Source organism: Aeromonas sp. ZOR0002 (assembly GCF_963866995.1).
Lineage (GTDB): Bacteria > Pseudomonadota > Gammaproteobacteria > Enterobacterales > Aeromonadaceae > Aeromonas > Aeromonas caviae.
Window position 1 is genome coordinate 1 of record NZ_CAWMFQ010000203.1, and the last position, 46,911, is coordinate 46,911.

The following is a 46,911-nucleotide window of genomic DNA, read 5'->3' on the forward strand; positions in this document are numbered from 1 at the left end:
CACAGTTGATAGATGCGCTCGGCCTGCCAGGTTTCTCCATACTGCGAGAGCCCCACCACCAGCACCTTGCCCTGGTAGGTCAGCCACTCGGCGGCGAAGGCTCCATCGCCGCCGCTGGTCACCTCGGCCAGCACCTGGTACTGACCATCGGCCGGCTCTGCGCTCAACACCAGCACCTCGCGGGCGCGGCCGATATTGCGCACCGTGACCACCCCGGCCACCCGGCCGGTGATGGTACGCTCCAGCCAGTCGGGTACATCGAAGGCAAGCTGATCCCACGCAGGCACAACATAGGAGGCCAGCGCATCAAAGTTGACAGTCAGGCCAGGTACGGTCAGCTGGTATGGTGTCGCCATTACCGCTCCTTATACCGGCAGGCCGGTAATGAGGTCGCACAGCACAGGTTTGATGGGACCATGCAACTGGGGTTGGAAAACAGGGTCTGGTGTGAAGAGGGCAGCCCCGACGGTCAGGGAGGATGAGGTTGACCAGGGTTCCGGGGGCAAACTGGTGCCGCTGTTGCCCGCCGTGGTGCAGAGGTAGCGAAAACCGTTGGGGGTAGCCGGATGAATGATGTCGCCCAGCACATACGCCTTGCTGGCGACCAGGGGGGCACCATAGGGCTCATAGGTGGCGACCATGACCGCATCGCTATAAAAACCACAGGGCAGGCTAAACGAGCCGTCAGCAGCGGCCATTGTGTCATTGATGCGGGCAAAGTCAGCCACGCTCAAGGCTCGCACGAAACGCGGCTTGGGGCTGCCGCCAGTCTTTACCTGGCCCTTGACCAAATACCCCTGCCGCAAGTGACTGACATCCTGCCTGAGCAGTCGGGGCGGGCTAGCACCATCAAGGGTCCATCGGGCGGGATCATAGCTTGAATAGCGATCCGGATTATAGGGATCCGCTACGCTACGCAGGTCAGTAAATGCAGAGGGACAAGTGACAGATGTGGGCAGCACCACGCTAGAGACGCCGGTCAAGCCGGTACCGGTTTTGTACCAGTTCACTCCGCTCATGGTGCAGCGCGTATAGGTTGACGTGCCAGAGGTGTGCCCTAATCGACCATCGATAAAGGCAACATCATTAAAGGCTGAACTACCAAAATAGTTGCCATTAACGTGGCCCCAATAAAAGTTGCGCAGGGTGAGCTGGTTAAAGGTCACTGCGTGGGTGTTGCCATAGAGATGCTTGAGGTTGTCGATGGCATACCCATTACCGTTTAACGTCGCGAGCGCAGAGGATACTTGGCTGAAGGTGAAGGCCGACAGATCAAGGTCGGTAACCAGCGACGCAAACACCCCGGCTCTGAATATATCGACACTGAAAAACTGCACTGCGGCCGCGATACTGTGGATAACGTAGGGATCGGTGCTTGACCCGGAACCCTTTAAATAGTCACTTATCGCCATCTATGCCTCCACCGGCCCCAGCACCATGGGGGCCAATTGTCGTCCTGTGGTATCCCAGCACATCACGATGACCGGGCCTGAATAGTCGCAATCGAGCTGCCATGCCCCCGACGAGTTTGTCGTGGTGTGGGCCAGCACCCAGCGCCCCACCCTGGGCGGGGAGGAGCCGGGGATCACCCCGGCAAAGCGCGGCAAGGCCAGCACCACGGCATCGGCCAGCAGCACGCCCTGGTCATTGACACTGCCTGATAGTCGCTGCATGGCGCGGCTCCTCGTCGTTGCTCATGGCCGGCGGCCGCTTAATCGGCATCGCCGCGCTGGAAGACCTCGAAGCGGTCGTCCGGGTGGGTGGCACGGCCGACGCTGATGCAGCGCAGCAACCAGATGGGGGCCAGCGCCGAGCTGGTATCGAAGCGCACCACGTTGTTGTTGGCCCAACCGCTGGAGAAACCCGCCGCCTCCAGCACAAAGAAAGGCGTGCCGGTGTTGGGGTTGAGGGGGGCCAGGTCCGTGGTCAGGTTGCCAGAGGCGATCAACCCCCGCGTCTTGCCGATGACGTTGTAAGTAGAGGTGCCGGTGAACACCAGCGCCCACTGCTCATCTACCGCGCCCCGGTCGGTTACCTGCAGCGGGTGATCCGCCCAGTTGTAGTTCGCGCTGATGGCCCCGCCCACCGGCGCACTGCCCCAGTTCGGGCTGGCGCTGTTCCAGCTCTGCTGGACGAAGTTGTTGGCCCAGCTGGCAAAGCGGTCGCCAAACTGCAGGCAGGAGCTGACCATGGTTTCCCCGGCCGGATAGTCGTGTACCAGTGGGTCGGCCAGGGTCAGGTCGCCAGAGATCTGCACATCCAGCACCAGGCTCATGTGCTCGATGCGGTTGACGAAGGTGAGCGGCGCAGTCACCGCCGCACCGGTGTCATCCACCAGGCTGTAGCCTGCGTTCAGGGTCAGCAGACCGCTGTCCCGATCCTCGGTGTACTGGGAGGGCGCGAGGCGCTTGCCATTGGCCCCCACCAGGTAGAGGTCAGCCACATAGTCGCGACCGGCGTCGAGCACGGCGCCACCGGCGGGCTCCCCCACCCCTTGGGAGGCAGTGTGGGAGAGCACCAGGGTGTCGCCATCCTGGTAGATGGGTACCTTGCCATCGGCGGGCAGGCGCACCGGATCCAGCCCGATACGAGCGGCATCCAGCGGCAAGGCGGTGAGCAACACGGTGTTGTAGCGGGCCGAGCTCGCCAGGATCGGCTTGGCAAAGCTCGCTTTCACCACCCCGGTGTTGGTGTTGACCGTCCCCGTCACCCCCTCGCCCACCAGGTCCCCCTGGGCATCGGCGCTGGCATTCACCAGGGAGCCGTCAAAGGCCACCGCGATCAGCTGGAAGTTGGCCTGCTTGAGCGGGCTGCCGGGGGTGCGGAAGGTCAGCGCATTGGCAAACGCCGCCGTCACCACCCGGGCGCAGGAGAGCAGCGTGAGGTTGCCGGTGAAGCCGTTGAGATCGGAGAGCACCACCCGCCCGATCCCCAGATCCACCCGGCCAACCCGGCTCCCGGCCCCGGTGCGGGAGTCCGGGTTCTTCCAGAGGATGCCATCCCGCTCGATGTAGTGGGTGCTGCCATCGGTAAACCAGAGCGAACCGGTAAGAATGTTGGGCTTGCCCAGCAGGAAATCGAGCTCTGGCGCATTGACTTGGCTTGTGATGGGGGCGGTACCTGGGCCCATCTCCAGCGCCTGCCAGCTACCTGGGCCCACCATCTCCTCCTGCAGGTTGACGGTCTGATACCCCTGCTCTGTGATGTAATACTGGTAGCTGTAACTCTGTGACCAGCTGAACGAAAACGCCCCGGTCACGTTGTCGATCGTCCCCACCACAGCCCCGTCCCGCAGCAGGTTGCCCGCCCCGTCATCGCGAATATCGATCACCTGGGTGGTGTAATAGCCATCCCCCTGGGCATGGAAACGCCCCGCGTGATTGAAGCGGCGCACCGCATAGCGCAGCAGGAAGCTGCGCGGCTTGAACGCCTGCCCCACCGACCCGCTCGCGCTCTGATTGCCCGCCCCCGGGATCACCACCTCCCCCAGCAGGCGAGTATCCGGGGTGTAGGTCAGGGAGTAGAGCCCGTCGCTGGGCAGCACACTCGGGGTGAACTCGATCAGCCCGTCCACCTCGCTCACGGTGCCGCTACCGCTGCCGGACAGTTCCCCCTGGTCGTTGCTCGTGAGGCTGTATCCGGTACTGCCGTTGACCCAGCTGACCTGCAACGAACCCGGCAGGATGCCATCCGGCAACTCCAGTCGCTGGTGCTTGCCGACCGTCTTGCTGCCGAGCAGCAACTCCACCGCTATCCCCTGGGCGGGCTGGTACTGCACGATGATCTCGCTCTCGGCATCCGGCAGGGCGGCAGTGGTGACGGCCAGGGAGCCGGTCACGAAGTTCTGGGTACCAGAGCCCTGCCCCACCAACTGGCCGCTGCCGTTGTCTTCAAGCTGCTGCCACTTGCCCAGCGCCCGGTACAAAACCCGCAATGTGCCAGGCATGGGGATGGCGGCGGAGAAGTCGAACGTCCAGTTAAATGTCCTGCTGGCGATGCTCACCTCCCGGCTCACGCTGATGAGGTTGCCCAGGATCCGCACCGCCGGGGTGTAGCTGGCGGTGGCCGAGCCGGTAAAGCTGCCCGCATTGCGCCAGGCATCGACCTGACCGGTCTCGAAGTTCACGGTCAGCTTGCTGAAGTTGTTGTTGCCACTTTGGAACTTCAACTCCCCGCTGCCATTGTCCTTGAACACGCCCCCATCGATCGTGAGTTGCAGGGAGCCGCGCGTGGGCACCCGCTCCAGATAGCTGCGGGTCTGGCTGCCCGCCACCAGAGCAAACTGGAGGGGGCGAGTCACGGCATTGCCCGAGGGCTGCATGATCGCCAGATCGGTGGCGGCAGAGCGGTTGGTCAGCAGGTTCTCGCCATAGGCGCTCGGCACGATCGGCTTGTAGACCGAGTTGACCCGCACCTGCAGATCCCCAGGCTGGGCTGGCCGCGCCAATGCAGTGACCCCGTAATAGCGGGCCGCATCCGCTACCGTGGTGGTAAGGATATCGGCCACCTGGTTGCCGTTCGAGGTGGTAGAGCCGGTCGGATACGGGGTGCCGCCATAGAAGGTAAAGGCGAGCCTGGCCGTGATCTTGAGGGTGCAGACCCGCCGTACCAGCGTCTTGAACTCACCACCGTGTTCATAGGTGAAGGTCTGCTCGTGGGCCTCGTATTCAGCGATCTTGATGTACTGCTCATAGGCAGCCTTGGTGTCAGGGTCTACGCCCCGCAGCAGCAGGGTACCGCCCAGTTCCGGCTCGGGGGCGGAGACTTCCTGAAACGCGAGGAGCATCCGCTGCCCCTTGTACTGGTCGCCGAGCAGGTACATGCGGGCGCTGATGCCGGGCACCAGGTAGCTCTCGATGGCGTTCTTGACCTCGACCCGGGTGTCGGTCGGAGTGCCCGCAAAGGCGATCATGTTGACGTGGCTGTCGGCGGCGTCCTTGCTTACCATGAAGTGGGAGCCCAGGTACACCTCCTGGGTATCCACCGCCACCCCGCCAAAGATCTTGCGGATGTTGACCCGGCCCTGGGTGCGGTCGAGGCGGCTGGTGTCGGGGAACAGGTTGTTGACCTGCCCATCGATCACCAGGCGGCCGGTCGGCAACCCACCGCCGTTGTCTTCATCCGTCAGCCTGGCCGACTCGTAGATGACAATATCTTTTGCAGTGATGGGCATGGGTTACTCCAATGTGATGAACCGTAGCGTGACTTCGTATTGAGCATCCGGATTCAGCCAAGGCTCCGCCTCGGGGCTGATGGGGGTGGCTTCAATAGGGGTAGTAGGGTGATCCCAGGTGACCTTGAACACGGTGTTCGCCAGGTTAAGCAGCAGTGGAGGTGGGTCGGTTAGAGTGGCTCGCAGAGCGTCAAGTTGCTCTCTGCTGAGCCATGCACCGTCAGAGACCAGATGGATGGCTCGCCCCCCTTTTTGAATACCGAATTGCAGCACCGGATCCCCGGTGACTGCATGTTCAAGGCTTTGCACCACCGGGGTGTGCGCAAGTTCGTTTGGCCATGACATATCATCAGGCAAATCAATGCCATTTAGCTGGATCATGTTTTGTTCAACCCCGCCTGTTCCAGGATGTTGAGCAGGTTGTTCAGACCCTTCTCATCTGCCCGAAGCTTTGCCTCCGGGGCACCGGGGAGTTGCAGGATAATGGTGACCTGTTTCTCTGCTTGCTGGGCTTGTGGGGTCGGCTGATACGCCTGCTGGGAAACTACAGGTTGGCTTGCTGCTGGCGGACTCTTTGCAACTTCCTTCTGCTGTGCCTTGTTCAGCTCGCTCTGGAGCTGCGCACGCATGGCCTCCATCTCCTTCTGGAACTTCTCGCCGTAGTATTTGCTCCACTCGCTGTAGGCGGGGATGTCCCTGACCTTCTTGCTGTAGCGAGCCAGCTCCTCTTCCACGCCCGCGAGCGTGTTGGCCAGGGCATCGGCGTTGCCGCGGAGCTGGTTGATATCCACCGTCTTGTAGAAGAAAGAGCCAGCGCCAACGGTACGCGTGACATCCCCTCGCCCTGTACCCGACAAGGCAGAGCTGCCACCACTCGTACTGCTGATGGCGTCTTCCACATCGGCTTTGGTCTTTTTGGCCTCGTCCTGCACCCCTTTGAGGTTTTCCCTCATGGTGTCGGTCGCACTCTTCGACTTGTCTGCCGCGGTGTTGAAGCCATCACCAATCTCTGCTGCTTTCGCTTTGGTTTGGCGGATATGATCATCCAGATAGGTAAGCCCGCGTCCTTGCTCCTGTGCAGAGACCTTTCCCGCCTGCCCTACCGATAACCAGACCTTTCTCAGCTCCTCCAGCTCTTGCGCCGTGTCTGCCTTGTTGACGGCCGCCTTCATGGCGGCGGCAATATCCTGCGAGGTGGCATTCACATCGGTAGCAACAGCACGGAAGGTGTCGATGGTCTGGCGGCCCACGGCATCAATGCCGGTATGGAGTGCTTGATAATCCACACCCAGGCGGCGCAGCTTTTCAGACAGTACCGACTCCGTGATCTGGGCTGTGCTGATGGCACCATTTTTCATGGTGTCAAAAGCTGCCATTGACTGGACCTTCAACACCTCGAGATCCTGCAGGCTCATGTCCTGCAGACTCTTGCGCAACCCCGCATCAATTTCGGTCTGGGTGACTTTGCCCTGCTCCTTGAGCGTCTCGAACGCCAGCCCAAGGTTTTGCAATGAGGTCGGATCGCCAATCTGCAGATTGCTGAACAGGGTGTTTATCGTGGTTGCCGTCTCCCCGCCTTTGGCCTTGAGCTGGTCAAAACTGCTGATCAGGTTCAGTACCGCAGGACGGCTTTTGGCTTCCATCACCTGAGCGGACATATCTGCTGCTGCGGCCAGATTGGCAAACCCCTGGCGCATGCTGGCCAGCGCAGCATCGGCCTGGTACTGCATGGCCTCGGCTTTGAGCCCGGAGGCTTCAAGCGCCTTTTGCACCTGCAACTGGCCCGTCAGGTACTCTCGATGACCCTTGAGCCGCTGCTCGTAGGCAGCCCGTTCGGTTGCTGACAGCTTGGCAACTTCCTGTGCAGTGAGGATCTGCACATTCTTGAACTCATCGAACTGCGCCATGGTGGTCATGCCCTGGCGCTGCAGTTGGGCGAAGAAGGCGCGAGACTGCTCGGCTACTCGCTGCTCAACCTCCCCAGCCTCGCCCATCCTGGCCGCCCAGACCCCGGCGTCTTCGGCCAGTTTGGCCAACCCCTTGCCACCCTCGTAGGCCAACGTGGCCAGGGCAGCATAGGCGGCAGCAGTGCCAAGCCCGATCCGGCTGAGCATGCCGCCGGCCTTGTTCCCCTTCTTGGCCATCTCCTCCATGGACTCGCCCGCTTTCTTGGTATCCGGGGTCACGCGGGTTTTCAGAATGTCGGCGAACTTGAGCAGATCGGTGCTCCACTGCACCACCTTCATGGTTGCCCAGGCTTTAACCGCCAGCGCAATCGCACCGCGCCACTCAACCAGTCCCTCCACAAATTCGCGCAGGCCTACCACGGCCACCTTCAGGCCATCCGATACTTGGCGGGCCCAGGCGGCCAGGCTACCGTCGGCGGCGGCCGCTTTGATCTGGCTGGTGACGCTCTGCAACTCACCTTTGATGAAGTCAAAAATGCCCGCATCTGCCACGGCCAGTTCGACCCGATTCAGCTCCTCAAGAAAGTTCGACCAGATCCCGCTGAAGGTCTTTGACATGGCCTCAGAGGCACCCGCCGCATCCTGTCCCATCGCCTTGATCAACAGCTCGATCTCATTTCGGCCCAGCTTGCCTGCCGAGGCCATGGCGATGATCTCGTCAGTGGTCTTGCCCATGGCTTTCGCCAGAAGCTGAGCTGCCGGTACCGAGCGTTCGTTGAGCTGGTTCATCTCCTCGGCTTGCAGCTTGCCCTTGGTATAGGCCTGGCCGAGGGCGGTGATGACCCCTTCCAGATCCTGATACGTGCCGGCCGTCTTGGCGGTGTAATCGGCGGCGGCCTGCAGCACCCCGTTATAGGGATCCAGCCCGAAGTTCTTCGCCTTGATGAAAGCAGTCGTGATCTCGTTGAGCTGGAACGGGGTCTTCTCATTGAACTCCCGCAACCAGGCCAGTGCCTTTTCACCGCCGGCGGCGCTCCCCTCCACGCTCTTGAGCGAAACGCTCAGCCGCTCCATCTCATCGGCGGTGCGGATCATGCCGGTGGTGCGGGCAATCAGCTGATCAAAGCTGAGGTAGGCCGCTGCCGCACCAGTGATGCGGCCGATAAAGTCCCGCCAACTCCCACTCCCGCTCTGCACGCTTTGGTGCAGGCTGTCAGTGTTCTGCTCGGCCTGCTTGGCCTTCTTGCTGTATGCCTCCATCCCGGCGGCAGACGAGCGCAATTGCGTGGCCTGCCCAGCAAGCTGGCTCTTCAGATAAGCCACCTGGGTTCCGGCCTGTTGGCTGGCCGTTTCAATCCGCTTCTGCTCGCTGGCCAGCTTGCGGGTGTCGACCCCAGCCTCGGTCAGGGCGCGGCGCAGCCCATTGAGCGTGCTGTTCTGCCGTTGATATTGGCTATCAAGGGATTGCACTTCCCGGCGAGCAGCGTTGAACTCCCGGGCCTGCTGACGCAGCGCCTTCTCGCTGGCATCCAGTCCGTTCTTGAGGGCATTGGTTTGCCCCGCGCTCTCTTTGTACTGGTCCCCCAGCAGACGAACCTGATCCCGCGCATCCTTGAGCGCCTGGCGCTGCTCCTTGGTGACGCTGGTCGCCTCACTGTTGGCCTGGCGCAGCAGATCCACCTTGGCCTTGGCTTCCGCATGAGCGCTCGCCAGCCGCTCGGTCTCCTGCCGACTGGTGCTGTAGGCAGCATTGGACGCCGTCAGCTCTTTCTTGGCATCCGCCAGTGCTTTGCCCATGCCGGTGGCCCTGGTGCGGGCAGCCTCCAGCCCCTCACCCAGATCGGCGGTGCTGCGCTTGAGGTTGGCGAACTGGGTCAGAGTGGCGTTCTGCTCACCGAGGCGCTGCAACTCATCCCCCAGGGAGCCGACCTGCTCGCTGCTCGACTCGGTCTCCCCACCCAGGGTATCCACCTCGGTGATGAGCTTGCTGATCTCGGCCAGCCCCTCAACGGCGGCACGGATCCGCAGCTGGATATCGGTGTCATTGCTGGCCATAGAAATCCTCAGAAATGAAAAAACCCGCCGAAGCGGGTACCAAAAAAACCTATATTGAAAAGTGCAATTTACTGACCGGGTTATTCTTCAGGGGAAGGTATGGATGTGTTCGAGTTATTGCTGATCGCAATAGGAGGATTTTTCGTAATCGGAGCTCTTCTCGCCATCATTGCTACTGGAGCATGGGTCTTCCTCATTCCCATCGCATTACTGTTTTTAGTTAACTCATATCCCGCAGTGTCCTTTGCCCTACTGTTCTTGTTCATTTCCAGCGTCAAGTATCTGGCGATTAAAGAGAAAGATGGATTAACGCCACAGGTTTTCCTGATGGACGTACTAGCCACTTCAGCCGGCTATAGTGCTTTTGCCGTAGCGGTAGTAATCCTACTTGGAGAGTTATTTTCTGGATTCGGTGCAACTGGTGGGGTTGAGGTCTGTACCAGGTCTTACTGCCCATAACCATGCTTTTTCTATGGGGGAGAACTCCTCCCCCATTCCCCACTAGTTCAAAATCTCCATCCGATACGGCTCGGACTTGCCGGGCTGGGTGACCAGCGAGCCTTCCAGCTCCCCTTCCATAAACTCGCCACTCATCAGCGCCAGTGCGCCCTGGGCGGCCAGCATGGCCTGGTCGATGGTGACGCGCACCCGCTGGCCGGGGTTGGCCAGGTTCTCGCCGTCGATCAGGAAGTAGCGCGGCTTGAGGGTCTCGGTGGTGCCGGTGTAGGTGGTGCCGGTCACGGCCGCCTTGGTGTAGCTCACCTTGCAAGCGACAGCCGCCGTGTCGTTCAGCGCCATCACCATGTTGCCATTCACCTTGTAATCGGTGTCGAGCACCAGCGTGGTGCTGCCGCTGGCGAGTTTCACGACGATGGTACCGGGCTTGATGTAGGCATTGCCCAACTCGACCCATCCCTCTTTACTGAGGGTCACCGGTTCATCCACCACCGGAGCCTCGGCCTGGGTGAAGGCCACCTGCTTGCCGGCGATAGCATCGGCCAGCAGCTGCTTGGTCATGGAGTCCCACTTCAGGGAGAGCTTGGCCGGGTCCTTCGGCAGTTGAACCGAGTCCAGCGCCTGGCCGAAGGTGCTGCGCTTCTTGGAGATGCGCGACTTTTCCTCGGTGGTCGGCGGGGTGACGGTGATCTCGTTGACGTTGATGGGGCCAATCAGGGGCCCTTTCACGCCATTGGTGATTTCGGCGATGTAGACATCACCGGCCAGCAGCAGGCCTTTGTCGGTAAATGACATGCTTGGATGCTCCTATGGTATCCAGATGGTGGTGCCAACCTAGAGGCTGGCGGTATAGGTGAGGCTGAATTGGATGGAGGTCAGCAAGGTGTCGCTGCCGATTTCTTCGGGTTCCAGATTAATGGTGCCCACCGAGATAGCGAGCAGCGTCGTACCCGGCAGGGGGATCCCCGCCGTCGAGGGCACCAGCGCCGCCAGCACCTCTGACAGCAGCTGGTCACGCCCGGCACGTCCGGCACTCACCGACTGGTAGAGATCCACCTGAATGTTGCGGGTGCGCTTCCACTCCCGCCCCCGCCGCTCCGGTTTGCCCTCGGTCAGTTCCCGAAAATGGGCCAGCGGCAGCGGGGTGTGCTGGTCGATCTGCGGGTCGCTGTCGCATACCCTGTCTTCTGGCGACAGTGAAGGCACGCTGCGCAATTTGGCCAGCAGCGCATCGATGATGACGGTCGCTTCGGTCATGTCACTCTCCTGGTGAAGGTGCTGGCAAGGTTGGCTTGCAGCTCATCGAGGAACTGCTCGGTGATGATGTCGTTCCACCAACCCCGCAGGCCCACACCGCCCGCCATCACCAGTCGCGGCTTGCCGGCTTTCGCATAACGGATCATCGGTCGACGTTTCTTGCCGTAGGGGTTGATAAAGCCGTAGACCTGCACGCGCTTGCCGCCCCGCAGCACCCAGACGCTGGCCCGGGTGCCGGTGCCATCGGTGCGCTGACTGGCAAACTTGACTCGGCTGAACGGGATCTTCTTCAGGTCCAGGCTGATGGTGGCGACGTCGCTGGTCGCGGTCGCCTTGTCGAGTCGGATCCTCGCCCTCACCGAGGCGGTGTTGAATCCATCGGCGGCAATCCGGTTGACCATGTCACTCCGAGTGGCGGTGGCCACGTCATTGACTGCGGCCACCAGCTGCTTGCGGATCGTGGCAGGAAGCGCCTTGAATGCATCGACGCTCTCGCTCAGGCCAGTGACGTTGATCGCCCTGGCCCTGCGCTTTCGGCTTAGCCCGCCCGGCATCAGACCACCATCATCCGGAGCGTGGTGCCGTTGTCACTGCCCTCTATCAGCCCATCGATACGGTATTGCCGTCCCCGCAAGGTGATCTGGTCACCCTGGCGTGCAAAGGGGGGGACGAGTTCAGGCAGGATCAGGTCTATCTGGTGTCGCGGTTCGCTGCGGGCCCCCACCATCACGTTCTCAGCCGCCAAGAAGGCGGTGACCGGATAAGGCTCCCCCTGCTTCGGGGTGTAGGTGGCGGGCTCGCCGGAGAGTTTGCGGGCCGAGATCTGCAAGGCGCCAGGCTCGATGGCGGTATCTTCGATCAAGTACCAGCAGGCATTCCCCTTCAGCAACTGCCCGGGCAGGATATCGCCCCGTGCTCGCACCGTGATCAGGGTCGATCCGGTTGCATAGATGCTGCCCTGTGCCTCGCGCCCTGCCGCCTTCGGGTCAATGATCTTCGCCCACAGTTTGCCAAGCAGCGGCCATTCCGGGGGCGTGCCGGTTGCGGCGCCAAAGCGCGTCAGCCGGGTGTCGAGTTCGCCACTTTTAAGCATGCGTCCTCCTAGCCCACCACGATGTCACGATAGGGGTGGATCAGCGAGTCATACGCCAGCGGCAGAGTCGTGGCGATGGTGCCTGTCACCACGGCCTCCCGGTTGGTATACCAGTGGCCGATCAGCAGCAGGGCCGCCAGCTTGAGCGCAGGGGTGAGAGGCTGCCCCTCCTCCCCTGCTGCCACCAGCGGCTTGTTGATGTCGGACTGGATGTGGCTGATCGCCGCTTCAATCAAACCGGCCAGCAACGCATCTTCGTCGGTCATCTCCGGTTCGATTCGGCACTGTGCCTTGGCCTCTACCACGGTGATCAGCAACATGTTTACTCCTTACCTTCAACCGACTCGCCACCTTCGGTTGGGGAATAGAGCACGGCTACGCCGCCGTCGATCAGGGCCTGCGCCCTGGCATCGTCAAAACCGGTGATGTCGCCGGGGCTGTAGTTCTTGAAGGGGCGGATGACCTTGATAATGGTCAGGGCGGACTCGTCCGCCTTTACGGGTTTGGCCATGATGGCTCTCCTGAACGGTCTGGATAATGAAATGGAAGGGGCCACGCAGTAGCCCCCTGCCCTGGATTACCAGGTCACTTCGGTGCCCAGCACCAGCCCTTCTACGTGACGGAAGCCCACATCGTGGTTACCGACCAGACGGATCAGGGACTGGTTGCGGGCGAAGGAGCTGACCAGCTCGCCGGCGGCATCCACATAGGTGGCCTCGCGGCTGAAGTCGATGGTCATGTTGTCCTGCTCGCCGATCACCACGTCGTTCCAGTCCGCGAAGTAGATCTCGGTCTGGTTGGTGCCGACCCCCAGATTCACCGGAATGGTGTTGGTATGGGCGACCGGGTAGCCCTTCAGCAGGCCTTGGGCCATCTCCGGATAGACCTTGTTGCCGTTGCCATCGCGCAGGCCAAACAGCTTCATCCAGGAGCGCGGGCTCATGCCCCAACCCGGGTTGATCATCAGGGAGTCGGAGCTCATCAGCTTCAGGATGAGCGAGTCGAGGTAGGCATCGATAGTGGCCAGGTCCGCCGTGCCGGTCCAGGCGACAGTGCGACCCGCGTCGGTGGCCACTTTCTTGAAGCCGACCGGGGTATTGTTGCTGCCGTCATCGCGCAGGAACGCCTTGTCTTCACGACCGCCCATGGCGGCGAGCATGTCACCCAGCACCAGCTGTTCAACGTTGTACCCGGCGCTCCCGATCAGCTGGTTGCTCATCGGCACCAGGGTGATCATGGTCTTGGCCGCCAGCTTCACATCATCGAAGCTGCCACCGGTGGCCTTGGCATCAACGCCTTCCCCCACGTAGCTGGAGGTGGCCCCGCCGGACATGCGCGGCATGCTCAGGTTACCGTTGGGGAGTGGTACCGGACGAGCCCCGAGTTTGCGCACGATGGTTCTCGGGCGCAGCAGCTCGATCACCTCGGAGTGCAGGTTTTCGGGGATGAGCGCACCACCGGAGCCGGCAGCCGTGCTGATCACCATGGCGATCCCGGCGTCTCCGATCTCTTTGGCGGCAAACTGCTCTGCCAGCTTCATGTCCCCCTGACCGGCAGCAACGGCCATGGCGAGGCGAGCCATGCCGGCACCGGGGTACTGCTTGAGCTCTTGTTTCACATGAACAGCAGGGGAGCCAGTCATCGCGCCAGAAGCCACAACCGGTACTGCCTGCTGAGCAGCCAGCCGCTCTGCAGTTTCCATGCGGGTGATCTGGGCACTGATTTCCGCGACTTTGCTCTCGAGCGAAGTGAACTCGGCCAACTGCTCGGCACTCAGAGCCCCGCCCTGTTTCTCAATGTCAGCCAGGGCGGTGATCTGGGCGACGATTTCGCCACGCTCGCGGCGGAGGGTTTCGATAGTTTTCATCGAGTGGTTTCCTTTGGGTATAAAAAAAGCCCCTGATGGGGCTTATTGGGATGGGCTCCGCCGCAGGGCTAGAGCTGGTTCTGCAATTCGATGGCTTTGGCCCGCAGGCCGATGGTCTGCTGGGGCTTACCCTGGTTGGCCACGCTGGCGGCGAGGGCGTTGAGATAATCCTGGGGATTGGCCAGCTCGTCGGCCAGGCCATTGGCCACGGCTTCACTGCCGCTGAAGAGGGCTGCCTCGGTGGCCTTCACTTCCTCTACCGGCAGGTCGCGATAGCGGGCGACGGAGCTCACGAACAGCTCGTAGGCCTGATCCATCCGGTGATCGATGGCGGCCATCGCCCCCTCGGAAAGGGGCTCGTGTGGAGTGCCGTCTTTCTTGCGCTCGCCGCGGTAGAAGGTGGTGAAGGTGAGACCCACCTCCTGCTCCCACTTGCTCACCTCCATGTGCTCCATGATGACGCCCACCGAGCCGCAGCCGCCGGTCTCGCTCACCACCACCCTGGTGCAAGCGGCCGCGATGAAGTAGGCAGCCGAGTAGGCGGCGAAGTTGACCAGGGCTGTGATCGGTTTGACGCTGCGCTTGGAATAGATGTACTCCGCCAGCTCCTTGCAGCCCACCGCCATGCCGCCGCCGGAGTTGATGTCGAGCACGATCTCCTTGACCCGCTCGTCGGTCAGCGCAGTGGCGATCTGCATCCTCACCCACTCGTAACTGGTCAGCTCGGTGCAGGTGGCATCGATGTGACCACGCCGCGCCATCAGGATGCCGTGCACTGGGATCACAGCCAACCCGCCGATGCGGTTCTTGAACTCGCCCCTGGCCTCCAGCGGCGCAGGCTCTAACCCGTCCGGCAACTCGTCGGCGGCCATGATGTCTCGCTGGTTGCCCAGCATCCGTGGCAGCAGCAGGCTCTTCACCCCGGCCAGAACATCTTGGGTGGCATAGAGGGGTTGGCCAAACGCCATGCTGGCCAGATGGGGGTAATTGATCAGCTTCGGCATAGGATGGCCTCGATCTCGTTGAGTTGTTCGGCACTGGCTTTGGTAATGCCTGGCGGGAGGGAACCGGTGCTCACCATGTTGAGCGGGGTCAGGTAGATATCTCCACCTGCTACCGGCGGCAGGTTCTCCAACCGGCGGATATCGTTGACGCTGAGCCAGCCCCATTGGCGGCCGAGGGCATACGCCTCGTAGCGGGACTTCTGATCTGCCCGCAGCAATCCGGAGACGTTGAACTCGATGTAGAGGTTCTTTCGCTCCGCTGGCAACAGCAGGTCGCGCATCATGGCGCCTTCGATCCGCTTGACCCATGCCAGCAGGGTGTAGATGACAAACTGCAGCCCCTGGTGCTCGATGTTGTTGTTCGTCGCCCGCTCCAGTTCGCCGATCATGTGCGGCGGCACCTTGTAGAGCCGGCAGATCTCGTTGGCGCCATACTTGCGGGACTCCAGCAGCTGCGCCTGCTCGTTATTCATGGCGAGCTGCTTGTACTGCATTCCCTCCTGCAGTAATGCGACCGAGAAGGCGTTGCGCAGACCAGAGTGGCGCTCTACAAACTTGCCGAGGAACGCATCCACCTTGGCCTGTGAGTCGAACTTGGCGCCATCCTTCGGGCTCTCGATGACTCCGGAGAGCGTGGTGCCGTTGGCAAACACCCGTCCCGCATGCTCATCCACCGCCATCGCAAGTCCGATGGTGTCCGGGTTGGTCTGGATTGGTGACAATCCCAGGTAGCCGTCAAGACTGAACGCCTTGACGTGGTGCACCATCCGCATCGGCAGGATCTGGTTGCTGCCATCCAACAACTGGTAGTAGGGCAACCCATCCGGCCCCTTAAGCACAGCTACCTTGTCCGGGTTGATGGGAATGAGTTCGGTGATGAAACCCCGCCCATCCCGGTCGATCAGGCTGTAGCTGTTACCCCGCAGGCCCAGGTGGCCCATGCGTTGTTCGTTATACTCGAACGCCGTGTCTTTCTGGTTCGGCTGGTTGTGGATCAGGTCGTAAAGGGGGTGGTCGGTGGCACGAAGCCGCTTGTCATCGTCACGGCGGTAGAGCTCGCAAGGGAGCTGGGCCACCGACTCCGCCAGCAGGGTGACACAGGCACGCACGACGCCTTGTGCCAAGGCAGTCTCCGGCGTCACCAGCACCCCAGCCTTGGTCGTCTTCCCGGCCATGCTGCTGATCCACTGACTGAAGTTGCCGCCCTTGCGCCCGCTGCCGAACATCATTGGCAGGAACATCAGCTATCCCCCTTGTTGCGTTTGGCAAACTCGGCGGCCGCCACTGCCCGGCTCATCAGAAATGACCAGGCGAGGCAGAGCAGGCCACCGACGACCCAGCCAAGGGGCGGTGAGTAGAGACTGGCGCCATAGGCCAGTGCCGCAGCCCCCAGCAGACCCACGATGAAAATTGAAAGTTGTTTCAGCATAAAACGTCCGAGGTTTCGTAGATGGAGCGCTCATCTTCACGGCCCGGCACCATGGCCCGACCGATGGCCATCATCAGCGCGACTGCACCGTCTATCTTCTGATCGGCGCTCTCCTTGACCGGGCGCACCATGTCATCGTTACCGGGCAGATACTTGCCGATCACGTTGCCAATGCACCAGGTCATCAAGCTGTTGCCGTCGTGGTGGAAGCGGCCTGCCGTGATGGCCGCCTCCAGCTCCTTCATGGCGCCGGACATGTTCTGATAGTTCTGGGTGATAGTGATGGGGGTCATCCCTTCGTCCGCCAGTGAATGTGAGAGAGCGATGGCGCCCGCCGGGTCGAGGGGGGTTTCCAGCACCTTGTTGTCGAGGTTGGCCTCTTTGGCCTCTTCGAAGATCTCTCGGTAGTCGATCTCCGCGCCATCGGTGGTACTGAGTTCACCCAGGTTGACCCACTTCTGGTATCGCTCCGCCAAACGCCGGTTGTCGTTATCGAACACGGTATCTTCCGGCACCCAGAATCGGGGGGCCACGGAGTAGTAGTGGCGCTTGCCGTCGATATCGCGCCAGAACAGGCGGGCCATGGAGTTCATGTCGAGCTTGCGTGCCAGGTCAAAGCCAAGGATGCACTCGTCACCGGCGAACTGCTCCAGGGTGAGGCTCTTGTCCTCGCAAGCCGCCCAGCGCTGCATGTTGTAGAACGCTGTCTTGGCCGAGACCCAGACGTTGAGGTGTTTGGTCTTGAAGATGTTGGCAAAGCGGGCCGACTTGATCGCCTTGGCCTGCTGCGCCAGCAGGTGATCTGAGTAGACCGAGATCCCCATATTGGGGTTGGCCTTGGCCAGCACCGCGGGATTTGCCCAGTCATCGCCTTCGTCGATGGTGTAGATGATCCCGAATAGCTCGTCGTCCGGCACCGTGCCGGCCAGCATCTCGATCACCTCCCGCCGCTTGTCGTAACAGGGCCCGTCGATGTTGTAGCCCGCGGTGGTGATGATCCACATCAGAGGCTGCTTGCGGGCCCCCATACCGGTGATCATGGTGGTATAGAGATCGTCGCTGTCGTGCTCGTGGTATTCGTCCACGATGGCGCAGGATGGCGACTGGCCGTCACCAGGGTTGCCGATCAGCGGCTCGAAGCGGGCGCCGTCAGCAGGGATGTTCATGTTGCTGGCGTTGACCTCGATGCCGTAATGATCGAGCAGCGCCGGGGTACGCTTGGCCATCAGGCGGGCCGGGCGGAATACCTCCCACGCCTGTTTCTCTGTCGTCGCGCCGGAGTAGACCTCGGCGCCGAATTCGTTATCCGCCGCGAAGCAGTAGAGGCCAACCGGGGCGGAGAGCGCCGACTTGCCGTTCTTGCGGGGGATCTCGTTGTAAACCTCGCGAAAGCGCCGCAGGCCGCTTCCTTTGCGCACCCAGCCAAACACGCAGCAGATGATGAACAGCTGCCACGGCTCAAGGTTCAGGGTCTGGCGCTTGAAGGCCCACTCCCCCTTTGTGTGGGGCATGAGCTGAACGAACTTGGCAGCCCGCTCGGCTTTGTCCTTGTCGAAACGAAACCGGAACTTGGCCGACTTCTCCTTGGCCAGATCATCGAGATGACGCTGGCACGCCTGGATCACATAGCGGCAGGCAGGGATCTTGCCGCGCACTATGTCGCGGGCGTAGCCATTGGCCACGTTGACGTAGGGATAGCTTTTGCGTGCGGCCATGGTCCATCCCTACAAAGCAGCGAACGGGTTGCCGCCTCCCTTCTTCTTGTTACCGCTGATCAAGCGCGAGCGGCTGGAAGGGTCCAGCCCGAGCATGGCCCCGTATGTGGTCATTTGCTTGAGTGATTCATTGGCGACGGTACAGGCCGGATTCTTGACTGGACCACCAGTGGCCCCTTCAACCACCAGGCCGTGCTTGGTGATCTCAATCTCGGCTCTGCGCCAGCGGGAGTAAGCGGCGCAGAATGCCTCCAGGTTGTGCAGATCGGTGATGCACAGCACCTCGGCGGCGCACAGTTCTTTGATGACCATATCCCACAGCGTGGGGGCCCATGGATCCTCTGCCAGCCACTCAGGGCAGGCGACCCCGATCAGAGGGGTGAAGGTGGGTTCGTCTTTATTCAGTGCCCGCTTGCCGGCATTGCCCCCCAGGCGCTTCAGTGCGGTCGGCTTGGGCTTTCTGCCGCGCCCGGGCACGGCAGCTGCACCGGCCATCGCGCCCTCCATTTAAATTTTTAATTTCGCGGGTATAAAAATTTCGCGGGGCGGAGCAGTGGTGAGGTCGAAAGGTTGGGAGGAATTGATCCCCCCTACCCCCTCGGCAGCCCCGTCCGGCGTGCAGCCAGCGCCTCTGCTCGCGTCTTGCTGGCATGGCAAGGGTCGCAGATTGCCTGCAGGTTGCGCTCATCATCGGTACCGCCAGCGGCTTTGTTGGCGATGTGATCGACTTGAGTCGCTGGTGTCACAATGCCCAAGGCAAGGCACACCTGGCACAGGTAGCTATCCCTCACCAGGATCCGCTTGCGCAGCTTGCGCCATGCCCAGTCATAGCCGCGAACATCGGCACTGACCTTGGCCACCTTCTTCCATCCATCCAGCAAGTGCACGTGGGCAGGGCAGTAGCCGTGGCGCTCTGTCGTCAGCTGATGACAGGTGCGCTCTCGGCACACCTTTGGGACTCGTAGTGGCATGGTGATTACCTGATGGGTGCCGCACCGGCACACATAAACGCGGGACGACCCGCCTGATTGGAGAGTGACCCGGTGCGGCGATTCGGTTACTGCTTCGCACTCAGGGAGAGGTAGGCGCTTTCGCAGGCCAGGCCCGATGCTCGAGCTCGGTCATAAGCTGCTGCCAACTCTCCCGCTCGCGCATCAGCCCGGCTGAGCAGCTCGGCGAGCACCACGGCGGGCTGTCCATTTGTCGAGCCTGGCTGGGCAGTTGCGGGATGGCTGGTGCACTGACTTGCTCGCTCTGCCAATCGGCGGGCTTGCTCGTGCACCCCAGCAGCAACAGCGCTGGCAGCAGCAGCGTCAGCCTCAGCCCGAGCAATCTGTTGTTCGGCATGTTGTCTCACCTCATCAATGCTGGTTTGGCGACGGCGCTCTTCCTCACGCGCCAGCTCCAGTGCGGTAGCCTTGGCATCGACCAGCTCCTTAGCCTGTGCGTTCCACTTCAATTCCCAAGCGGTGTCGGTGACGCTGACCCCATGGCGATAGGCTCCCCACAGGCAGCCCAGTACGGTAGCGATAGTCAGCAGGTAGGGTATGGCGCGGCGGAATAGTTCTGGGTTCATGCTGCAGCCACCCCCTTCTTGATGGCTGTAGCTCCATCCATGCCCCTGAACAGGCATTCCTCTGCCACACGCCGGCGGGTCAACCCGCGCATCACCTTGCCGTCATTCTTGTTCCACTTACGGAATTCCAGTGCTGCGCCTTCATGGTCACCGGCATTCAGCTTGTACAACAGCGTGGAGTCACCCAATCCTTCGGCAAGCGTATCGGCATCGATGTCTGAACCGACGTTGTAGGCGAATGACACCAGCGCATCGAACTGGCCTTGGGTCAGTGGCACCTTGACCAGAGACAGCACATCACGTTCAAAGCGGCGTAGATCCTCAATGAATGCCGCATCTGCCTGTGCTTGCGTCCAGACCAAACCAGGCTTTACCTCCGGCCCGGTGTGGCCCCAGCCAATGGTCCAGGGTTCCCCATTCTTACTGCCGGGGTCCGGGTAAGCCTTGAGCTTGCAGGTCTCGAAGTAGTGCGTGACGCTGATGCAATGCGGCGATGCCCGCTCAATCCTGACCATTGCCGAACCTCCGATCCAGCCAGCGGCTGGCCACATCGCGGATCTTCTCAACGCCAAGGAAGCCGATGAACCCGCCGACAAAGCCTGAAGCGGTGGCCGGGATGCCAATCATGTCCATCCCTGACATAACGGACAGCGAGATGGCACCACACAGTACCGACTCAAGCAGACGCTGCCGAACGGCTCCACCGGTGTAAGTCACCCGCAGCCAGGAGATCACCACTGACAGGGTGAAGCCATACAGGGCGGGCCAGTGAGTGTCGGCCCACGCCAGCAGCCAGGCCAACAGACCAAGGTCTTTATCAGGCATCTTCATACCCACCACCCCGCAGGGCCTCTGAAATGAAAAAACCCCGGCAAGGCCGAGGTTTGGAAGGGGAAATAAAAAAGGACCGAACCCTTTCGGGTGCAGTCCTCCATCGTTGATATTCAAGTTAGCAAATAGTGTCAGGAGGGTAAAGCTGCATCGTAAGATGGCATAATGATCTACTGCTAACTCTATGGCCCAGCAAGAAAAATAACATCCCCGCTGGTCCCTGCTAGCCGTTGCGGTTAGACCTTCTCCCCCTTTTCTACCGCCGTTTCCATTTCAGCACATGTCTGCCGATACCTGGGTTCTTCCAGCTCCACGCCAAGGAAGCGTCGGCCCAACTTGATAGCGGCCTTGCCCGTGGAGCCAGACCCCATAAAGAAGTCTGCTACCACATCCCCTGGGCGACTACTGGTCCGGATGATGTGCTCCATCATGGCCAGTGGCTTCTCACATGGGTGTTTCCCTGGGTAGGCCTGCACCGATGGGTACAACCACACATCGGTGAACGGCACTTCCTGGGTGACAGAGAACGGTCGGCGCAACAGCTCATACTCCGCTCGCAACTCATCATAGGATGCCACCAAGTGGCTATAGGTCTGATGCAACCCCTGATAGGTTTCGCTCAGCCCTGCATAATCCTTCCCAAGCGCCCTGCCCCGCTCGGCAAACAACACCTGCAACTGGGAATACTGCTCTCGGCTCGGTAATTGCCACTGGCTGGCGCCGAACCAGTGGCCGGCCATCTTGGTGCCAGTTACCAGGTTGATATCCGCAGCACTGACACCAGCCATCTCCCGGGCGTGACGGAAATACTCGATGAGCGGCGCAAAAACCTGACGGCGCAGATCATGGCATGCCTTCGCATAACCTGACCCTACCTTAGCACTCCCCTCTGCCCCTACCTGCTCGGCGAAGATGATCCGTTCGCTTGCCGGCCAGAACGCCCGCATATCGGCCTTTCGCATCCGGTTCCATACCCCTGACGGTTTGGCCCACACGATATGGTTCAACACCCGGAAGCGATCCCGGATCAGCATCTCCACATCTGCATTCATCCGCGGTGAGCAGAACAGGTACACAGAACCATTTGGCTTGAGTACCCGCCGGAACTCCACCAAGAAGGCATCGAGCCAGGCTAGGAACTCGACACCATTCTCCCACTGGTTGTCCCATACCTCCTGCTTCACTCCGAAATAGGGCGGGTCCGTCGCAATCAGATCAACACTTGCCGCCGGCAGCGTCTTGATAAACTTCAGCGAGTCCGCGTTCACCAGCCGCACCCACCCGTCCTGTAATTGTCTTTCCATCACGACCTCCTAGCAGGAGCTCAGAGGCACTCGCATTGTTGATGACCTTGCATCGGGGACACTTAATGTCGATCTGTCCCACAAAATTCGCCAATTTTCGGCCGCACTGGCCGCATCGTAATTCGTACATATGATCAGGGATCCTCAAGCGTGATAAGCTCACCCCGCTCTGCAGAGCAATGGTGGCCTTGGCTTAGCCCGTGACCTCATTCATGTGGCTAGGTGATCTGGTGGCGTTGCAAGCACCACCAGGTCGCCACCATCTCTCAGGCAACAAAAAAGCCCGCCACATTGCTGTGCGGGCTTAGTTTCGAACCAATGAAAAAGGACCATTCCCGTTAGGGAACAGTCCTCTATCATTGGGATTTATCCTACAAAAAATTGCAGCACTTAGTCAACTGAGCTCTTGAGCGAACTTAGAAAACATTCCTTCCAATACATGGTCATTACAAGGTAATATCACAATAGAACTTCCATTATGGAAAACGCTAATAACGCCAGATAAAATAGAATAATCTATAAATTGATAAACACCAATCTACCCCCATTTACAACGGTTTGAATGAATATCACCACGACATTATATTCATTCATTATCCTTAGTAATTTAATCCTGTTTTTTTTCATCCAACTGCGCTGAGAACCCACTTATTAAAGATTTCAATCCAAAGTTAAAAGCCATTTCAGCAGTGGTTCTCGTCTGAACATTAAGTGCCTCTTGTAATAATGGTGGCACAGCGTCCATCGCTGTATTGTATTCTGTTGAATTTGTGGCTTGCTCTTCCAATACTGCACCAAGCGTAAAATGGCTGATAGATTGCAGAATGAAAAGAGCCTCCTCGACCGAAAACCCTGCATCGCATAGACAGCGTAGTTGCGCCTCTGCTTGTTCAAACTGGGGGGGTGTAGGAGAGGTCCCTATATGCAATCGGGCTCCATCACGATGGACCAGCAATGCTTTACGGAAACTCAGAGCATTTTCCTGAAGAAACTGTTGCCAACTCTCAGTCGGTAACGGTACTGAACGGGTGTGATGCTTCGCCAGTATTGCCTCTGAAAGCATATTCATAAGGGTCTGCTTATTGCGCACGTGCCAATACAGTGTCGGTTGCTCAATTTTGAGCGACTGCGCCAACTTACGCGTCGTCAAGCCCTCTAGCCCTTCTCTGTCCAGCAGGGTGAGCGCCATTGAAATTACGTCGTCCAAGCTTAGTCGTGCCATCACGATCTCCTTTTGCTGTTGACAATCTATCACCGATAGAGTTAATTTTCAATCCCTATCACAGATAGAGAACGTTAACAATGAACCGCACTGTAATGATGGCACTGGTCATTATTTTTTTAGATGCTATGGGGATTGGCATAATTATGCCTGTCTTGCCGGCGTTATTACGAGAGTTTGTTGGAAAGGCTAGTGTTGCAGAGCACTATGGTGTTTTATTGGCGCTGTATGCAATGATGCAAGTGATTTTTGCCCCTCTTCTCGGCCGCTGGTCAGATCGTATAGGTCGTCGCCCTGTACTATTACTTTCACTTTTAGGCGCAACCCTGGACTACGCATTAATGGCAACAGCCCGCGTAGTGTGGGTGTTGTATCTGGGACGCTTAATTGCGGGTATTACCGGTGCGACTGGAGCTGTTGCAGCATCAACAATTGCCGATGTTACACCTGAGGAATCCAGGACACATTGGTTTGGTATGATGGGAGCCTGTTTTGGTGGCGGTATGATTGCTGGACCAGTCATTGGTGGTTTTACCGGTCAACTTTCAGTGCAGGCACCGTTTATGTTCGCTGCTGTTATTAACGGGCTGGTATTTCTGGTCTCCCTATTAATTTTACATGAGACCCATAATGCCAATCAGGTTAGTGATGAGATAAAGAATGAAACAATCAATGAAACCACATCCTCCATACGCGAGATGATCTCCCCATTATCGGGATTGCTAGTTGTTTTTTTCATCATTCAATTGATTGGCCAAATCCCTGCAACATTATGGGTTTTATTCGGAGAAGAGCGCTTCGCATGGGATGGCGTAATGGTCGGTGTTTCATTGGCTGTGTTTGGGCTTACACACGCACTGTTTCAAGGACTTGCTGCTGGTTTTATCGCTAAACATTTGGGAGAACAGAAAGCTATCGTGGTTGGCATCTTGGCTGATGGCTGTGGCCTACTTTTATTGGCAGTCATTACTCAAAGCTGGATGGTTTGGCCGGTTGTACTGTTACTCGCTTGTGGTGGCATAACTCTTCCCGCTTTGCAGGGAATTATATCTGTTCGTGTCGGTCAGGTAGCACAGGGACAATTGCAAGGGTTGCTGACCAGTTTGACTCACCTTACGGGTGTAATCGGTCCACTTATTTTTGCATTTTTGTATAGTGCAACCCACGAATCTTGGAATGGTTGGGTGTGGATAGTTGGCTGCGGATTGTATGTAGTGGCACTGACTATACTGAGGTTTTTCTATCCCAGCCGGCTCCCCACAGCGAAGTGCTGATGCAGGTGATAGACAAGATTCTCTGCACGACACCACTCAGCAATCACACTTTGGTGTTGAGTGGCTAGGCGTAACATCGCAGAGTTGTCGTTAGCCTCCACGTAGGAGTGACATCGGCGTCCCGACCAGCCGCTCAGTGACCAGCTGCACCAGGTAGGTTTGCGCCAACTCCGGCTCACGGCAACCCAACCAGGTGTCGTAGTCATCTGGCGACACAATGACCAGGCTCCGCTTCTCGTCTCCTGGCTTGTGCATTCGCCGCAACAGTGGGTGCATGTCAGCATTGATTGTGAGCTGGGAGAAGCTAAAGGTGTAGCCCTGCTCCTCCGGCCATGCCCGCCAGATGCCGGCAACCGCGAAAGGCGTGCCAGCGGCCATGCTGATCCGCCAACGCTCGGCCTTGCCACTCTCGTAACAGGGCTCGAAGAAGCCGGTCATGGGCACCAGACAGAGATGCCCCTGCTGCCAGGCGCGGCGGTACGTCGGCTTTTCACCCACCGTCTCGGCCCTAGCGTTCATCGTGGCGTAGTGCTTGCCGCCGGGCTGCACCTTCCTCTTCGGCACCAACCCATAGCTGGCGACCAGAGCCTGCCGCCGACCGTCTCGCTGGATCAGGATCGGGGCCTGATAGTCTTGCCACACCTCCCCTTTCCATTCGAACCCAGGGTCATCGACCCCGAAGTATTCCACCAGCACTGCCTTTGTCGGCGGGATGTAGTTGATGCACATGAGCTGCGCCCCATTGCGTGTAGTGGTCGAGGCCTGCTGGCCGACCTATGCCCAGCATAATCCGTCACGGCGCGCCCCGCCCTGCCCTGCCCTGCCAAGACCCGATCGCCAACCGATGATCTTTCCGGATCCCTCAGTTAGAATGACTGTATGTTCATACAGTGACTTTTGCCATGATCCCCCATGCCACCGATGCACCTATCATAGAGCTCCCTTTATTCCTCACCCCTGCCGCCTGCGGGTTCCCCTCCCCGGCTCAGGACTATGTGGAACAGACCATCGACCTCAACCAGCACTGTGTCTCCCACCCGGCGGCCACCTTCTACGTGAAAGCCAGTGGTCACAGCATGGTGGAAGAAGGTATCAACGACGGCGACATGCTGGTCATCGACCGCGCCATCACCGCCCGCCACGGTGATATCGTGCTGGCCTGCCTGGATGGCGAGTTCACCGTCAAGAAGCTGCAGGTGCAGCCCGTCCCCGCCCTGCTGCCGGGTAACCCAGATTTTCCGCCGATCTACCCGCAAGAAGGCCAGGAGCTGGATATCTTCGGCGTCGTCACCTTCGTCCTGCACAAAACCCGGCGAGGGTAGCCATGCCAACCGCCATTGCACTGGTCGACGTGAACAACTTCTACGCCTCCTGCGAGCGGCTGTTTCGCCCCGACCTCAAGGGGGTACCGATCGTCGTGCTCTCCAACAACGATGGCTGTGTGGTAGCCCGCTCTGCAGAGGCCAAGCGGTTGGGGATCAAGATGGGGGTGCCCTACTTCCAGATCCGCGAGCGCTATGAGGAGCAGGGCGGTACCTGGTTCAGCTCCAACTACGCCCTCTACGGCGACATGTCGAACCGGGTGATGACGACCCTGGAGAGCATGGCGCCAACAGTCGAGGTCTACAGCATCGATGAAGCGTTTATCGAGCTCGGGGAATTTTGGGCCGGCGACTTGATGGAATATGGCCGCCAGATCCGCCAACGGGTGCAGCAGTGGACCGGCCTCACCGTGGGAGTCGGCATTGCACCGACCAAGACCCTGGCCAAGCTCGCCAACTACGCCGCCAAGAAGTGGCCGGCTACCGGTGGCGTCGTTGATCTGCGTGATGAAGAGCGCCGCGCCAAGCTGATGGCCATCACCCCGGTCGATGAAATCTGGGGGATCGGCCGCCAGCTCACCGCCAAGCTGACGGCCCAGGGCATCACCACCGTAGCTGGCCTGGTGGCGGCCGACCCCAAGAGCCTGCGCAGCCGGTATGGCGTCGTCGTCGAGCGCACCGTGCAAGAGCTGCGGGGGATCCCCTGCGCCGACTTGGAGCCCCTGGCCCCGACTAAACAGCAGATCATCTGTAGTAGGAGCTTCGGGGCGCGCATCACCCAAATCGGCCCCATGCGTGAGGCCCTGGCTGGCTACATGGAGCGGGCCGCCGAAAAGCTACGGGCCGAAGGTCAACGTTGCCGCCATGTGACCCTGTTTATCCGCAGCAGCCCCTTTTCGGAGCGAGAGACCTACTACAGCAACCAGATCGCCACCCGGTTATCCACCCCAACAGCCGACACCCGCGAACTGCTCGCCCAGATCGAACCGCTACTGCGCCGGATCTGGCGGGATGATATCCGCTATATGAAGGGCGGCGTCATACTGGCCGACTTCACCCCCATGAGCATGCAGCAAGGAGACCTGTTCGCCGCGGAGCAGCAATCCCCCCGCAGCGAAGCACTCATGCAAGTCATCGACAAGATCAACCAAGGGCGGTTGGGGAAGGTCTACTTCGCGGCTAGGGGGATAGACCGCTCGGAGTGGATGATGAAAAGGGAGCAGCTAAGCCCCCGCTACACCACCTGCATCAGCGAGCTCCCCGCGGTGAAGGCATGAGTTTGACCAGCTTGGTCAACTGTTGATGGATAGACGCCGACTTTGGCGCCGGCGGCAACTTCTGGGGCCTTGGCGGAACTTCGGGATGGATGCAGAACACCTTGATAAAGATCCGTTTAGGAGCTCTCCCCTTCTCCTTCAGCCCTCCTCGGACTTCGGCAACCAGCTCCACACTATCCAGCCGGCGCAAGTAGATCATTAGCTGGCCTGCCTGGCCACTGGGGATCTCAAACACTTCGGCGATGTCATAAAGATCGAAGAAATCCCCATGAAGCAGCCCCCAACCCGCCATCTTCAGGGCGGGTGCTTTCAATACGCTATCCATGCGTTGTAGCCCCATCCTCGCTCTTGCAGTTCAGTACCAACCCCAGCTCAGCTCGGTACTTGCTCCAGACTCACAGTTCTACCTTGCTGACCTTCGAAGGTGGCCGCCAACTCAACTGCCTTCTCATGACTGAACCCTCTGGCATCGCGAATTTCTGTTGATGCGCGAGACTTGCCATCTCGACTCAGGCTTGAAATATAGAGGGGGCCGATCGGTAGTCCCTCATCCTTGAGGCGAACAATCCAACTACCAGGAGCAGCCTTCATAGGAATAGGCAGTTCCTCATGTTGCAACTTCCCGCTTTCATCGCGCACGATGGCAACTGCAACCGCATATCCGGGCCCCCGACGGTTTGCCGACGCCCATGCCTTTGCCGCAGTCTCGTACAGCAGGGCAGCTGCCGGATCCCAGAGGTAATTGCTTGGTGATGCTGTGGTCAGGTACCCACTTTCAATCTCACTGTAAACTGCATATCCAATGCGTTCAGACATAATTGCTCCTATTATTTCACCGGCAGCAGCATCTTATTATTTGCTCAGATCGCGCTCGGCCTGCTCATATGTTGCATACAGTTTTACAACTTTACTGAATAATTTCATTCCACCTTTCGTCGCTCTGTCAGTCCAATAGTGCCCCTCAAGCTCCTCAACTGGTGAACCATGAATCTCAAGAGCAAAAGAACCGTGGTGAATTTCACTCCTTACACCCTGCAGCTCGATTTTTGGTTCGTTCCTATATACTCCCACAAGCTTGAATAAATCTTCATCCTCTTGTTGCTCAATGCTATGCGCAACAAGAACTGATCGAGATTCCTTCGTCATCAATCTCAGGCTTAGATTTGTTAAAGACTGTCGAACAACCGCGTATCCATAAATTGGATCAATTCCTTTTCCAGTTTCAGGGTTAATCCAACTACTTTTAAGCTCAACCTTCCATGTCCCTCGTAAATCTGGACGTTTAACGTACCAGCCTTTAAATATTTTCCACGACCAAAGATATTTATTAAAAAGGGTGACAAGTAGTGTAATAACACCGACAACAGTTCCAAAAGGCTTAACAAAATCAGCACTTAGCACAGGCATCCCCTGTATCCAAAGAGCTATCAACCAAACTGCGATTGTGAGACCAATGAATGAAGATATATGAAGTCTAGTGAGCATTATTTGTACCCTATGTAATCCCAAGCATCACTCAGAAACTGATGCGCACCCTGTCTAGTCCAAGGTTGAGAACCTCTGAATAAATATTTAAGCTCGCTAACCTCACCCCATTCTAAACATTTCTCATCAGTAATTGTGTTATTGTATAGCTCAGCAAGAACAGCACGAACCATTTGCATATAAGTCAAATAATTAAAACAGGGGCTTGAAGCATTAAAAACTAGGCACTCGATCAGAAAGCTAGGAGCACGTTTTGCTGATTCAATTCCATTGCCGGCCATTTCATTCGACAGTGTCTTAATAATCCTGACAACGCGTTTATACCTTCTGGATGTAGAATCGTTCTTTGACACACCATTAATATAATGCTGTTCCGGCCAATTTCTTATAATAGATGGCTTTCCATCATCAGGGCGCATTTCTACACCAGATAAATACCTAGTGGAAGATATGTATCTCCTATGTTCGAAGAAAGCAGCTACGTCAGACTCCACCCGATAAGTATTTTCTTTTATGTCGAAAGATTTGCTGCCTCTAGATACGGACGCCCGACCAAATCTAGCTACTAGAGCTTCTTCGAGCTCATTTTTGAAAGCGAAATAAGTATAGGTTCCATCGCTAAAACTTTTACTCAGCTCAGCTTTGACGTTATCATCAGGATATTCTGGAAAAAAGGTGTCATAACAGACCACACCAATATCAACATCACTATCTTTTCGTACATTTACTCGATTTCTGTAAGAGCCCTGAGTAAATACCTTTATATCTCGACTTTGCAGCTTAGGGCTACTTTGAATTGCTTGTCTGATTTGTCGTTCTGCATTTTCTGCCCTCGCTTGCTCAGTCTCGCTTGGACCTCTAGCCCATGTTGAAAAGACTGACTCCCAATCCCTATTCATACTGAATCCTTTCGTAATGGTGCGTAGCGACTCATCGATTATTCGTTGGTATGCCCGCATAGGCACCTGATCTAAGTTTAAGTTTCGAGTCTATCCGACTGACTACGTTACGAAAAGGGATACTAATGAGTTTCTTGTCAGACATTTATCGTCGACAAGCAGACGATCACCTAGGCAGTCGTCCGGATACTGATATCTGCCAACTTGGGTATCATCGCCAAGATAAAACCAGAGTTGGCCATGCCCACTATCGAGTACTCATAAAACAGCAGCAGGGCCAATGGCCCCGCTTATCAAATCACGCTGCAGTCACTCGGTTGTAGAGTGCCGCTACCTCGCTCTCCTGCACATGACACCAGGCCAGCACCGCTTGATAGAGCGGGTACCACTGCCGCTCCCACTCACCGCGGCTCAGCGTGCCCAGCAGCGGCTCGATAGCACGTCGGATCTGCGCGCCAGGAATGGGGCGCAAGCCGGTGCCACCACAGCGGGGGCAAGGCTTGTCGATGGACTTGCCGTGTAACCGGGACGCCTCCATGTCACGCACGTTCCCCCTCCCCTTGCACTGGCAAGCTGCCCCTGGCGTATCTGCGGTGCGGCAGTAGTGCTGCACTGACACCGCAGCGATCGCCTTCAGCGCCATCCCCTGGCCACGTGTCTTGATGCTCCCCACATACCTAGGTGCCAGCTTGCTACACTCCGCCATCACCCCGATCACGGCCTTATGATGGCTGGCCTTGTCCTTGGTGTAGCGAGCCATCATCAGCGCCAACCCCACCCCTTCATACTTCTGCACCAACCCCAACGCCCCCAGCACATCGGCCTGAGTCAGGTGAGAAGGACCAGTGGAGCGGGACTGGATAGCCTGGATCATCGCCGAGCGGGGTTCCCCTATCGATAGCGCATATTCGAGTCGCATCAGAATGCCTCCAGTGACCAGTGGGCGCCATGGCGCTGTACCCCGACGAAGGTGAACATCCAGTGCTGCTTGGCGGCCACCTTGATCTTCACCCGGGCATCATCCTCCCAGAACCCCTTCACCTCGTGCAGCTCGATCAGCCCATCCCGGCGCACCACCATGAAATCCGGGGTGTAGAAGGTCTTGTCGGCCAACCGCAGCTTGAGCGGCTCAAACTCGTAGTGCAGCACCTCGCCCGCCAGCATCAGCATGCGCAGGTGGCCAGCATAGGCCTCCTCGGTCTTGTTCATGGATCCCGGTACCGGCTGCGGGCGGGCCCGCGCCTTGACCCCACTTCCACTATATGGCGTCATCCAAACACTCCCAGGCCGGCGGCCTTGTTCAACGTCATCACGACGTGCTCCAGCTGGCTGCCGTGGGTCTGCTCCCACTGCTGCCAGCCCTTGTTGTGCAATTCCATGTGTGCCTGGTGGCAGAGCGGAAAGGTCATCAGATCATGGGTCTTGCTGCCCATCACGCTGAGCCCGTGCCCCACCACATGGTGCGCCTCGATGCCCTCGGTCTCCCCGGTCACCACGCACGGCAACTGGCGGACGAACGCCAGATAGTTGGCCGACTCCCAGCGCCGCATCTTGGGGCGGGGGATATGCAGCATCGGCGGCTCCGGGTCGATGGCCTTCACCGCTGGCTTGATGCGCACCCGGCCGCGCAGCTCGGCCAGCGGATCCTGCTCCAGCAGTTCGGTGCGATTCACCGGATAGCGGGCATCCGTCTCGCGATAGCCACGTCCGGGGCGCAGCACCCGCTCCGGCTCGAGAGCTGACAAGCGGCAGGCATGGCGTACCACCTCGATGGGTAGCAGACCCAGCACCTTGAACACGCTGGCCCACCAGCAGAGATCCCGCGCCTGCAACTGGGCAAGGGCAACCCCACACCAACCCGCCACCCGGGTCAGCAGAGCCCGGGCGATCGCCGCGGCATGCTCACCCTGGTTGAACGGCAGCTGACCATCCCGGTATTCGTTGTCGTGGTGCCAACACAGGGGGAGCGGCAGGCCCCCCATCTCAGTGGTCACCGACTCCCCAATGCAGCCATGACCGATCAGGCACTGGCCCAGGCTGCGCAAGGCCAGCTCGCCGCCGGCGGCGTTGACGATGGAAGGGTTGAGAAGGGCACTGGCCAGCTCTGGGAACTGAGCCAGCAGGTCGCCGCCTTCGGGGGCTGGGACCAGTACCGCCGGGCGGTTGGCCAGGGAGGTGCGCAGTGCAGCCAGCCCCTCCCCCACCTTCAGCAGCACCATCCCCATCTCTGGCACAAAGACCGGATGGGTCGGCATCATCCCAGCTTCTCCACCATCTCGAGCTTGTCGAGCAGCGGGCCCAGGCGGGCAAGCAACTGATAGCTGGCGGTACGACGTAGGGCGATTGATTCAGACGCGATAACTCGGCGGGCGGCCTCGGCGGCGGTCATGCCCGGGCAGGCGGTGTCGATAGAACGGAACAGCTCGGCGCTGGCATTGATGGCGGCCCCGGCCGGGTTGCTGGCCTGCTGCTGCAGGTGCTGCACTCTGGCCGCGCTGCGGCTAGTAAACTTGCTCATGTGATCCCTTTACCTCACGGTAGTGGTTCAGCCGATCGCGAAAATACTCCTGGTGCTCCACGGGCTGATTGATGATTGCCCTGGCAACATCCTCTCGGGTCGCCAGGTTGCGGCGGCACTGCCAAACCAGCAAAGCCGCCTGCTTATCCAACTCTATCCGCTGACGCTTCTGATCAGGTAGCCGCGCCAGATTGAATGTCATGGCCAGCGCTCACTCCCCCTCTCAGCCCCTGCTTGAAGGCGTTCAGTATGTGGATCACGCCGCCACCTTCCCCAGCCCGACCTTGGCCAGCAGCTCGGCGAACCGGCTCTGGTACCAGTGCGGCTGCGTCTCGCGTTGGCAGCGCGGATCCACGATGTTCTTGCCGTACAGCAGCCCCTTGGGCGTGATCGCCCAGAATTCTTTCTGCCTAACCGGTGACTTGGTGGAAGGGCGGCGCATCTTGGTCAGCAACCCGTTCGACTCGAGCAGGGCGTTGAAGTAGCGCACCCCCATGCTCACCCCGTGCTGTTTCAGCCCCTCGGTGGCCGAGAAGGTCGGCCGCGAACTGCCATCGGTGGCATCGCTCGGCGCATCGATGGCGTAAGAGGGCAGCAGGTTCGGCAACCCATGCTGGCGCTGAATGGTCTGCAGCATGCCCAGCTTGCCGGAGTTGCTCACGTTCAGCATCCTGGCCGCCGTCTCGACGAACAGCAGCTCGACCTGTACCGCCTCCACGTTGATGACCGGGGTCTGGCCGATCGCGTACTGCCCCGTCTTGCGGATACTGGGCAGCACCTCACCGGTAACCCACTGCTTGAACCCCTTGGCCGCGGGCAACTTGCTGCCGAAGATCAAGGCATAGACCCCGCTCTCGCACAGGAAGCTGACCTCCTGCATCCCGCTGGTCGTCGGGGTGTCGCGTTTCACGACATCCCCCTCATCCACATGGCGCTTCACCGCATCCCGCGCATTGCTGTAGCCCAGCGCCTTACACACATCGACGGCACAGAACAGCACGCGCCCATCCTCCTGGATCAGGCGCACCTTGCCAAACTCCACACTGTCGAAACTTAACACCTGCATGTCACTCTCCCGATTGTCATGTCCTTGGTATAGCCCCAAAAGATACTGTTTATTTATACAGCCATCAATCACCGTTTGTTAGGTTCTCACTGCGGGATATGACCTACACCATCAACGGCAGATGCTGCCTGACCAGCAACCCCAGCGGGATCTCCTCGATGTCCAACTGCAGCAGCACCAGGCCGAAGGCGTGCGCCCGAGTGAACTCCTGCCGTGCCCCGCGGCTCTGCTGCCAGCCTGGCAGAAACGCCACCGCCTCACACTCCATCAGCATGGGGATGGCGATCCGCATATAGGCATCATGCTCCCAACCATCCGGCAGCACAGCGGGGTTCATCACCCTGGCCCCCTGCCCCTGTAGATAGGCTTCCGCCGCGTAGAACGCCGGCCGGTTAAACTGCGGCAAGCCGGTCATCGGCCCCGCGATATACACCTTCACCCCGGCCAGGTCGATCAGTCCCTGTTCGTTCAGTTCCTTCGGCTTAACGGTCATGATGGGCCTCCTCGGCCAGATCGCGGTTGATTCGGTTCAGTGTCACCAGCACCAGCTTGGCGACCGCCACCAGCAGGGTGCCAATCCAGACAAGCACCAGCAGCAGGGCTCGAAAAGGGGCCAGCAGTGACCGTGCAACAAAGCATGGGAACATGATCAGCACCCAGCCCCCCAACACAGCCCAGACCACCGGGGCCCCCAGCAACTGCCAACTCACGCCACCCTGGTAGGGCACATGGGCCAGAACAAACAACACCACAAACACATACATCAGCAGGAAGAAGGCCTTAACCATGACTGGCCTCCTTGGTCTTCGCCGCCAGCTCGGAGAGCTCACGGCAGGCTGACACCAGCCGCGGCTCGTCGATGGCAGGATCCGGCTCATGATCCGAGTCCCCTTCTTCATGGAGCAGGCGCCAGACCTCTACCGCCACCAATGCCAGCAGCAACAGCCAACTGCAGATCAACACCCCATACGTCATGTTTATACTCATCCTTTCCTCCCCCTCCCGGTGGTGGCTTGATGGGCTGCCCTGCTCATGGCAGTCCCGACGATCACGCCTATCTCGATGCTCCAGGCACTAAACCCGATATCGTGGATCACCCACATCCCGATCGACACACAGATGCCGGCCTCCTGCGCCTTCACCAACTCCTCGATGCCCAGCAGCGGGGCATCCCAATCCCGGGTCGGGGTGTGCTGGGCGTAGTAGTGCATCATGCCCCTACCCTCACCAGCTCCACCGCCTTACCCCGGATCCGCGCTGCTTCCACCCGCGCCTCCTCGGCCCCATCCCACACCAGGTAATACCCGGCACTGGTGGCAGCATCGGTCATGCCCAGGGTGTCCAGCGAGTTCGACACCTCCAGGTGCACCCGTTCCCCCACCCAGCCCCGCACCGGCGGATAGATGACCACCCGGCAGAACTTCGCCTCACGCACATCGCGCTCGACGTTCGCGTTGAATTGACCAGCCATCACCGAATCCTCCCCGTGATCGTCACACCCTCACTGCGCAGCTCTGCCAGCAGTTGCTGTAACTCGGCCTGCACCGCTGCATCGGTAACCTGGCGGTCACGCACATAGACCCGGGCCTCCGCTTGCATCTCGCAGGCACGGATGGAGATCTGGCGACCAGCCGGGGCACACTTCGGTACCGGATTGCGCTGCAAGATGGCGGCTTTGACCTCGGCCGGGCGCGGGGCAAACTGGCGGCTGGTATCGCCGGCCAGCTCCAGCACCGCTTCGGTGATCTGGTCAGGGGTCAATCCGCTCAACTGAAGACCCCACGCCATCGCCACCCCGCGAACGTTGCTGTCGAGCTGGTTGGCACTGGCAGGCCAGAGGCCGGCCATCAGCGGCAGCAGCTCATCGGCAAGAAATACCGACATGTTGACGCTCAGTTGCATGACTTCAGGCACGGCAGGCAGAGCAGATGAATTACAGAGGTGTGTTGCGGTCATAGCCGGCCCCTCCCGTTGCGGCCATGATGGCCTGGGCCTGCTGCTGGGCCTGCGCAAGATTGGACAAGGGGCGCTTGCGCTCAAAGCCCTCCCACTCCCCATTCACGCAACGCGGACGCCCAACCTGCTCCCAGCGCCGGGCCGCGGCGAGATACCCCGGGAACTTCTGCGGGGCATACACCGTCATCGGGCGCAGGTACTCAGCCATCTTCAGGTCGGCTGCCCAGTGGGTGCTCTTGAACTCGGCCACCAGCATCAGGTCAGCAACGCTGTGACCCTCTGCAAGCCGGGCGTTGATGTTCTGCAGAGCGGTTGGCTTGGCCTGATAACGGCGGTCGGTAACCGAGTTGAAGTGTGCCAGCACGGCCTTGGCATCAACGCTGACGGCCAGCGAGGCGGTGCCCTTCCGGTCTCGTTCGGTTTCGTCAGAAACCGGACAAGAGATCTGTTTAAGATCCTCTGTAGTTTCCTCTTCTTTTACTTCTTGTTCTGTTGTCGCGACGGTCGGGGCCCCGATGGGCGAGACAGTGGGCGCCCCATCACCACCATTCAAGGCCACGCCAGACAAGGGATTGGGCGGGACACTCGGCACCCCGGTCGGTACCCCGATGGGCACCCCATATGTCGCGCCCTCAAACTGCTCTGTTGAAAACGATTCGCAATTGGTTGCCACCGGCTGCACCGCAGCCTGATAGTCGTCGTAGTGGCAAACCTCGATGATGGTCCCCCAGGGGGTACCACGCAGCTCGATCATCCCCTCCTTGGCGAACCAGGCCAGCATGCGCTCGGTGCCTTTCTTGTCGAGCCCCCTGCCCCGCTCATCACGAAGCTGCATACCCAGCTCGGTGGCGCTGATCACCAACTGGCCACGCAGCAGATGCCAGTCACGCCCCTTGTAGTGCACCGGACCAGCCTCATAGGCTGCCATGCCAATCAACCGCATCCAGGCCGCCAGCTTGGTGGCATTGCGAGCCCACTCTGCCTGTAGCAACGAACGCCAGCACACCACATAACCACTGCGCCGGTTGTCACTCATGCTGCAACCTCGTTGCGTTGGGGCGGCCACCGGGGCCGCCAGTCTGACCACCTCACCCATGACCCACCTCCAATCGCTGCAGTTGGGAAAATACCGCCTTGGCTTGCGCCGGGCTGATGGGCAGGGCCACCCCCATCACCACCAGCTGATAACCGTTCACCCACTTCAAATAGAGCAACACCTTGGGCTTATTCATGGCGCCCCCCGGAGCAGTGAAGGCCGCCAGTCGAAGCAGAGCGCACGCCGCAAGCCTGGGCACGGGGGAACACCGGCGGCCGGGTCGCCGCCAGCGCCTCAGTCATCGTCAGCTCGCAGCCGCTGTGCTTGGCAATCGTTTGTACCGACCAGCAAGCCAGGTGCACCCGATCGTGCAAAGAGACCGCCAGCGGCGAACCCAGCGCCTTGAGCCCCGGATAAAGCTGCTCGTCCCAGGCCTGCCGGATCACTGCCAGATGTTGCAGGGTGGCCGACACCGCATCACGCAGGTGTGCCTGATCGAGCTGGGCGAGGTAGTCAGGGAAGCGGAGCCGCTGCTCCATGGCATTGAAGGCCCCGATATAGGCCTCCTTGAACTCGGCGGCACGGCGGCCGGTAAAGCCCATCGCCACGAAGAAGAAGCCATCGCGGGTCAGCAGGTAGCAGGGTAGAGAGCGGCCGGTAGGGTCGTCATAAGCACTGACCGTAAAATTGCGGGCAGTGAATTCAAGGGAACATTCGAGAGAGCGGATCTTGCGGATCACGTCGTCGTGACGTTTGCCAAAGTAGGCAGCAAGATCGAGGGACGTGGTGACGGCCTGGCCGTCGATCACCCGAACAACGGGTGTAAGGGGGGTAGGGACAGTAGCCATGATGGCAGCCTCTATGGTCGATAGAATGTCACTACCGACCTGAGGTTCCAATCTCATGGTGGTAGCCCGGATGGGGTTGGAACTACCGGCGACCATAGAGAGAACCGGCCAGCCCGAAGGCTGCCCCACCCGAGCCACCATAACGCTGCAGATGCCGAACGCCGGGTAGGCGAGCAGCACCCAAGTAAATGGGGGTCGAGTGCCGACAAAAAACCACGCAAGAGCGTGGGTCGGCTCTACAGTCAGTTTCGGGGTTCCAATCCCGGCTGCGGATTTTGCCGCAGCACCCACAGTATAGCGATGGTTTGCCCACAGATTCAATCTGTAAGCAAATGAAAGGAGATGGCCCTGCACAGTTTGAAGATCCACTGCTGAACGTTCTAGGGAAGCTTGAGAAATTGATAGTGGCTGCCTACGCTCAACGGGTATCCAGATTAGGGTCTGGGATACGATTGGTTTAACGTTCACTTGGCCCCGGCTGTCATGACAGTTCGGGGCCTTTTCTTGTCGAACCCCGCTAACTGCAGCCTGTGGACATCGATACAGGCACAAGTCTGTGACTTGCCCTCTTCCCGCTGATTTCGTATGCTTTTTCATGTTCTCATCTCCGCACGATGACTGAACCATGGCCCCGGCTGTTGACGCAGCGCGGGGCCGCTCCTTTGTTGGTGCCCTTCACGCCGGGCCGCGACCTGTATGAGTCAGGCTCTCTTCCGTGCTATGGTCGTGTTGCTCAATCCACCACCAGCACAGGAGCTGCTATGTCAACCGATCACGATGATTCCGTCTTCCCGGTCGCCAGCTGGACTATCGGCCCACTGCCGTCCTACAACTGCGTCCTCTTCAAACCGAACTATCTGTCTTCCCCGATGCAACCGGTTGAGGAAGCACACCAAGGCCATCGCTTTGTCCTGACGCCAGAGCAAGCCGTAGAGCTTGCCAATTCACTGTTGCGATCAGTCCAGACGCTTGAAACACTCTCTGCTCAAGGCGCTCCAGATCACGAGCGTTTACAGTGAATGGCAGTCGCTGTTGCATCATGACTTCACTCCTTGGGCTGTAACCGGTAGTGGCCGCACATTGGCGCCGGTGCTGCTGATCAGTCCCAGCACATGCTCCGCGGCCTGGGTGCCGATGCGCTCGATTTGCCCCTGCTCTATCCTGTCGATCACCCCATCCGCCCGGGCGTCGTGAATGGCCTGCATCAGCTTGCCGAACACCGCCTGCGCCAGCAGCACCTGCTCCACCAGGTCATCGTCACTGACCACCCCAACTGGCAGATCCACTAGCACCTTTCCGCGGCTCACCGCCCAGGCTTCGAGGATGGCGTTGTCACCGGTGATCTCGGTGACGGCGACCGCCTCGGCCAGGGTGAGATGGCGGTCATCGCAATCCGGGTTGAGCTTCTTGCAAAACTCCGCCGGCTTGCGCCCCATCAGTCGCGCCAGTTCGCTGGCGTTGAAGCGGTGGCCAATGCTATAAGCCGCAGCCATCACGTCCGATGACCGGAAAACCGCTCTGACTTTTGCCGTGGTGTCATTCCGTTGCTCTGTCATAGTGATTCCTAACGGTTGGTTATAATTGCCCGGTGAATGCTGATACAATCGCCCGCCCTTCGTCAGTCAGAGGCAATTCAGCGAGCTCAGATTGGCTCAAACCTTGCTGCTTGAGCTTGGCCACCCAGGTGCTTGGCACCTTGCCACGCCTGAAAGCGTTGCTGACGCCCTCCGGGGTGATGCCGAGTGCAGCCGCGATGGCACTCTTGGTACCGAATCGAGTTAACAGGGTATGCATGGCGTCCTCTGGCGTTTTACACACACAAAATCATAACTCTTGGTTAGTAAAATGCGCAAGAGGTTAAAGTTAGGTCAAATTGACAAACAATAACTGGACGTTAGGAAATGGATGAGAAACAAACACCAATGGCGCGTTATGAAGCCGACAAAATGGCATTCTCGCAGCGACTCAATGCCGCTCTCGATGAAATGGGCTGGCCCGTTAGAGGCCGAATAGTTCGGCTTAAGCGCACGTTGCGAGAAGATCTGTCTGAGGTCTCGGTAGGGAAATGGCTGAAAGGTGAGGGGCTGCCAGAGGTCAAACGGCTGGGAGAGCTCTCGCGCATCACCGGCAAGAGCGTGCAGTGGTTGCTGACTGGCACCGATACGAGCGACGGCAATGTCGAACCACAGCCTTTCCCTGTCTACCAGGTTCCCCTGATCTCTTGGGTCAGCGCCGGTGAGTTCAAAGACTGCGGCGATATCCCAACCCTGGAAGAGGCAGAAGAGATCACCATCAGCCCAGTTCGCGTCAGCACCCGGGCCTATGCCGTACGGGTGAAGGGCGACTCCATGGTGGCCCCCATGGGGGGCAAGTCATACCCTGACGGCACCATCATCATCGTGGATCCTGAGGTGGAGCCCGCCCCGGGCAAGAAGGTGATCGCCCGCTACGGCAGCGACATGACCTTCAAAGAGCTGGTGATGGATTCCGGTTCCTGGTGGTTAAAGCCTCTCAACCCGCAATACCCCCTGCTGCCGGTCAATGAGGATGTGCAGATATGCGCCGTGCTAGTCTGCTCGGTGATGGTGGAGTGAAGCCAACCCGCAATCGGGTTATGAATCTGCATCGCGATTCGCAATCAGCTGTCTCTTGAGCATGTCGAACTCCTGCGATGTTATCTCGCCGTGCTCGTGCTGCTACACCAACTTGTCCAACTCATCCGCCACACCGCTCCCCACCACCTGCGATGGCCAGGTTGTTTGCTGGGCGCATTGGCGGAGTATCGTCTCGACCCGGGACACCCACACCGGCACAACCTTACGGGAGTGATTCACTGTCAAAGAATCGGCCCGGTGCTCTGACGCAAGTATCGGGATGGTCACCATTTGTAAGCCGTAGACCTGAGTGGTGATCAAGACTTCGATACCACCGACCGTACCGGTACTAATCGACGACGGTCGTGTTCGTCGCCTGCCGCAGGGACTCTGCACACCTCCGTTTACGCATGTGCCTGGAGGAGTTGGAAATCGTCGTGTTCGGGAAACATTAAACACAGGATGGCAGCGATCTGAGCCAGCACATGATCAGCTAGCTCACCATCCGGATCGACGGCCCACTGCATCGTCGCGCCAGCGATGACCGAGTGCAGGAGCAACTCAGCTGCCGCAGGAGCACCTGGGGGCAGTCGCTTGCGGATCCCCTCCACCACCGCGCGGTTCCGCTGGATCGCAAGCGTGCGTAGCTCCGGCACCTGGAGCTCGTACCAGGAGATGAGATAGTTCACCGAGAAGTCGTTGCGAGTGTTCATGCTCCGAACGAGCACCTGCAAAAATTCCCAGAGCCCTTGCGGCCCTGCGCCTATCGGTATCGCATTCAGGTAATGCCGCACCTGCTCGACGCCGCGCTCCATCATCCTCACCAGCAGCGTATCGCGGTTGGTGAAGCGCTGGATTAACGCTGCGCGGGAGAGCCCCACCTCCTTTGCTACTCCGCTGAGCGTGAACTCTATGGGACCGCAACGCTTCAGCACTACGGTGGCGGCCTCGAGTACCTCGTCATCGGACTTGAGCTTGGGGCGGGGCATCAGTGTTCACCTTCTGTATGGGTTGGGGCGGAGGCTGTGGCTGCCGCCGCCATTGTAGCAAATTGAAGACGGAGCGAGAGTAGAGCCACGAGCCCCGCAAACACGGCCGATACAACGAGGCCAGGGAGCGGACCAGCAAGGTCGACAAACGCGCCGGCCGCAAGCATAACCATGGGCGAGGCTGACAGCATCACCGCCGAGACCGTGCCGAGTACCCGGCCGAGAAGTTCTGGCGGCGTGCGGTTGTAGATGGCAGCGTTGAGAATGGGAGAGACTGAGCCGGTCAGCAGTCCCACGAGCGCGCCCAACAACATCAGCACCGGCACGCCTGGCAACTGTGAAAGCAGAAGCGAGCCCACCGCAGAGCCACAAAATGCCACCGCCAGCCAGTTCTGCGCTGATATCCGGGCGCCGACCGACGCATGAATGGCAATGCCAAGGAGACCACCAGCCCCCATCATTGAGGAGAACAGCCCGAGCTCTGCTACTTGGCGTCCTGCATCTACAAACAGCGCAGGCATGATGACGCTGCCGTTGGCGCCAACGATGCCCACGAAGATCATCACTATACCAAAGAGAGGGCGCAGCAGGGGTTCGCTCCAGAGAAAAGCGACGCCGGCGCGCATGGAGAGAGTCGCCGTCGTGGTCATCGTCCGAGCGGCACGCGCGGGAAGCACCCACGCGCCGAGCAGACCTGCAAGGACGGAGCAGAACGCCGTCAGCCCGAGCGTTGGCGCAGCGCCAAGCAGGCCGATTGCGGCCCCCCCAAGGGCCGGGCCACCTAGAATCGCGACGTTCCCGATCACCGCTTTCAGTGACGAGACGCGCTCAACGGAGAGCCCGGCGACGTGGCCGAGTTTGGGCAGCTCACTGTCCTGCGCGGCCATACCGGGTGCGTCGAACGCGGCACCGAGCACCACGCAAGCGATCAGCCCAGTGTTCGAGAGGGCGCCAACGGCATCGAGCAGTGGGATGCTCGCCATGGCCACGCCGCCCACCACACCCGAGATCAATGCGACGGGCGCGCGCCCGAACCGATCGACGAGGCCACCACCAACCCACGCGCCGATGATGGTCGCGATGACGCTGCTAGCGGCCGTGGCGCCCGCCCAGGCCGCGCTCTTTGTATGAGACAGGACGAACCATGGAAGCGCGAGGGCCGCCACCGCGTTGCCGATCCGGAAGAGAAAGGTCGCCGCGAACAGCGTCGCGAGCGGGCTATATCGACGTTCGCTCATTCCGCTGCGGCGAGCTGCGCCTTCGCCGCAGCGAGGTACTCTTCGTTACCCGAGTCGAGGGCGAAGAGTGCGTAGGTGACCGCCCCGAACGCAAGGCGCTCCGCGATGTGGTGGGCGAGCCGCGGCCACACCCGGCCACCGGCCGCTTCATACGTGAGGAGGAGCTTCGCGAGCCCCTCTTCACCAAAGACCATAAGGTGCGCGGCCATGTCGATGGCAGGGTCATCAACGCGGGCCTCGCTCCAGTCGATCATCCCGCTGACGCGCTCCGTGTTGTCGATGAGCACATGGCCCACGTAGAGATCGCCATGCACCACCACGGAGAAATCTGGCCACGACGAATCGTCGTCGAGCCAGCGCTGCCACCGGTGGAGGCGCTTGTCGTTCACCACGAACTCGCGTCGGACGCGGTCAACGTCGTCGGCCACCTTCTGACGGGCCTGCGTCGGTGTACGGATGAGCATCCCCGCATCCACGGCGGCGGAAATGGGGACGGCATGCAGGGCGGCGAGCGCGGTCGCGAAGCTCTCCGCGAAGACCTCCGAGTCCTGCGGCACGACCCAGTCGGGCGTGGACGAACCAGGCTGGATGACCATCGCAGTCGAGTCTTCGAGCATGGGATAGGCAACGAGCTCGGCGTTGGCCACGCGCCAGTCCGGCACCGCGAACGGCAGGCGATTCTTGAGCATTGCCAGCACCCGCGCCTCTGGTTCGACCTTCGCGCTTACCTCGGCTCGGCGCGGGATGCGCAGCACCCACCGACGTCCATCGTCGACGGTGGCGATCACGATCCTATAGTCGAGCCCAAGCTCATTGACAGTCAGCGGGCCATGGAGCTTGAGCCCATGTCGGGCTGCAAGTGCGTACAGTTGGGAGGTATCGGCGGTCGTGACTACGGTCATGATTCACTCCTGAGGGCTTGACGGGTTTAGCCACCTAAATGTAACAGTCACGTCGGTTATATTCAATCCTCATGCGAATCGGGGTACGACCCACAGCCCCCTCAGTACAGGTCCATCGTCACACCCGAGATCGTTGGGGTCCAGCTCCCAGTGGTTCGGAGCAACGGGCGGCAGGGCAATGATCCGAAAATTACCCCTTCCTTTGCGTCACCACAGCTTGCACCAACTGACCCTGAATTAAAAAATTGAAAAACTAACTTTTGGGTGTTGACTTAAAGCAAACCAAGCATATGCTAACCAATAGTTAGCAAATTGATTTCGCACGATGGACAACCCCAGCCGGAGGACCAGCACAACACTGGCAGCGGTGGCAACAAACCGCTTGGGGAAATAACACCGGCAACCGGGCTGACTAACCTCCCCGCTCTCCCTTGGCAAGGCTGGAATGCATGCCGACCAAGGTGAATGGAAATTAAGGCAGTGACCGGCTGACAGCTGGAAAGACAGCACAGTTGAAGTGATAGCGAACACAGCGAGTGGCGGGTCTGACTCCCCAGCCACCCACCCGGTGAAAGGCCGGGACACAACCGGGATTGCATTGCAGGTGAGCCAAGGCCCATGGGGTACCGCACGAGAGACCCGGAGACCAATGCAATCCACGGTTGTGGTGAATGGGAAGGTCTTTGCGCCAACCGGCATTCGTAGGGATGCCCCCTAGACCTCGGCCGGTGTCAGACCCGGCCACCACAACCAACCGATATGACCACCCCAAGGAGGTGATCACATCTCCCACCGCAGGGTTAAGCGGATGCCTGGTCCCGCTGTGAAGCGCCACCCAGGCCCTCGCCGAGAGGCGACCGTTTCGAATGGTAGGTCTGCCCGTGAGGGCGCACCGGTACCGACAGCAAGAACGGCTGACTCACTGTGAAGTGCTCAAGCCACCACCACAGGTGCAATGCATGTGGTTACAGCTCTCTCCTGGCCCCGTCAACGGGGCCTTTATCCCACAAGCGATAGCGGCCCGACAGCGGGTCACGGACTCCTATTGCCTGTCGTTTGTGTGATGAGACCAGTTTCTGGAAGAACGGAGGCATCCATGCACCCACGCGAGTTCATTGCCAAGCACATCAAGGCAACGCTGGAGAAGGAGGAATTTCCCCCTCATGCGGTCTCGCTGGGGGTGAAAGAAGCCACCTTCTTTTTCGACCGAACACCCAGCTTCGCAAAGGGGAAAGTGTTCGATGAGTGCCTCAAGGCGGCCCGTGCAGTAGCCAGGGTCGCGAAGAAGGCCAAGCCATGATCCGGGGAGCGGGTCATATCTCAACAAAGAGGCAACGATGAACCACTACGCCCAAGCGCTGGCCGAACTGCAGGCCCAGTCTGACCACGAGCTCAAGCAGATAGGCGACCAATGGCAGACCCCCAAGGCGCTGGCCTGGGGCCTGTTCCACCAGTTCGCCCCCAGCCTGGGGCCGGTGGTGCTCGACATGTTCGCCGACGACTGCAACGCCCTGGTGCCGAACTACTACGACGCCAAAGACAACGCCCTCACCCTGGAACTGGCCGCCGACCTGCGCCGGCTGGGTGGCGCCGCCTTCGGCAACCCGCCCTACTCCCGTCCGTGCGCGGATTGCGAGGGCAACCCCATCACCGGGATGGAGGCCATCCTCAACTACTGCCGCGAGCAACGGGCGCTAGGCGCCAAGATCATGCTGCTCATCAAGGCCGCCACCAGCGAGACCTGGTGGCCGGAGGATGCCGACTTTATCCAGTTCATCAGCGGGCGCATCGGCTTTGAGGTGCCAAGCTGGTATGTGCCCCGCGACCCCAAGAAAGACAAGCCCAGCGCCAGCGGCTTCGCATCCGCCGTGGTGATCTTCGATGCCAGCTGGCAGGGGGAGCGCCGCCCCGAGGCGCGCCTGCGCCGGGACAACCTCATCACCACCGGCCAGATCATCCTCGACATGATCCACCGCCAGGCCGTAGAGCTTACCCTGGCTGCCGATCAGGTCATCCGGAGCACCACCCACAAGTTGGTACCGACAGTGATCCAGGATCAGCCCGCCGTGACCGAACCGGCAGCGTGGGAACCGCCAGTGGCCAGCGACAACGCTACCAACGCCGCGGCGGCGGCCGAGCTTGCTGAGTTGGAGCTAGGATTGCCCATTACGGAAAGCACCATGCTGGCCGAACTGGGCTATGCCGATGCCCGCCTCATCATGGACAAGCAACTGGAGTGCGTCGACCTGAGCGAAGCTCAGCAGACCACGGTCAAGGGCTATGTGCAGGGTTGGCTTGATGAGCCTTATCCGCTCTCCGAAATCTTCTACCGGCTCGATATGGCCGTCGCCAACCTGCTGGCCGGTCAGCCTATCCATCAGGGCTTTGTCATGGAGGATAGCCGTGCCCCCACCCTGCCCCACTGGCAGCACCACCCCGCGGTGAAAGGCGTCATCTACCAAATCGACGATGCCGACATCCTGACCCCGGCCAAGACTGCCGAGCTGGCCGCCTGGATCATCGACAACCTGACCGCCCCCAGCAATCTGCTGGAACAGGCCACCGCCAAGGCCGCCGAACTGCTGGTGCAGAGTGCCGGACCGGCCAGCGCCGAACCTATGCAGAGCGAACTGCAGCTCGAGCTGTTGGCTGGGTCTGAGCCAGAACCGGATACCCACCAGCAAGACGAGGCACCCAACATCAAGCCTCTGGAAGATTGGGCCTTCGACTACCAGAACGACGAGCTCAATCTGGGCAGCGCTGAGTGGTCGTGCTTCGTCGCCGTGTTGACTGTGCTCTACGGCGCCAAGGAGCATTACACCGCCCGGGAGGTAGCGATCGCTATCTCGGTCAGCGACGAGCAGCTCATGGACGAATACACCACTCTGGACGAGGAAACCAAGGCACTGCTGCGCAAGGCTGTCTCCACTCTGAAGCAGGTTGAGGGATACAACTTCACAGAGGCCTTCACCATGCTCGACCTGCACCGCCAGGAGGCCGTCATCGCCTTGCTGAACGCCCTGCATAACGAGCCGACCCTCAGCCCCGTCACGCAAAAGAGCGTGATGATCAACGCCATTACCCGAGTGAATGAGGTGATGGCATGAGCAAATCACTTCGCCGCTCCCGTGCCGTCAGGGCCAAGGTGACCGGGGCCCCGCTCAACCTGGAGTTTGCCATCAACGTGGACTTGTTCGCTGGCGGCGGTGGCGCCAGCACGGGGATAGAACGTGGGCTGGGACGCCCGGTGCACATCGCCATCAATCACAACCCCAAGGCGCTCTCCATGCACCAGGCAAACCACCCGGAGACCCTGCATCTGCAGGAAGATATCTGGGCCGTGGATCCGGTTACCGTGCTGGCGGGTCGCTCGGTCGGTTGGCTGCATGCTAGCCCGGATTGCACTCATCACTCCCAGGCCGCCGGCGGCCAACCGCGCAAGCAGGAGATCCGCAGCCTGGCCTGGGTGATCACCAAGTGGCTGGCCCTGGGCAAACCTGCCGTGCTCTCCATGGAGAACGTCAAGCAGATGCGCACCTGGGGGCCCCTCGTCGCCAAGAGGGACAAGGCCACCGGCCGGGTGATCAAGCTGGTCGAGGTTCAGCGTGGCAAGAAGACCAAGATCGAACAGCATATCGCCGAGCCTGGGGAGCGGGTGCCACGCCAGCAGCAATACCTTGTGCCGGATCCCAAGCGGGCAGGCCAGACCTGGCGCCGCTTTTTGGCCAGCATCGAGCGCATGGGATATGAGCTGGACCATACCGTTAAGAATGCAGCCGATTACGGTGCGGCCACCAGCCGCCAGCGCCTCTACCTTGTTGCCCGCCGGGACGGAGAGCCCGTTTGCTGGCCCGCGCCGACCCATTGCAAGGCACCGGCACCAGGCAGCCACCTCAAGCCGTACCGAGTGACGGCGGATCACATCGACTGGTCTATCCCCTGCCCCAGCATCTTCCTCACCAAGGAAGATGCCCGGGCACAAGGCCTGAACGTCAAACGCCCACTGGCCGATGCCACCCTGGAGCGCGTGGCGATCGGAGTGATCCGCGAGGTGCTGACCAATCCCAAGCCCTTCATCATCGAGCTGGCCAACTGGTCAGGGCGCGGTGTCGATTCGGTTGATGCCCCGCTGCGCACCATCACTGGCTGGCCCAAGGGTGGCGCGTTCGCCTTGTGCAACCCGAGTCTTGCTCCGCTGGTGGTGCGCCACTTCGGTAAAGGGGGCGAGCACGGAGTGGATGAACCCGCTGCCGCCATCATGGCCAGCGGCGGTGGCAAGTCCATGCTGGCGGCCCCCTTGATGGTTCAAGCCAACGGCGGGTTCAACACCGTGCCTGCAAGATCCGTGGCTGACCCATGCAGCACCATCACCTCGAGCGGCAGCCAGCAGCAACTGGCCTCCGCTTTCATGGTGCACCTGCGCAAGAACCTGCCGCCAAGCACCCCGGAGAGCCAGCTCCCCACCATTGTTTCGGCGGGCCAGCACCACGCCCTGGTGCAGACCGTGATGGCGAACCCGGGTGAGTGCGGCCTGACACCGGAGCAAGAGGCCGGGGCCCTGCGGGTCAGCGCCTTCCTGATGCGCTACTACTCGAGCGGCGGGCAGTGGGGGGCCGTC

The 46,911-nt window shown here is 59.9% G+C and carries 59 protein-coding genes; 9 read left to right on the plus strand and 50 right to left on the minus strand.

Annotated features, from left to right (window positions below):
* From AACR77_RS11860 to AACR77_RS11885, 6 genes are all read right to left on the minus strand, one after another.
* A partial coding sequence (locus tag AACR77_RS11860) for a hypothetical protein (protein WP_042881724.1) occupies positions 1 to 356 on the minus strand: 356 nt, incomplete at its 3' end.
* Between the two features lie 9 nt (positions 357 to 365).
* Positions 366 to 1,412, minus strand: coding sequence for a hypothetical protein (locus AACR77_RS11865; protein WP_042881726.1), 1,047 nt, complete (start codon positions 1,410 to 1,412; stop codon positions 366 to 368).
* Complete coding sequence (locus tag AACR77_RS11870) at positions 1,413 to 1,673, minus strand: hypothetical protein (RefSeq protein ID WP_042881728.1); 261 nt, start codon at positions 1,671 to 1,673, stop codon at positions 1,413 to 1,415. It abuts the gene before it with no gap.
* Positions 1,674 to 1,711: 38 nt separating this feature from the next.
* Positions 1,712 to 5,173, minus strand: coding sequence for a hypothetical protein (locus AACR77_RS11875; protein ID WP_042881730.1), 3,462 nt, complete (start codon positions 5,171 to 5,173; stop codon positions 1,712 to 1,714).
* Between the two features lie 3 nt (positions 5,174 to 5,176).
* Complete coding sequence (locus AACR77_RS11880; protein ID WP_042881731.1) at positions 5,177 to 5,554, minus strand: hypothetical protein; 378 nt, start codon at positions 5,552 to 5,554, stop codon at positions 5,177 to 5,179.
* A complete protein-coding gene (locus AACR77_RS11885; RefSeq protein ID WP_042881733.1) occupies positions 5,551 to 9,135 on the minus strand; it encodes a tape measure protein in 3,585 nt (1,194 codons plus the stop codon). Before AACR77_RS11885 ends, AACR77_RS11880 begins: the two co-directional genes overlap by 4 nt.
* 99 nt (positions 9,136 to 9,234) lie before the next feature.
* Between AACR77_RS11885 and AACR77_RS11890 the strand changes: the two genes are divergently transcribed.
* The gene (locus AACR77_RS11890) at positions 9,235 to 9,594 is read left to right on the plus strand and encodes a hypothetical protein (RefSeq protein WP_042881735.1); all 360 of its coding nucleotides are present in this window, start codon (positions 9,235 to 9,237) and stop codon (positions 9,592 to 9,594) included.
* A gap of 42 nt (positions 9,595 to 9,636) precedes the next feature.
* Here AACR77_RS11890 and AACR77_RS11895 read toward each other — a convergent pair whose 3' ends face one another.
* The 19 genes from AACR77_RS11895 to AACR77_RS11980 all read right to left on the minus strand — a co-directional run bounded on the left by AACR77_RS11895 (position 9,637) and on the right by AACR77_RS11980 (position 22,889).
* Complete coding sequence (locus AACR77_RS11895; protein ID WP_042881737.1) at positions 9,637 to 10,386, minus strand: phage tail tube protein; 750 nt, start codon at positions 10,384 to 10,386, stop codon at positions 9,637 to 9,639.
* A gap of 39 nt (positions 10,387 to 10,425) precedes the next feature.
* Positions 10,426 to 10,848: a hypothetical protein gene (locus AACR77_RS11900; protein ID WP_042881739.1), complete on the minus strand. Its 423-nt coding sequence runs from the start codon at positions 10,846 to 10,848 to the stop codon at positions 10,426 to 10,428.
* Positions 10,845 to 11,402 (minus strand): phage tail protein, encoded by a 558-nt coding sequence (locus AACR77_RS11905; RefSeq protein WP_042881741.1) that lies wholly within the window; start codon positions 11,400 to 11,402, stop codon positions 10,845 to 10,847. The genes AACR77_RS11900 and AACR77_RS11905 overlap by 4 nt, the downstream gene beginning before the upstream one ends.
* Positions 11,402 to 11,941, minus strand: coding sequence for a head-tail joining protein (locus AACR77_RS11910; protein WP_042881743.1), 540 nt, complete (start codon positions 11,939 to 11,941; stop codon positions 11,402 to 11,404). The genes AACR77_RS11905 and AACR77_RS11910 overlap by 1 nt, the downstream gene beginning before the upstream one ends.
* A gap of 8 nt (positions 11,942 to 11,949) precedes the next feature.
* Positions 11,950 to 12,261 (minus strand): head-tail connector protein, encoded by a 312-nt coding sequence (locus AACR77_RS11915; RefSeq protein ID WP_042881744.1) that lies wholly within the window; start codon positions 12,259 to 12,261, stop codon positions 11,950 to 11,952.
* A gap of 2 nt (positions 12,262 to 12,263) precedes the next feature.
* Positions 12,264 to 12,452: a hypothetical protein gene (locus tag AACR77_RS11920; RefSeq protein ID WP_042881746.1), complete on the minus strand. Its 189-nt coding sequence runs from the start codon at positions 12,450 to 12,452 to the stop codon at positions 12,264 to 12,266.
* Between the two features lie 66 nt (positions 12,453 to 12,518).
* Positions 12,519 to 13,808, minus strand: coding sequence for a phage major capsid protein (locus tag AACR77_RS11925; RefSeq protein ID WP_042881748.1), 1,290 nt, complete (start codon positions 13,806 to 13,808; stop codon positions 12,519 to 12,521).
* Positions 13,809 to 13,876: 68 nt separating this feature from the next.
* Complete coding sequence (locus AACR77_RS11930; protein WP_042881750.1) at positions 13,877 to 14,812, minus strand: S49 family peptidase; 936 nt, start codon at positions 14,810 to 14,812, stop codon at positions 13,877 to 13,879.
* Positions 14,800 to 16,053 (minus strand): phage portal protein, encoded by a 1,254-nt coding sequence (locus tag AACR77_RS11935; RefSeq protein WP_042881752.1) that lies wholly within the window; start codon positions 16,051 to 16,053, stop codon positions 14,800 to 14,802. The genes AACR77_RS11930 and AACR77_RS11935 overlap by 13 nt, the downstream gene beginning before the upstream one ends.
* Entirely contained in the window at positions 16,053 to 16,241 is a 189-nt protein-coding gene (locus AACR77_RS11940) for a hypothetical protein (RefSeq protein WP_042881754.1), read from the minus strand. The genes AACR77_RS11935 and AACR77_RS11940 overlap by 1 nt, the downstream gene beginning before the upstream one ends.
* Positions 16,235 to 17,956 (minus strand): terminase large subunit, encoded by a 1,722-nt coding sequence (locus AACR77_RS11945; protein ID WP_042881755.1) that lies wholly within the window; start codon positions 17,954 to 17,956, stop codon positions 16,235 to 16,237. The genes AACR77_RS11940 and AACR77_RS11945 overlap by 7 nt, the downstream gene beginning before the upstream one ends.
* Positions 17,957 to 17,965: 9 nt before the next feature.
* Positions 17,966 to 18,451, minus strand: a complete 486-nt coding sequence (locus tag AACR77_RS11950; protein ID WP_042881757.1) for a phage terminase small subunit P27 family — start codon at positions 18,449 to 18,451, stop codon at positions 17,966 to 17,968.
* Between the two features lie 95 nt (positions 18,452 to 18,546).
* Positions 18,547 to 18,927: an HNH endonuclease gene (locus AACR77_RS11955; RefSeq protein ID WP_042881759.1), complete on the minus strand. Its 381-nt coding sequence runs from the start codon at positions 18,925 to 18,927 to the stop codon at positions 18,547 to 18,549.
* Positions 18,928 to 19,013: 86 nt separating this feature from the next.
* Positions 19,014 to 19,532: a DUF2514 family protein gene (locus AACR77_RS11960; RefSeq protein WP_042881761.1), complete on the minus strand. Its 519-nt coding sequence runs from the start codon at positions 19,530 to 19,532 to the stop codon at positions 19,014 to 19,016.
* Entirely contained in the window at positions 19,529 to 20,047 is a 519-nt protein-coding gene (locus AACR77_RS11965) for a lysozyme (RefSeq protein ID WP_042881763.1), read from the minus strand. Before AACR77_RS11965 ends, AACR77_RS11960 begins: the two co-directional genes overlap by 4 nt.
* Positions 20,034 to 20,480: a phage holin, lambda family gene (locus AACR77_RS11970; RefSeq protein WP_231563221.1), complete on the minus strand. Its 447-nt coding sequence runs from the start codon at positions 20,478 to 20,480 to the stop codon at positions 20,034 to 20,036. The genes AACR77_RS11965 and AACR77_RS11970 overlap by 14 nt, the downstream gene beginning before the upstream one ends.
* Positions 20,481 to 20,599: 119 nt before the next feature.
* Entirely contained in the window at positions 20,600 to 21,667 is a 1,068-nt protein-coding gene (locus AACR77_RS11975) for a DNA-methyltransferase (RefSeq protein WP_042881766.1), read from the minus strand.
* Positions 21,579 to 21,797 (minus strand): Com family DNA-binding transcriptional regulator, encoded by a 219-nt coding sequence (locus AACR77_RS23150; RefSeq protein ID WP_042881768.1) that lies wholly within the window; start codon positions 21,795 to 21,797, stop codon positions 21,579 to 21,581. Before AACR77_RS23150 ends, AACR77_RS11975 begins: the two co-directional genes overlap by 89 nt.
* A gap of 477 nt (positions 21,798 to 22,274) precedes the next feature.
* The gene (locus AACR77_RS11980) at positions 22,275 to 22,889 is read right to left on the minus strand and encodes a tetracycline resistance transcriptional repressor TetR(E) (RefSeq protein WP_042881770.1); all 615 of its coding nucleotides are present in this window, start codon (positions 22,887 to 22,889) and stop codon (positions 22,275 to 22,277) included.
* 80 nt (positions 22,890 to 22,969) lie between these two features.
* Between AACR77_RS11980 and tet(E) the strand changes: the two genes are divergently transcribed.
* Positions 22,970 to 24,163, plus strand: coding sequence for a tetracycline efflux MFS transporter Tet(E) (gene tet(E) / locus AACR77_RS11985; RefSeq protein WP_042881772.1), 1,194 nt, complete (start codon positions 22,970 to 22,972; stop codon positions 24,161 to 24,163).
* A 90-nt stretch (positions 24,164 to 24,253) separates the two neighbouring features.
* On the opposite strand, the gene AACR77_RS11990 is transcribed toward tet(E), so the two are convergent.
* Positions 24,254 to 24,892 (minus strand): SOS response-associated peptidase, encoded by a 639-nt coding sequence (locus tag AACR77_RS11990; protein WP_052224804.1) that lies wholly within the window; start codon positions 24,890 to 24,892, stop codon positions 24,254 to 24,256.
* 173 nt (positions 24,893 to 25,065) lie between these two features.
* On the opposite strand from AACR77_RS11990, the gene umuD reads away from it, so the two are divergent.
* Complete coding sequence (umuD, locus tag AACR77_RS11995) at positions 25,066 to 25,485, plus strand: translesion error-prone DNA polymerase V autoproteolytic subunit (protein ID WP_042881774.1); 420 nt, start codon at positions 25,066 to 25,068, stop codon at positions 25,483 to 25,485.
* 2 nt (positions 25,486 to 25,487) lie between these two features.
* A complete protein-coding gene (gene umuC, locus AACR77_RS12000) occupies positions 25,488 to 26,762 on the plus strand; it encodes a translesion error-prone DNA polymerase V subunit UmuC (RefSeq protein ID WP_042881776.1) in 1,275 nt (424 codons plus the stop codon).
* On the opposite strand, the gene AACR77_RS12005 is transcribed toward umuC, so the two are convergent.
* The 19 genes from AACR77_RS12005 to AACR77_RS12095 form a co-directional block, all read right to left on the minus strand.
* A complete protein-coding gene (locus tag AACR77_RS12005; protein WP_193557383.1) occupies positions 26,734 to 27,102 on the minus strand; it encodes a hypothetical protein in 369 nt (122 codons plus the stop codon). The genes umuC and AACR77_RS12005 overlap by 29 nt on opposite strands.
* Positions 27,103 to 27,134: 32 nt before the next feature.
* Positions 27,135 to 27,578 (minus strand): hypothetical protein, encoded by a 444-nt coding sequence (locus AACR77_RS12010; RefSeq protein WP_042881777.1) that lies wholly within the window; start codon positions 27,576 to 27,578, stop codon positions 27,135 to 27,137.
* Positions 27,579 to 27,614: 36 nt separating this feature from the next.
* Positions 27,615 to 28,247 carry a Cap15 family cyclic dinucleotide receptor domain-containing protein gene (locus AACR77_RS12015; protein WP_042881779.1) on the minus strand — a complete coding sequence of 211 codons (633 nt, stop codon included), beginning with the start codon at positions 28,245 to 28,247 and terminating at the stop codon, positions 27,615 to 27,617.
* Entirely contained in the window at positions 28,247 to 29,146 is a 900-nt protein-coding gene (locus tag AACR77_RS12020) for a nucleotidyltransferase domain-containing protein (RefSeq protein WP_081999444.1), read from the minus strand. The genes AACR77_RS12015 and AACR77_RS12020 overlap by 1 nt, the downstream gene beginning before the upstream one ends.
* 298 nt (positions 29,147 to 29,444) lie before the next feature.
* A complete protein-coding gene (locus tag AACR77_RS12025) occupies positions 29,445 to 30,065 on the minus strand; it encodes an antitermination protein Q (protein ID WP_052224805.1) in 621 nt (206 codons plus the stop codon).
* Positions 30,065 to 30,418, minus strand: coding sequence for a hypothetical protein (locus AACR77_RS12030; RefSeq protein WP_042881781.1), 354 nt, complete (start codon positions 30,416 to 30,418; stop codon positions 30,065 to 30,067). Before AACR77_RS12030 ends, AACR77_RS12025 begins: the two co-directional genes overlap by 1 nt.
* Complete coding sequence (locus AACR77_RS12035) at positions 30,415 to 31,404, minus strand: DUF968 domain-containing protein (protein WP_042881783.1); 990 nt, start codon at positions 31,402 to 31,404, stop codon at positions 30,415 to 30,417. Before AACR77_RS12035 ends, AACR77_RS12030 begins: the two co-directional genes overlap by 4 nt.
* Positions 31,401 to 31,664: a hypothetical protein gene (locus AACR77_RS12040; RefSeq protein ID WP_042881785.1), complete on the minus strand. Its 264-nt coding sequence runs from the start codon at positions 31,662 to 31,664 to the stop codon at positions 31,401 to 31,403. Before AACR77_RS12040 ends, AACR77_RS12035 begins: the two co-directional genes overlap by 4 nt.
* A complete protein-coding gene (locus tag AACR77_RS12045) occupies positions 31,648 to 31,866 on the minus strand; it encodes a DUF3283 family protein (RefSeq protein WP_042881787.1) in 219 nt (72 codons plus the stop codon). Before AACR77_RS12045 ends, AACR77_RS12040 begins: the two co-directional genes overlap by 17 nt.
* Positions 31,867 to 31,920: 54 nt before the next feature.
* On the minus strand, positions 31,921 to 32,730 hold the full coding sequence (locus AACR77_RS12050; RefSeq protein ID WP_052224807.1) for a BRO-N domain-containing protein: 810 nt from the start codon (positions 32,728 to 32,730) through the stop codon (positions 31,921 to 31,923).
* Positions 32,731 to 32,833: 103 nt separating this feature from the next.
* Positions 32,834 to 33,223 (minus strand): DUF4406 domain-containing protein, encoded by a 390-nt coding sequence (locus tag AACR77_RS12055; protein WP_052224808.1) that lies wholly within the window; start codon positions 33,221 to 33,223, stop codon positions 32,834 to 32,836.
* Positions 33,213 to 33,518, minus strand: coding sequence for a hypothetical protein (locus AACR77_RS12060; protein ID WP_042881789.1), 306 nt, complete (start codon positions 33,516 to 33,518; stop codon positions 33,213 to 33,215). Before AACR77_RS12060 ends, AACR77_RS12055 begins: the two co-directional genes overlap by 11 nt.
* A complete protein-coding gene (locus AACR77_RS12065; protein WP_130632540.1) occupies positions 33,511 to 33,717 on the minus strand; it encodes a hypothetical protein in 207 nt (68 codons plus the stop codon). Before AACR77_RS12065 ends, AACR77_RS12060 begins: the two co-directional genes overlap by 8 nt.
* Positions 33,714 to 33,944: a hypothetical protein gene (locus AACR77_RS12070; protein ID WP_231563222.1), complete on the minus strand. Its 231-nt coding sequence runs from the start codon at positions 33,942 to 33,944 to the stop codon at positions 33,714 to 33,716. Before AACR77_RS12070 ends, AACR77_RS12065 begins: the two co-directional genes overlap by 4 nt.
* Positions 33,941 to 34,201 carry a hypothetical protein gene (locus tag AACR77_RS12075; protein WP_042881793.1) on the minus strand — a complete coding sequence of 87 codons (261 nt, stop codon included), beginning with the start codon at positions 34,199 to 34,201 and terminating at the stop codon, positions 33,941 to 33,943. The genes AACR77_RS12070 and AACR77_RS12075 overlap by 4 nt, the downstream gene beginning before the upstream one ends.
* Positions 34,201 to 34,614, minus strand: a complete 414-nt coding sequence (locus AACR77_RS12080; RefSeq protein ID WP_232038120.1) for a hypothetical protein — start codon at positions 34,612 to 34,614, stop codon at positions 34,201 to 34,203. The genes AACR77_RS12075 and AACR77_RS12080 overlap by 1 nt, the downstream gene beginning before the upstream one ends.
* Before the next feature lie 49 nt (positions 34,615 to 34,663).
* Positions 34,664 to 35,722, minus strand: a complete 1,059-nt coding sequence (locus AACR77_RS12085) for a conserved phage C-terminal domain-containing protein (protein WP_231563224.1) — start codon at positions 35,720 to 35,722, stop codon at positions 34,664 to 34,666.
* 52 nt (positions 35,723 to 35,774) lie between these two features.
* The gene (locus AACR77_RS12090) at positions 35,775 to 35,918 is read right to left on the minus strand and encodes a hypothetical protein (protein WP_154109895.1); all 144 of its coding nucleotides are present in this window, start codon (positions 35,916 to 35,918) and stop codon (positions 35,775 to 35,777) included.
* Positions 35,911 to 37,197, minus strand: a complete 1,287-nt coding sequence (locus AACR77_RS12095; RefSeq protein WP_101149436.1) for a Rha family phage regulatory protein — start codon at positions 37,195 to 37,197, stop codon at positions 35,911 to 35,913. The genes AACR77_RS12090 and AACR77_RS12095 overlap by 8 nt, the downstream gene beginning before the upstream one ends.
* 134 nt (positions 37,198 to 37,331) lie before the next feature.
* Between AACR77_RS12095 and AACR77_RS12100 the strand changes: the two genes are divergently transcribed.
* The gene (locus AACR77_RS12100) at positions 37,332 to 37,589 is read left to right on the plus strand and encodes a hypothetical protein (protein ID WP_042881797.1); all 258 of its coding nucleotides are present in this window, start codon (positions 37,332 to 37,334) and stop codon (positions 37,587 to 37,589) included.
* 18 nt (positions 37,590 to 37,607) lie between these two features.
* Here the strand turns inward: AACR77_RS12100 and AACR77_RS12105 are convergent, their stop codons facing one another.
* Entirely contained in the window at positions 37,608 to 38,063 is a 456-nt protein-coding gene (locus AACR77_RS12105; RefSeq protein ID WP_231563226.1) for a phage regulatory CII family protein, read from the minus strand.
* An 82-nt stretch (positions 38,064 to 38,145) separates the two neighbouring features.
* Entirely contained in the window at positions 38,146 to 38,364 is a 219-nt protein-coding gene (locus tag AACR77_RS12110) for a hypothetical protein (RefSeq protein WP_042881802.1), read from the minus strand.
* Between the two features lie 107 nt (positions 38,365 to 38,471).
* Here AACR77_RS12110 and AACR77_RS12115 point away from each other — a divergent pair, with 107 nt between their 5' ends.
* The gene (locus AACR77_RS12115; protein ID WP_064145616.1) at positions 38,472 to 39,164 is read left to right on the plus strand and encodes a LexA family protein; all 693 of its coding nucleotides are present in this window, start codon (positions 38,472 to 38,474) and stop codon (positions 39,162 to 39,164) included.
* 404 nt (positions 39,165 to 39,568) lie between these two features.
* Here AACR77_RS12115 and mphR(A) read toward each other — a convergent pair whose 3' ends face one another.
* Genes mphR(A) through AACR77_RS12130 form a run of 3 tightly spaced genes read right to left on the minus strand, consistent with a single transcriptional unit; the run spans position 39,569 to position 42,293 of the window.
* Positions 39,569 to 40,153, minus strand: coding sequence for a macrolide-binding transcriptional repressor MphR(A) (gene mphR(A), locus AACR77_RS12120; RefSeq protein WP_001137892.1), 585 nt, complete (start codon positions 40,151 to 40,153; stop codon positions 39,569 to 39,571).
* Entirely contained in the window at positions 40,153 to 41,391 is a 1,239-nt protein-coding gene (gene mrx(A) / locus AACR77_RS12125; protein ID WP_000004159.1) for a macrolide resistance MFS transporter Mrx(A), read from the minus strand. The genes mphR(A) and mrx(A) overlap by 1 nt, the downstream gene beginning before the upstream one ends.
* Positions 41,388 to 42,293, minus strand: a complete 906-nt coding sequence (locus AACR77_RS12130; RefSeq protein WP_000219391.1) for an Mph(A) family macrolide 2'-phosphotransferase — start codon at positions 42,291 to 42,293, stop codon at positions 41,388 to 41,390. The genes mrx(A) and AACR77_RS12130 overlap by 4 nt, the downstream gene beginning before the upstream one ends.
* 1,096 nt (positions 42,294 to 43,389) lie before the next feature.
* Here AACR77_RS12130 and AACR77_RS12135 point away from each other — a divergent pair.
* From AACR77_RS12135 to AACR77_RS12145, 3 genes are all read left to right on the plus strand, one after another.
* Positions 43,390 to 43,593: a hypothetical protein gene (locus tag AACR77_RS12135; protein ID WP_000553518.1), complete on the plus strand. Its 204-nt coding sequence runs from the start codon at positions 43,390 to 43,392 to the stop codon at positions 43,591 to 43,593.
* Between the two features lie 37 nt (positions 43,594 to 43,630).
* Entirely contained in the window at positions 43,631 to 45,400 is a 1,770-nt protein-coding gene (locus AACR77_RS12140; RefSeq protein WP_206074245.1) for a phage N-6-adenine-methyltransferase, read from the plus strand.
* Positions 45,397 to 46,911, plus strand: a 1,515-nt coding sequence (locus AACR77_RS12145) for a DNA cytosine methyltransferase (protein WP_052224809.1), incomplete at its 3' end; no start/stop codon positions are given. The genes AACR77_RS12140 and AACR77_RS12145, both read left to right, overlap by 4 nt.

What these genes read in the sequence shown, in the direction of transcription:
- AACR77_RS11865 (WP_042881726.1), bottom strand. Translation starts at nt 1,412, where the DNA reads ATGGCGATAAGTGACTATTTAAAGGGTTCCGGGTCAAGCACCGATCCC.
- AACR77_RS11870 (WP_042881728.1), bottom strand. Translation starts at nt 1,673, where the DNA reads ATGCAGCGACTATCAGGCAGTGTCAATGACCAGGGCGTGCTGCTGGCC.
- AACR77_RS11875 (WP_042881730.1), bottom strand. Translation starts at nt 5,173, where the DNA reads ATGCCCATCACTGCAAAAGATATTGTCATCTACGAGTCGGCCAGGCTG.
- AACR77_RS11880 (WP_042881731.1), bottom strand. Translation starts at nt 5,554, where the DNA reads ATGATCCAGCTAAATGGCATTGATTTGCCTGATGATATGTCATGGCCA.
- AACR77_RS11885 (WP_042881733.1), bottom strand. Translation starts at nt 9,135, where the DNA reads ATGGCCAGCAATGACACCGATATCCAGCTGCGGATCCGTGCCGCCGTT.
- AACR77_RS11890 (WP_042881735.1), top strand. Translation starts at nt 9,235, where the DNA reads ATGGATGTGTTCGAGTTATTGCTGATCGCAATAGGAGGATTTTTCGTA.
- AACR77_RS11895 (WP_042881737.1), bottom strand. Translation starts at nt 10,386, where the DNA reads ATGTCATTTACCGACAAAGGCCTGCTGCTGGCCGGTGATGTCTACATC.
- AACR77_RS11900 (WP_042881739.1), bottom strand. Translation starts at nt 10,848, where the DNA reads ATGACCGAAGCGACCGTCATCATCGATGCGCTGCTGGCCAAATTGCGC.
- AACR77_RS11905 (WP_042881741.1), bottom strand. Translation starts at nt 11,402, where the DNA reads ATGCCGGGCGGGCTAAGCCGAAAGCGCAGGGCCAGGGCGATCAACGTC.
- AACR77_RS11910 (WP_042881743.1), bottom strand. Translation starts at nt 11,941, where the DNA reads ATGCTTAAAAGTGGCGAACTCGACACCCGGCTGACGCGCTTTGGCGCC.
- AACR77_RS11915 (WP_042881744.1), bottom strand. Translation starts at nt 12,261, where the DNA reads ATGTTGCTGATCACCGTGGTAGAGGCCAAGGCACAGTGCCGAATCGAA.
- AACR77_RS11920 (WP_042881746.1), bottom strand. Translation starts at nt 12,452, where the DNA reads ATGGCCAAACCCGTAAAGGCGGACGAGTCCGCCCTGACCATTATCAAG.
- AACR77_RS11925 (WP_042881748.1), bottom strand. Translation starts at nt 13,808, where the DNA reads ATGAAAACTATCGAAACCCTCCGCCGCGAGCGTGGCGAAATCGTCGCC.
- AACR77_RS11930 (WP_042881750.1), bottom strand. Translation starts at nt 14,812, where the DNA reads ATGCCGAAGCTGATCAATTACCCCCATCTGGCCAGCATGGCGTTTGGC.
- AACR77_RS11935 (WP_042881752.1), bottom strand. Translation starts at nt 16,053, where the DNA reads ATGTTCCTGCCAATGATGTTCGGCAGCGGGCGCAAGGGCGGCAACTTC.
- AACR77_RS11940 (WP_042881754.1), bottom strand. Translation starts at nt 16,241, where the DNA reads ATGCTGAAACAACTTTCAATTTTCATCGTGGGTCTGCTGGGGGCTGCG.
- AACR77_RS11945 (WP_042881755.1), bottom strand. Translation starts at nt 17,956, where the DNA reads ATGGCCGCACGCAAAAGCTATCCCTACGTCAACGTGGCCAATGGCTAC.
- AACR77_RS11950 (WP_042881757.1), bottom strand. Translation starts at nt 18,451, where the DNA reads ATGGCCGGTGCAGCTGCCGTGCCCGGGCGCGGCAGAAAGCCCAAGCCG.
- AACR77_RS11955 (WP_042881759.1), bottom strand. Translation starts at nt 18,927, where the DNA reads ATGCCACTACGAGTCCCAAAGGTGTGCCGAGAGCGCACCTGTCATCAG.
- AACR77_RS11960 (WP_042881761.1), bottom strand. Translation starts at nt 19,532, where the DNA reads ATGAACCCAGAACTATTCCGCCGCGCCATACCCTACCTGCTGACTATC.
- AACR77_RS11965 (WP_042881763.1), bottom strand. Translation starts at nt 20,047, where the DNA reads ATGGTCAGGATTGAGCGGGCATCGCCGCATTGCATCAGCGTCACGCAC.
- AACR77_RS11975 (WP_042881766.1), bottom strand. Translation starts at nt 21,667, where the DNA reads ATGGAAAGACAATTACAGGACGGGTGGGTGCGGCTGGTGAACGCGGAC.
- AACR77_RS23150 (WP_042881768.1), bottom strand. Translation starts at nt 21,797, where the DNA reads ATGTACGAATTACGATGCGGCCAGTGCGGCCGAAAATTGGCGAATTTT.
- AACR77_RS11980 (WP_042881770.1), bottom strand. Translation starts at nt 22,889, where the DNA reads ATGGCACGACTAAGCTTGGACGACGTAATTTCAATGGCGCTCACCCTG.
- AACR77_RS11990 (WP_052224804.1), bottom strand. Translation starts at nt 24,892, where the DNA reads ATGTGCATCAACTACATCCCGCCGACAAAGGCAGTGCTGGTGGAATAC.
- umuD (WP_042881774.1), top strand. Translation starts at nt 25,066, where the DNA reads ATGATCCCCCATGCCACCGATGCACCTATCATAGAGCTCCCTTTATTC.
- umuC (WP_042881776.1), top strand. Translation starts at nt 25,488, where the DNA reads ATGCCAACCGCCATTGCACTGGTCGACGTGAACAACTTCTACGCCTCC.
- AACR77_RS12005 (WP_193557383.1), bottom strand. Translation starts at nt 27,102, where the DNA reads ATGGGGCTACAACGCATGGATAGCGTATTGAAAGCACCCGCCCTGAAG.
- AACR77_RS12010 (WP_042881777.1), bottom strand. Translation starts at nt 27,578, where the DNA reads ATGTCTGAACGCATTGGATATGCAGTTTACAGTGAGATTGAAAGTGGG.
- AACR77_RS12015 (WP_042881779.1), bottom strand. Translation starts at nt 28,247, where the DNA reads ATGCTCACTAGACTTCATATATCTTCATTCATTGGTCTCACAATCGCA.
- AACR77_RS12020 (WP_081999444.1), bottom strand. Translation starts at nt 29,146, where the DNA reads ATGAATAGGGATTGGGAGTCAGTCTTTTCAACATGGGCTAGAGGTCCA.
- AACR77_RS12025 (WP_052224805.1), bottom strand. Translation starts at nt 30,065, where the DNA reads ATGCGACTCGAATATGCGCTATCGATAGGGGAACCCCGCTCGGCGATG.
- AACR77_RS12030 (WP_042881781.1), bottom strand. Translation starts at nt 30,418, where the DNA reads ATGACGCCATATAGTGGAAGTGGGGTCAAGGCGCGGGCCCGCCCGCAG.
- AACR77_RS12035 (WP_042881783.1), bottom strand. Translation starts at nt 31,404, where the DNA reads ATGATGCCGACCCATCCGGTCTTTGTGCCAGAGATGGGGATGGTGCTG.
- AACR77_RS12040 (WP_042881785.1), bottom strand. Translation starts at nt 31,664, where the DNA reads ATGAGCAAGTTTACTAGCCGCAGCGCGGCCAGAGTGCAGCACCTGCAG.
- AACR77_RS12045 (WP_042881787.1), bottom strand. Translation starts at nt 31,866, where the DNA reads ATGACATTCAATCTGGCGCGGCTACCTGATCAGAAGCGTCAGCGGATA.
- AACR77_RS12050 (WP_052224807.1), bottom strand. Translation starts at nt 32,730, where the DNA reads ATGCAGGTGTTAAGTTTCGACAGTGTGGAGTTTGGCAAGGTGCGCCTG.
- AACR77_RS12055 (WP_052224808.1), bottom strand. Translation starts at nt 33,223, where the DNA reads ATGACCGTTAAGCCGAAGGAACTGAACGAACAGGGACTGATCGACCTG.
- AACR77_RS12060 (WP_042881789.1), bottom strand. Translation starts at nt 33,518, where the DNA reads ATGGTTAAGGCCTTCTTCCTGCTGATGTATGTGTTTGTGGTGTTGTTT.
- AACR77_RS12065 (WP_130632540.1), bottom strand. Translation starts at nt 33,717, where the DNA reads ATGAGTATAAACATGACGTATGGGGTGTTGATCTGCAGTTGGCTGTTG.
- AACR77_RS12070 (WP_231563222.1), bottom strand. Translation starts at nt 33,944, where the DNA reads ATGATGCACTACTACGCCCAGCACACCCCGACCCGGGATTGGGATGCC.
- AACR77_RS12075 (WP_042881793.1), bottom strand. Translation starts at nt 34,201, where the DNA reads ATGGCTGGTCAATTCAACGCGAACGTCGAGCGCGATGTGCGTGAGGCG.
- AACR77_RS12080 (WP_232038120.1), bottom strand. Translation starts at nt 34,614, where the DNA reads ATGTCGGTATTTCTTGCCGATGAGCTGCTGCCGCTGATGGCCGGCCTC.
- AACR77_RS12085 (WP_231563224.1), bottom strand. Translation starts at nt 35,722, where the DNA reads ATGAGTGACAACCGGCGCAGTGGTTATGTGGTGTGCTGGCGTTCGTTG.
- AACR77_RS12090 (WP_154109895.1), bottom strand. Translation starts at nt 35,918, where the DNA reads ATGAATAAGCCCAAGGTGTTGCTCTATTTGAAGTGGGTGAACGGTTAT.
- AACR77_RS12095 (WP_101149436.1), bottom strand. Translation starts at nt 37,197, where the DNA reads ATGGTTCAGTCATCGTGCGGAGATGAGAACATGAAAAAGCATACGAAA.
- AACR77_RS12100 (WP_042881797.1), top strand. Translation starts at nt 37,332, where the DNA reads ATGTCAACCGATCACGATGATTCCGTCTTCCCGGTCGCCAGCTGGACT.
- AACR77_RS12105 (WP_231563226.1), bottom strand. Translation starts at nt 38,063, where the DNA reads ATGGCTGCGGCTTATAGCATTGGCCACCGCTTCAACGCCAGCGAACTG.
- AACR77_RS12110 (WP_042881802.1), bottom strand. Translation starts at nt 38,364, where the DNA reads ATGCATACCCTGTTAACTCGATTCGGTACCAAGAGTGCCATCGCGGCT.
- AACR77_RS12115 (WP_064145616.1), top strand. Translation starts at nt 38,472, where the DNA reads ATGGATGAGAAACAAACACCAATGGCGCGTTATGAAGCCGACAAAATG.
- AACR77_RS12130 (WP_000219391.1), bottom strand. Translation starts at nt 42,293, where the DNA reads ATGACCGTAGTCACGACCGCCGATACCTCCCAACTGTACGCACTTGCA.
- AACR77_RS12135 (WP_000553518.1), top strand. Translation starts at nt 43,390, where the DNA reads ATGCACCCACGCGAGTTCATTGCCAAGCACATCAAGGCAACGCTGGAG.
- AACR77_RS12140 (WP_206074245.1), top strand. Translation starts at nt 43,631, where the DNA reads ATGAACCACTACGCCCAAGCGCTGGCCGAACTGCAGGCCCAGTCTGAC.